The organism is Bacteroides xylanisolvens XB1A, from assembly GCF_000210075.1.
GTDB lineage: Bacteria > Bacteroidota > Bacteroidia > Bacteroidales > Bacteroidaceae > Bacteroides > Bacteroides xylanisolvens.
This window is the reverse complement of record NC_021017.1, coordinates 1,132,178-1,189,848: the sequence shown is the minus strand read 5'-3', so window position 1 is coordinate 1,189,848 and position 57,671 is coordinate 1,132,178. Positions and strand designations below refer to the sequence as shown.

48 protein-coding genes, 2 pseudogenes and 1 riboswitch are annotated in these 57,671 nt (G+C 41.7%); of the genes and pseudogenes, 27 read left to right on the top strand and 23 right to left on the bottom strand.

Features of this window, described 5'->3' with window-relative positions:
• Positions 1 to 29: 29 nt before the first annotated feature.
• Positions 30 to 176: pseudogene (locus BXY_RS04995) on the bottom strand (transposase); the annotation flags it as partial.
• Between the two features lie 499 nt (positions 177 to 675).
• Here BXY_RS04995 and BXY_RS04990 point away from each other — a divergent pair.
• Positions 676 to 1,545 carry an urea transporter gene (locus BXY_RS04990; RefSeq protein ID WP_015531340.1) on the top strand — a complete coding sequence of 290 codons (870 nt, stop codon included), beginning with the start codon at positions 676 to 678 and terminating at the stop codon, positions 1,543 to 1,545.
• A 455-nt stretch (positions 1,546 to 2,000) separates the two neighbouring features.
• Here the strand turns inward: BXY_RS04990 and BXY_RS04985 are convergent, their stop codons facing one another.
• Both BXY_RS04985 and BXY_RS04980 read right to left on the bottom strand, forming a co-directional pair.
• Positions 2,001 to 2,405: a helix-turn-helix domain-containing protein gene (locus BXY_RS04985; RefSeq protein ID WP_004299170.1), complete on the bottom strand. Its 405-nt coding sequence runs from the start codon at positions 2,403 to 2,405 to the stop codon at positions 2,001 to 2,003.
• A 15-nt stretch (positions 2,406 to 2,420) separates the two neighbouring features.
• The gene (locus BXY_RS04980) at positions 2,421 to 2,837 is read right to left on the bottom strand and encodes a helix-turn-helix domain-containing protein (RefSeq protein WP_015531339.1); all 417 of its coding nucleotides are present in this window, start codon (positions 2,835 to 2,837) and stop codon (positions 2,421 to 2,423) included.
• A 542-nt stretch (positions 2,838 to 3,379) separates the two neighbouring features.
• Between BXY_RS04980 and BXY_RS04975 the strand changes: the two genes are divergently transcribed.
• The 3 genes from BXY_RS04975 (at position 3,380) to BXY_RS04965 (ending at position 9,050) form a co-directional block, all read left to right on the top strand.
• A complete protein-coding gene (locus BXY_RS04975; RefSeq protein ID WP_208946768.1) occupies positions 3,380 to 6,466 on the top strand; it encodes a SusC/RagA family TonB-linked outer membrane protein in 3,087 nt (1,028 codons plus the stop codon).
• A gap of 15 nt (positions 6,467 to 6,481) precedes the next feature.
• Positions 6,482 to 8,320, top strand: a complete 1,839-nt coding sequence (locus BXY_RS04970) for a RagB/SusD family nutrient uptake outer membrane protein (RefSeq protein WP_015531338.1) — start codon at positions 6,482 to 6,484, stop codon at positions 8,318 to 8,320.
• 244 nt (positions 8,321 to 8,564) lie between these two features.
• Positions 8,565 to 9,050 carry a flavodoxin domain-containing protein gene (locus BXY_RS04965; protein ID WP_004306452.1) on the top strand — a complete coding sequence of 162 codons (486 nt, stop codon included), beginning with the start codon at positions 8,565 to 8,567 and terminating at the stop codon, positions 9,048 to 9,050.
• 90 nt (positions 9,051 to 9,140) lie between these two features.
• Here BXY_RS04965 and BXY_RS04960 read toward each other — a convergent pair whose 3' ends face one another.
• Complete coding sequence (locus tag BXY_RS04960) at positions 9,141 to 9,653, bottom strand: GNAT family N-acetyltransferase (RefSeq protein ID WP_004309086.1); 513 nt, start codon at positions 9,651 to 9,653, stop codon at positions 9,141 to 9,143.
• A 334-nt stretch (positions 9,654 to 9,987) separates the two neighbouring features.
• On the opposite strand from BXY_RS04960, the gene BXY_RS04955 reads away from it, so the two are divergent.
• Positions 9,988 to 10,353, top strand: coding sequence for a DUF6463 family protein (locus BXY_RS04955; RefSeq protein ID WP_004309084.1), 366 nt, complete (start codon positions 9,988 to 9,990; stop codon positions 10,351 to 10,353).
• Positions 10,354 to 10,407: 54 nt separating this feature from the next.
• Here the strand turns inward: BXY_RS04955 and BXY_RS04950 are convergent, their stop codons facing one another.
• The 4 genes from BXY_RS04950 to BXY_RS04935 form a co-directional block, all read right to left on the bottom strand.
• Positions 10,408 to 10,986, bottom strand: coding sequence for a DJ-1/PfpI family protein (locus BXY_RS04950; RefSeq protein ID WP_008777386.1), 579 nt, complete (start codon positions 10,984 to 10,986; stop codon positions 10,408 to 10,410).
• Between the two features lie 82 nt (positions 10,987 to 11,068).
• Complete coding sequence (locus BXY_RS04945; protein WP_004306442.1) at positions 11,069 to 11,923, bottom strand: bifunctional helix-turn-helix domain-containing protein/methylated-DNA--[protein]-cysteine S-methyltransferase; 855 nt, start codon at positions 11,921 to 11,923, stop codon at positions 11,069 to 11,071.
• Positions 11,920 to 12,450 (bottom strand): methylated-DNA--[protein]-cysteine S-methyltransferase, encoded by a 531-nt coding sequence (locus BXY_RS04940; RefSeq protein WP_015531337.1) that lies wholly within the window; start codon positions 12,448 to 12,450, stop codon positions 11,920 to 11,922. Before BXY_RS04940 ends, BXY_RS04945 begins: the two co-directional genes overlap by 4 nt.
• Positions 12,451 to 12,947: 497 nt before the next feature.
• Positions 12,948 to 15,041, bottom strand: a complete 2,094-nt coding sequence (locus BXY_RS04935) for a BT4734/BF3469 family protein (protein WP_015531336.1) — start codon at positions 15,039 to 15,041, stop codon at positions 12,948 to 12,950.
• A gap of 347 nt (positions 15,042 to 15,388) precedes the next feature.
• Here BXY_RS04935 and BXY_RS04930 point away from each other — a divergent pair, with 347 nt between their 5' ends.
• Positions 15,389 to 16,039 carry an HU family DNA-binding protein gene (locus BXY_RS04930; protein ID WP_015531335.1) on the top strand — a complete coding sequence of 217 codons (651 nt, stop codon included), beginning with the start codon at positions 15,389 to 15,391 and terminating at the stop codon, positions 16,037 to 16,039.
• A gap of 213 nt (positions 16,040 to 16,252) precedes the next feature.
• Here BXY_RS04930 and BXY_RS04925 read toward each other — a convergent pair whose 3' ends face one another.
• The 3 genes and pseudogenes from BXY_RS04925 to BXY_RS04910 all read right to left on the bottom strand — a co-directional run bounded on the left by BXY_RS04925 (position 16,253) and on the right by BXY_RS04910 (position 19,833).
• A complete protein-coding gene (locus tag BXY_RS04925; RefSeq protein WP_004299162.1) occupies positions 16,253 to 17,332 on the bottom strand; it encodes a linear amide C-N hydrolase in 1,080 nt (359 codons plus the stop codon).
• A 168-nt stretch (positions 17,333 to 17,500) separates the two neighbouring features.
• Positions 17,501 to 19,213 (bottom strand): annotated as a pseudogene (locus tag BXY_RS04920) (ATP-binding protein).
• 299 nt (positions 19,214 to 19,512) lie between these two features.
• Complete coding sequence (locus BXY_RS04910) at positions 19,513 to 19,833, bottom strand: DMT family transporter (RefSeq protein WP_004306435.1); 321 nt, start codon at positions 19,831 to 19,833, stop codon at positions 19,513 to 19,515.
• Positions 19,834 to 19,985: 152 nt separating this feature from the next.
• Between BXY_RS04910 and BXY_RS04905 the strand changes: the two genes are divergently transcribed.
• The 5 genes from BXY_RS04905 (at position 19,986) to BXY_RS04885 (ending at position 24,870) form a co-directional block, all read left to right on the top strand.
• Positions 19,986 to 20,558 (top strand): Crp/Fnr family transcriptional regulator, encoded by a 573-nt coding sequence (locus tag BXY_RS04905; RefSeq protein WP_004306434.1) that lies wholly within the window; start codon positions 19,986 to 19,988, stop codon positions 20,556 to 20,558.
• Positions 20,559 to 20,632: 74 nt separating this feature from the next.
• On the top strand, positions 20,633 to 20,998 hold the full coding sequence (locus BXY_RS04900) for an MmcQ/YjbR family DNA-binding protein (protein WP_004306433.1): 366 nt from the start codon (positions 20,633 to 20,635) through the stop codon (positions 20,996 to 20,998).
• A 259-nt stretch (positions 20,999 to 21,257) separates the two neighbouring features.
• Positions 21,258 to 23,390, top strand: a complete 2,133-nt coding sequence (locus tag BXY_RS04895; protein ID WP_015531334.1) for a cation:proton antiporter — start codon at positions 21,258 to 21,260, stop codon at positions 23,388 to 23,390.
• A 103-nt stretch (positions 23,391 to 23,493) separates the two neighbouring features.
• Complete coding sequence (locus tag BXY_RS04890; RefSeq protein WP_008640754.1) at positions 23,494 to 23,970, top strand: DinB family protein; 477 nt, start codon at positions 23,494 to 23,496, stop codon at positions 23,968 to 23,970.
• Between the two features lie 54 nt (positions 23,971 to 24,024).
• Entirely contained in the window at positions 24,025 to 24,870 is an 846-nt protein-coding gene (locus BXY_RS04885) for a 23S rRNA (adenine(2030)-N(6))-methyltransferase RlmJ (protein ID WP_015531333.1), read from the top strand.
• A 73-nt stretch (positions 24,871 to 24,943) separates the two neighbouring features.
• Here BXY_RS04885 and BXY_RS04880 read toward each other — a convergent pair whose 3' ends face one another.
• Entirely contained in the window at positions 24,944 to 25,564 is a 621-nt protein-coding gene (locus BXY_RS04880; protein WP_004306429.1) for a hypothetical protein, read from the bottom strand.
• A gap of 198 nt (positions 25,565 to 25,762) precedes the next feature.
• On the opposite strand from BXY_RS04880, the gene BXY_RS04875 reads away from it, so the two are divergent.
• From BXY_RS04875 to BXY_RS04860, 4 genes are all read left to right on the top strand, one after another.
• Positions 25,763 to 26,179, top strand: coding sequence for a DUF3788 domain-containing protein (locus BXY_RS04875; RefSeq protein ID WP_004306427.1), 417 nt, complete (start codon positions 25,763 to 25,765; stop codon positions 26,177 to 26,179).
• Positions 26,176 to 27,306 (top strand): GyrI-like domain-containing protein, encoded by a 1,131-nt coding sequence (locus BXY_RS04870; RefSeq protein WP_004306425.1) that lies wholly within the window; start codon positions 26,176 to 26,178, stop codon positions 27,304 to 27,306. The genes BXY_RS04875 and BXY_RS04870 overlap by 4 nt, the downstream gene beginning before the upstream one ends.
• A 31-nt stretch (positions 27,307 to 27,337) precedes the next feature.
• The gene (locus BXY_RS04865) at positions 27,338 to 27,808 is read left to right on the top strand and encodes a GyrI-like domain-containing protein (RefSeq protein ID WP_004306423.1); all 471 of its coding nucleotides are present in this window, start codon (positions 27,338 to 27,340) and stop codon (positions 27,806 to 27,808) included.
• Between the two features lie 598 nt (positions 27,809 to 28,406).
• The gene (locus BXY_RS04860; protein WP_008770674.1) at positions 28,407 to 29,819 is read left to right on the top strand and encodes an aminotransferase-like domain-containing protein; all 1,413 of its coding nucleotides are present in this window, start codon (positions 28,407 to 28,409) and stop codon (positions 29,817 to 29,819) included.
• Here BXY_RS04860 and BXY_RS04855 read toward each other — a convergent pair.
• Positions 29,811 to 31,007, bottom strand: coding sequence for an aminotransferase-like domain-containing protein (locus BXY_RS04855; RefSeq protein ID WP_004306421.1), 1,197 nt, complete (start codon positions 31,005 to 31,007; stop codon positions 29,811 to 29,813). The genes BXY_RS04860 and BXY_RS04855 overlap by 9 nt on opposite strands.
• Positions 31,008 to 31,256: 249 nt before the next feature.
• Here BXY_RS04855 and BXY_RS04850 point away from each other — a divergent pair, with 249 nt between their 5' ends.
• Positions 31,257 to 31,475: a hypothetical protein gene (locus tag BXY_RS04850; protein ID WP_004299141.1), complete on the top strand. Its 219-nt coding sequence runs from the start codon at positions 31,257 to 31,259 to the stop codon at positions 31,473 to 31,475.
• Positions 31,476 to 31,522: 47 nt separating this feature from the next.
• On the opposite strand, the gene BXY_RS04845 is transcribed toward BXY_RS04850, so the two are convergent.
• The 6 genes from BXY_RS04845 to BXY_RS04820 form a co-directional block, all read right to left on the bottom strand.
• Positions 31,523 to 32,479, bottom strand: a complete 957-nt coding sequence (locus BXY_RS04845; protein WP_004299140.1) for a bifunctional helix-turn-helix transcriptional regulator/GNAT family N-acetyltransferase — start codon at positions 32,477 to 32,479, stop codon at positions 31,523 to 31,525.
• Between the two features lie 138 nt (positions 32,480 to 32,617).
• Positions 32,618 to 33,991: an MATE family efflux transporter gene (locus BXY_RS04840; RefSeq protein WP_004299139.1), complete on the bottom strand. Its 1,374-nt coding sequence runs from the start codon at positions 33,989 to 33,991 to the stop codon at positions 32,618 to 32,620.
• Positions 33,992 to 34,084: 93 nt separating this feature from the next.
• Positions 34,085 to 34,819, bottom strand: coding sequence for an alpha/beta hydrolase (locus BXY_RS04835; protein WP_015531329.1), 735 nt, complete (start codon positions 34,817 to 34,819; stop codon positions 34,085 to 34,087).
• An 80-nt stretch (positions 34,820 to 34,899) separates the two neighbouring features.
• A complete protein-coding gene (locus BXY_RS04830; RefSeq protein ID WP_004306419.1) occupies positions 34,900 to 35,430 on the bottom strand; it encodes a GNAT family N-acetyltransferase in 531 nt (176 codons plus the stop codon).
• 13 nt (positions 35,431 to 35,443) lie between these two features.
• On the bottom strand, positions 35,444 to 36,070 hold the full coding sequence (locus BXY_RS04825) for a CatB-related O-acetyltransferase (RefSeq protein ID WP_004306418.1): 627 nt from the start codon (positions 36,068 to 36,070) through the stop codon (positions 35,444 to 35,446).
• Positions 36,071 to 36,141: 71 nt separating this feature from the next.
• Positions 36,142 to 36,612: an Lrp/AsnC family transcriptional regulator gene (locus tag BXY_RS04820; protein ID WP_004299136.1), complete on the bottom strand. Its 471-nt coding sequence runs from the start codon at positions 36,610 to 36,612 to the stop codon at positions 36,142 to 36,144.
• A 178-nt stretch (positions 36,613 to 36,790) separates the two neighbouring features.
• Between BXY_RS04820 and BXY_RS04815 the strand changes: the two genes are divergently transcribed.
• Together BXY_RS04815 and BXY_RS04810 are read left to right on the top strand one after the other, a co-directional pair.
• A complete protein-coding gene (locus BXY_RS04815) occupies positions 36,791 to 38,077 on the top strand; it encodes an O-acetylhomoserine aminocarboxypropyltransferase/cysteine synthase family protein (protein ID WP_004299135.1) in 1,287 nt (428 codons plus the stop codon).
• Between the two features lie 68 nt (positions 38,078 to 38,145).
• The gene (locus tag BXY_RS04810) at positions 38,146 to 38,385 is read left to right on the top strand and encodes a hypothetical protein (RefSeq protein ID WP_004306417.1); all 240 of its coding nucleotides are present in this window, start codon (positions 38,146 to 38,148) and stop codon (positions 38,383 to 38,385) included.
• 102 nt (positions 38,386 to 38,487) lie between these two features.
• On the opposite strand, the gene BXY_RS04805 is transcribed toward BXY_RS04810, so the two are convergent.
• On the bottom strand, positions 38,488 to 39,396 hold the full coding sequence (locus tag BXY_RS04805; RefSeq protein ID WP_004299133.1) for a mechanosensitive ion channel family protein: 909 nt from the start codon (positions 39,394 to 39,396) through the stop codon (positions 38,488 to 38,490).
• Positions 39,397 to 39,523: 127 nt separating this feature from the next.
• A riboswitch (TPP riboswitch) is annotated at positions 39,524 to 39,620 on the top strand.
• 1 nt (position 39,621) lies between these two features.
• On the opposite strand from BXY_RS04805, the gene BXY_RS04800 reads away from it, so the two are divergent.
• From BXY_RS04800 to BXY_RS04790, 3 genes are read left to right on the top strand one after another with little or no spacing between them, the layout of a single operon-like run.
• Positions 39,622 to 41,871, top strand: coding sequence for a TonB-dependent receptor (locus BXY_RS04800; RefSeq protein ID WP_134993192.1), 2,250 nt, complete (start codon positions 39,622 to 39,624; stop codon positions 41,869 to 41,871).
• A gap of 12 nt (positions 41,872 to 41,883) precedes the next feature.
• A complete protein-coding gene (gene pnuC / locus BXY_RS04795) occupies positions 41,884 to 42,492 on the top strand; it encodes a nicotinamide riboside transporter PnuC (protein ID WP_004315259.1) in 609 nt (202 codons plus the stop codon).
• The gene (locus BXY_RS04790; protein ID WP_004315260.1) at positions 42,489 to 43,115 is read left to right on the top strand and encodes a thiamine diphosphokinase; all 627 of its coding nucleotides are present in this window, start codon (positions 42,489 to 42,491) and stop codon (positions 43,113 to 43,115) included. The genes pnuC and BXY_RS04790 overlap by 4 nt, the downstream gene beginning before the upstream one ends.
• A gap of 172 nt (positions 43,116 to 43,287) precedes the next feature.
• Here the strand turns inward: BXY_RS04790 and thrC are convergent, their stop codons facing one another.
• The 3 genes from thrC to thrA form a co-directional block, all read right to left on the bottom strand.
• Positions 43,288 to 44,589, bottom strand: a complete 1,302-nt coding sequence (gene thrC / locus BXY_RS04785; RefSeq protein WP_015531327.1) for a threonine synthase — start codon at positions 44,587 to 44,589, stop codon at positions 43,288 to 43,290.
• Between the two features lie 127 nt (positions 44,590 to 44,716).
• A complete protein-coding gene (locus tag BXY_RS04780; RefSeq protein WP_015531326.1) occupies positions 44,717 to 45,925 on the bottom strand; it encodes a cofactor-independent phosphoglycerate mutase in 1,209 nt (402 codons plus the stop codon).
• A gap of 101 nt (positions 45,926 to 46,026) precedes the next feature.
• The gene (gene thrA / locus BXY_RS04775; protein WP_004315263.1) at positions 46,027 to 48,462 is read right to left on the bottom strand and encodes a bifunctional aspartate kinase/homoserine dehydrogenase I; all 2,436 of its coding nucleotides are present in this window, start codon (positions 48,460 to 48,462) and stop codon (positions 46,027 to 46,029) included.
• Between the two features lie 401 nt (positions 48,463 to 48,863).
• Between thrA and BXY_RS04770 the strand changes: the two genes are divergently transcribed.
• The 6 genes from BXY_RS04770 (at position 48,864) to BXY_RS04745 (ending at position 57,650) form a co-directional block, all read left to right on the top strand.
• On the top strand, positions 48,864 to 49,901 hold the full coding sequence (locus BXY_RS04770) for an asparaginase (protein ID WP_208946767.1): 1,038 nt from the start codon (positions 48,864 to 48,866) through the stop codon (positions 49,899 to 49,901).
• A 104-nt stretch (positions 49,902 to 50,005) separates the two neighbouring features.
• A complete protein-coding gene (locus BXY_RS04765) occupies positions 50,006 to 51,205 on the top strand; it encodes an ATP-binding protein (RefSeq protein WP_134993191.1) in 1,200 nt (399 codons plus the stop codon).
• 11 nt (positions 51,206 to 51,216) lie between these two features.
• Complete coding sequence (radA, locus tag BXY_RS04760; RefSeq protein WP_015531323.1) at positions 51,217 to 52,584, top strand: DNA repair protein RadA; 1,368 nt, start codon at positions 51,217 to 51,219, stop codon at positions 52,582 to 52,584.
• Positions 52,585 to 52,650: 66 nt separating this feature from the next.
• Positions 52,651 to 54,300 carry an NAD(P)/FAD-dependent oxidoreductase gene (locus BXY_RS04755; protein ID WP_015531322.1) on the top strand — a complete coding sequence of 550 codons (1,650 nt, stop codon included), beginning with the start codon at positions 52,651 to 52,653 and terminating at the stop codon, positions 54,298 to 54,300.
• 16 nt (positions 54,301 to 54,316) lie between these two features.
• Positions 54,317 to 54,919: a response regulator transcription factor gene (locus tag BXY_RS04750; RefSeq protein ID WP_087319009.1), complete on the top strand. Its 603-nt coding sequence runs from the start codon at positions 54,317 to 54,319 to the stop codon at positions 54,917 to 54,919.
• A gap of 265 nt (positions 54,920 to 55,184) precedes the next feature.
• On the top strand, positions 55,185 to 57,650 hold the full coding sequence (locus BXY_RS04745) for a TonB-dependent receptor (protein ID WP_015531320.1): 2,466 nt from the start codon (positions 55,185 to 55,187) through the stop codon (positions 57,648 to 57,650).
• Positions 57,651 to 57,671: the final 21 nt, after the last annotated feature.

The following is a 57,671-nucleotide window of genomic DNA, read 5'->3' as shown; positions in this document are numbered from 1 at the left end:
CTTGGGGGATTAAGTTTTGTCAATTCCCTTCATGCATATACTTTTGCTAGCCTAAAAAGGAAGAAGCTCATATCCACTACTCCTCTAAATGATGCCCTAAATGCTTTGATTTTAGCATTAAATGCTTCTGCTGCTGCATTTGTACTCCTGTTCACAAAGAAGTTCAAAATTGGCTCAGTCTGAAAATTTGGGGGATTTAATTCAGGGCAATCACATCCTTAAAAATAGATTCATTCCGCACAGTTTTGAATAAATATTAGATGCATCGGAATTTTATTTACTCTAGTAACAAAGAAAAAACGCTTAGTAATAGAGTTCTATCTGACACCCGGGTCTCAATGGTACTAACACCCGGGTGTTGGCATACTTGAGACCCGGGTGTCATAGATGCTGAGACCCGGGTCTCAGATAGATTGTTTATACAGTAGAGAAAAATCTAAACTATATTATTTAATTTCTTTCCGTACGGATCAGTTCATTTCCGTACCGGAATGAATCTTTTTTTTAAGGATATGGCTGTGTCCTGAACCAAATCCCCCAAGAATTACAACTGAGCCCAAAATTTTACTAGTACCATATAAGTTCACAATCTTTTATTACACATCTCTTGATCTTGCTATTTTCAATAGAAGATTGTACTTTTGTCATCATTTTATCAGTCAATATTTTACACAAATGATCTTTATACACAATTTATTGCTCATTCTGGGACGTGGAATAGGACAAGTGATGTTTCAGAATAATGCGCTATCCGGATTATTAATGCTAATTGGAATATTTCTAAACTCATGGCAAATGGGAATACTAGCAGTCTGTGGTAATATAATAAGTACACTGACAGCCTATTTTTCGGGATATAAGCATAATGATATTAAAAATGGATTATACGGATTTAATGGAACTTTAGTAGGTATAGCAGTTGGCGTATTTCTGCAATTATCGGTAGGAAGTTTAATCATGTTGATTATCGCTTCGGCCCTTTCCACATGGATTGCCTATTTTTTCAGTCAGCAACGTTTGCTCCCTGGCTTTACTGCTCCTTTCATTCTTGCTGTATGGGGAATGTTGGGAGTTTGTAGCTGGCTTATACCAGATCTACTACCAGTTTCTGATACGGTTATTGATACCACACAGAATATTAATTATTTCCAAGCCTTCTGCTTAGGTATAGGGCAAGTCATGTTTCAGGGAAATACAGTTCTATCCGGATTATTTTTCCTTATAGGCATTTTGATTAATTCTCGGAAGACAAGTCTCTATACCATCTTAGGAGCACTTCTTCCTATTCCCCTAGCCATTTTACTTGAAGTGGATACTACAAACTTAAATGCCGGTCTAATGGGATATAATGGCGTATTATGTGCCATAGCTTTAGGAGGAACGAGCTGGAAAAATGGCGTATGGGCAGGATGCTCTGTCTTACTGTCCACCGTATTACAGATTCTAGGAATGAGTTTGGGTATCACTACCTTAACCGCTCCCTTTGTTATATCTGTATGGATCATACTAATGATACAAAAAGTAATAAGGACACAGAATAACTAAATTAGCCTTCAAATAAAATTTTGTGATATTTTTTTCAAAGAAAAAGATATTATCTTGTCACCCGAAATAATTGCCTTTGTGTTATGAACACTACACCATAATGCAGTAAACTTAAAAATAGTATCCAAACTCCTTGAATTAAAAAGAGTTTGGATACCTCAACATTTACAGTAAAAATATTATTTATAAAGTTTCAATCAGATCTTAGTTATGCTTACAACATAAAGGTGATAACTACCTATATAAACAACAGACAGAAGTGTATCACATAATTATGATAACATCATCTCATATCTTTTCACCCACAATCAGCAGCAATTTTTCATTTTCCCCTCTTAAAAACTTAATTTCTTCTTTCAACCAATCTATTTCCTTATTTTTTGAAGAAATCAATTCAGCTATCATTGCATCAGGAGTATAATTACGACTGATAAAATTCAATATCTTGGAGATATTTATTTCTTCTCTTTTTTTAAAGTTTCAAATTGCTCCTTTTGTTTATCCAACAGCTTTTCGAAAATCTCAATTACCTGTTCAACAGGAAAACTATTAAAGGTCTGATTATTACCTGTATTACTGACAGCACTTTTAACACCGCAATTCTCGTAGAAGTTATTCGTATTATACAAGATTGTCTCTTCATTAAAATTCTTCAGGCCATCTACAGTAACGCCTAATGCTGAAGCAATCTCGCCTAATCGTTCATCGTCAAACTTCTCTGTTTGTTCTATTTTTGAAACAGCCTGTTTCGTTATACCTAACAGATCACCGAGTTCCGCTTGAGTCATTCCCCGAAGCCGACGCACCCGTTCAATTTTTCTTCCCAGATGAATAGTATTTGTGTACTTTTCCGTTTCCATATTCCAGTCTGTTGATTATTTGCCCTGCTTTATGCACTCTCTTAGAATCTCTATTTTCTCCTGTTCACTTTTCAACAAGCGTTCATACAGTTCAACCACCTTTTCAAGAGGATTAATCTGTTGGTTATGAGCATAAACAGTAGCAATTGCTCCCGGAGAAATGGTAGCATCTTTATAATTATTAATATTACAAATGGCTTTTTCAACATCAAAATCCTTGATGACATCAGTAGATATTCCCAAGACTTCAGCTATTTTGGTTAACAATCCATCCTCTATTTCATCTTGTTTCTCTATTTTCGAGATCTCCTGTTGACTAACACCCAGATCAGAAGCCAACGCTTCCTGTTTCATACCTAGATATACACGGATTCTTTGCAGATTGCGACCGACATGCCTTTGATTCACCTTGTCTTTTACTTTAATATCCATATCATTGTTGCTTTAGTAAATACATTGAGACAAAGATAATGAAAATAAAATTCGCAACTACATATCGCCCTTTGAAAAAGACAGCTTTCTATCTGTTTCTCTTTTGAATATAACCTAATTAGATCTATTTTATCCCAGTCTTTATCATTCTTATCTACTTCTAAAACTTTACTACTGTAAAGTTTACGACGGGTAAAGGTTTAATCAACAACAATATTACCTTATAAAATCAAATATACAACAGGTAGTAAGAAACAACTCTGTCCTGATAAAAGTCAACTTTATTTTTTTCAATCCCCAGTTCTATATGCATAATTTTGCCCTGTCAGTTTTTTTACTGACATGAATCGTGGCGCCACATTCAAAACAGTAACAGAATAATGTTCAATTGGCATTGACATTCTGAACAATCATCATTTAACCAATAAAATCTAATAGCCTATGGGGTAAGTAAAATCATTACAATCGAAACATAGCTTTAAATCATCCTGAAATTTAGCTATCCAAAAACAAATTAGTAAACATACAATTAAACAAAAAGCATGAAATCATTTTCTGATAAAACAAACATAGGGGAGAATAATCCCCTAAAGACTGTTTATAGAATGAATTTTTACCTATTATTCCTATTAATAGGTTCATTATCGATACTTGGATCAACACGGGCTTATTGCCAACAGAGCAGAACGATCTCGGGTATAGTGAAAAACTCTCAAGGAGAGACAATTATCGGAGCAAATATCGTTGAAAAAGGTACCAGCAACGGGACGATTACGAATGTAGACGGACTGTTCACACTGCGCGTATCGCCCAATGCAGTATTAAAGGTATCTTATATGGGATACACGGAGCAGGAAGTCAATACACGCAACAAGAACAAGCTGGAAATCATACTGACGGAAGATGCCAGACTGATTGATGAAGTAGTGGTGGTAGGATACGGATCGGTCAAAAAACGGGATTTGACGGGGGCGGTAACCTCCGTCAAAAGTGCAGAAGTACTGGCCGCTCCTACCAATAATGTGATGGAAGCCCTTCAAGGCAAGATACCCGGAATGGATATCACCAAGACTTCGGGACAGGTAGGAGGTGATGTCACTATCCTGTTACGTGGTTCACGATCTATTTATGGCAGCAACGAACCGTTGTTTATTATCGATGGAATCCCCGGCAGTTATAGCCAGGTCAGCCCGTCGGACATCGAGAGTGTAGATGTGTTGAAAGATGCTTCTTCCACCGCCATTTATGGTTCCGCAGGAGCAAACGGCGTTGTAATCATCACCACCAAAAGAGGAAAAGAGGGAAAAGCGACCGTAAACTTCGATGCTTATTACGGATTCAGCGGTTCACCCAACTACAGACATGGGATGACGCGGGATGAATGGGTCACCTACCAGCAAGAAGCCTATAAATATAAAAACGGTGACTATCCTACCGATATGTCCGCCCTACTGGGGAAACAGGATTTTATAGATGCATACAACGACGGCAAATGGATAGACTGGATAGATGAAGTGTCGGGCAACACGGCTACCACACAGAAATACAGTCTTTCGGTCAACAGTGGCACTGAAAAGACAAAATTATTTGCTTCGACTTCCTACAACCGGGAGGAAGGTTTACTTAATAACGAAAATCTGAACAGATATTCGTTACGCCTCAATCTGGATCAGCAGATATTTTCATGGGCAAAGGTGGGCTTTACCTCCAATTTAGTCTACCGGGACTTGAACTCCGGCGTAAAAAACACATTCACCAAATCTCTCTCCGCCATCCCGTTGGGTGATGCTTATACCGAAAAAGGGGAGATCAATCACGAATACATCACAGGACAATATTCCCCGATGAGTGATTTTATAGAGAACCAGTATGTAGACAACACACGTTCTACCTACCTGAATATGAGCGGCTATGTCGAACTAACTCCCGTCAAAGACCTGACTTTTACCAGTCGTGTCAATGGTACGTTGAATCACTCACGCCGCGGGCAATACTGGGGAGAGAAGTGCAATGCCAACCGTCCGTCTTATGCAGGTTCACCGCATGCTTCCATCACCAACAACAATGCCTGGAATTACACTTGGGAGAATATTCTCGCTTACAACACAACCATCGCCAAAGACCATAATCTGGGAGGTTCACTGATTACTTCCTGGAATAAGAACCAGTCGGAAAGTAGCATGGCTGCCGCCAGCGGTCAGATGGTAGATCAATGGTCTTTCTGGCGACTGACATCGGGTACTTCCCAACATGTGGAATCCGACTTCGCACAGACACAGAAAATGTCTTTTGCCTTCCGTCTGAACTATTCGTACAAGGGCAAATACCTGTTTAATTTCTCTACCCGTTGGGACGGTGTTTCACAATTTTCTACCGGACATAAATGGGATGCCTTCCCCGCAGGCGCACTGGCGTGGAGAATATCAGACGAGGCATTTATGGAAAAGACACGTAGTTGGCTGGACAACCTGAAGTTGAGAGTGAGCTACGGCATCATGGGTAACTCGGGAGGAACCACCGCATACAGCACCACAACACAAGCCTATGTATATACAGCTTCGGGAATTTCCATTAACGGGAAGATCGTTCCTTTCACGCAATACGCTGATAGTTATGGTAGTTCCGATCTCGGATGGGAAAAATCATACAACTGGAATATAGGGTTGGATTTCGGTATCCTGAACGGTCGCATCGACGGCTCGGTAGAATGGTTCAAAACGACAACCAAAGGATTATTATTCAAACGTACATTACCCATCACCAGCGGTCTGACCGGATGGGGATCGCCTTTGGCCATCTGGCAGAACATCGCCCAGACCAGTAATCAAGGTGTGGAAGCAACGATCACTTCGCACAACATACGGCACAAAGATTTCACCTGGAACACGACCTTATCCGTCACTTGGAACAAGGAACAAATAGACGACCTGCCTGACGGTGACCTGATTGCTGAAAACCTGTTTGTCGGTGAACCGATTAAAGCTATTTACGGATATAAATATGCCGGAATCTGGGGAACCGATACCCCACAGGAGACATTAGATGCCTACGGTGTAAAACCCGGATTCATCAAGATAGAAACCTTAGACCAGAAAGGCGATGGAGGTGTGCATAAATACAGTACGGAAGACCGGCAAATTCTAGGACATTCCAATCCGGACTGGATCATCGGATTCAGCAATTCCTTCACCTACAAGAATTTTGATTTATCCGTCTTTGCCATGGCACGTTACGGACAGACAATCAACAGTGACCTGCTCGGTTATTATACCGCTGAACAGAGCGTAACCAAGAATCAACTGGCAGGCGTAGACTACTGGACAGAGGATAATCAAGGAGCCTATTTCCCCCGTCCCGGAACGGGAGACGAACAAAAAACCGTATATCCTTCATTAAGAGTGCGCGACGGCTCCTTCATTAAGATTAAGAATATCACGCTGGGATATACACTACCCGTCAATATTTCCCGCAAAGTTTTAATGGAGAAATGCCGTATTTATGCCACAGCCTACAATCCGTTCATCTTTGTAAAAGATAAGCAGTTGAAAGATACTGATCCCGAAACCAACGGTTCGGATGCATTTCCTACCTACCGGCAATTTGTTTTTGGCGTTAATTTGACATTCTAACAAAAGATTATAATCATGAAAAGGATATATATAAAATTCATATTTTGCAGTGTGCTGTTCTCGGCCTTATCTCTACATTCCTGCACCTTGGAGGAATACAACCCGGGCGCATTTACCAAAGAGGCTTTGGCTACTTCCATCGATGGATATGAAACCCTGATTAACCAGTGTTATTTTGCTATGGAAAGGTTTTACTACGGTTCTGCGGACTGGATGTCACTGACTGAAGGCGACACCGATCTTTGGACGTATAAAGCCAACGAATCAACAAGTTACACACAGTGGTTCTGGTTTTTCGCAGGAACATCACCCAATACGACTTACACCAATAATTGGTGGAACGGGACATACGACGGTGTGGGAGCCTGTAACGAAGCTATCGCATTAGGAGACAAACCTCCCTACACCACGGAAGAGGAGCGGAATGCCAAGATTGCGGAAGCCCGTTTTCTTAGAGCTGTCTATTATTTCAATGCAGTGGAACAATTCGGAGCAGTGACGATGCTCACAGAACCGATAACAGCGGAAACACTGACTTACTCCCCCACCCGCACCGATCCGATGACCATCTACCAGGAAGTAATCCTGCCCGATTTAAGATTCGCATCCGAATGGTTGCCAACAGGTACGCATGCAACTACTACCACCCCGACGAAGAAAGCCGCTCTCGGTTTTCTGGCTAAAGCCTGCTTGCAGACGTACGAATATGGAAGCACCGAATATTTGCAGGAAGCTCTGGATGCAGCCAAAAAATTGATTACCGATTGCGAAACTGGCGGTGGGAAATACAATACGTATATGTACCCATCTTATAGCGAAGTATTCAAAGAGAGCAATAACTGGGAAAACAAAGAAGCTCTCTGGAAACATCGCTGGTATGCAGGAGCAGACGGTCACGGATCAAGCAACGGAAATTACAAGCTAAATCGCAACGATGAGTATTTCTTATGCAATATCAATAAGTTCGGTGCTCGTGAAGATAATCAGGAAACACGCCTTACTTGGGAAGGCTCAATTACCGGTATCTTTATGCCCACTCAGCATTTGTTGAGTTTGTATGTACAGAAAGACGGAACATTGGACCCCAGATTTCATGAATCGTTCACTACTGAATGGAACGCGAACAAGAATTACACGTGGGATGAGAGTGCCGTACATATGTATGACAAAGAAGAAACCGTCATTGGCAAAGCTCTGAATAAAGGTGACTTAGCCATTAAGTTTATCATGCCACAAGACATTGATTATGCTACAGAAAAGCAAAAAGAACATATTTCTGATTACTTACTGATTGATTATCACCATGTATATAGTAATGACAATAATAACGTGAACATGAATTATGCTTATACAAACGTCACAGGCAATTACAAGGATGACGGCACAAACGAGAACCAGTTCCGCTACTATTATCCGTCACTGAATAAGCATAACAGCAGTAATTATTATGTAGCCAATGCTTCCAAACAGAGAAATGGTAATCTGAATGCGACATTTATCATGCGTATGGCAGAAGTTTATTTGATTGCGGCAGAAGCTGATATTTACCTGAATGGTGGTGCAAATGCAGCCGGTTATATCAACAAGGTTCGTGAACGTGCCGGAGCAAATCGGCTTACAGGAAGTATTACGGTGCGTGATATCTTAGACGAAAGAGGCCGTGAACTTTGCGGAGAATATTGCCGCTTCTACGACTTGAAACGGACAGGAATGTTTAAGAACTCGGAGTATCTGGAGAATACTCATCCGGACTTAGCACAATTCTTTCACCCGAATTATGCATTACGTCCCATTTCAACTACATTTACTGCAACAATCACCAATGGCAGCGAGTATCAAAATCCGGGATATTAAATAGGAATTTCAATATGTACAGGTATTATGGAATCAATCTTGGCACCTGTACATTAATTATATATTAAGAAATGCTCCCTATCTCGTTTTGAGATGGGGAACATACTTTTCAAATATGAGAAAAACAAGATATAGATTAATTATATCGAAAACTGTTTGCTAGTCAGAATAAAGTCTCTACCTTTACAAAGGATAACCATGTCACTTATTAGTGGCTATTTAAAACCGCTTATGCCTGTTGAAAATGAAAACAGCTATCATATATTATTCAAAACATGGAACTACCGAGCGAGTAACACACCTTATCGGAGAAAAGTTGACTAATAAAGTTGACTACATCTCATTAAAAGAGTGTCCGAGACCTGATATTCGAACTTACGATCGAATAATTCTCGGAACAGCCATTTATGCGGGCTCTCCAAACCGAAAAATTACTCAATTCTGTCACAATAATCAACTGTTATTAGAGCAAAAAGTAATAGGGTTATTCATCTGTTGTATGAACGAAGAGCAAGAAGCGGAAGAAATGAATAAGGCTTTCCCGGAGTTCTTGCAGAGATTATCGATTCCCAAAGCCATTTTAGGTGGCGAGTTTCAGTTTGACAAAATGAATTTCATCGAAAGATTTTTGACGAAGAAAATAGCGAAAGTAAATTCTTCCGTTTCGAAGCTGAGATATGATGCTATAAATGAGTTTACAAGTCAGATAAAAGATAATCATTTATGGTAACTTCTTGAGTTATCTATTGAGCAACTTTGTATTCAAATAATAAATAGAATGGCCGTATAAGAAAACTTCTTTCAAAAGAAGTTTTCTTATCTATTTAAGACAATACCTATAATCGCAATCTTTTACTTTTACGAATCCATTACTTAACAATGTTCTTATGGATAAAACATTAGCCTCATCAGGGTCAGCCAATATCTCTTTCCCTCCTATTTCGGCAATTTCCCCGATCAGCTTCTTTACAATAATCTTCCCGATGCCCTTACCCAAATATTCCTCTTCGCCTATGAGATAACCTATTTCAAAGACTGTCTCTTTCTCATCGACAGTTTTTCCGTAATGTTCCGGTATATATTCTTTTTCAAAATAACAATCCAAGTATAAACAAAAGCCAATGGCTTTATCATTATAATAAACAATGAAATGTTTCATATAATGATATTGGGTATTTCTATTATTTACCTCATCCAACCAAGCCATTTTATGTTCTTCTCCGTCAGGGCAGAACCATTTATAAATATATTCTTTAGCCAACCATTTACTGAAAATGTCTACATCCTTATCACGCAAAGGCTTTATTGTGATCTTATCATTCTTAATATCCATACTTTTTTGTGGTGAGACGCCAGCCTCTTTTATAAACTCCATAAATCCAACTATCTGAAATACAAAGATATAATTTTCAATACAATAAAGAAGAACTAAAGGATATTTATAAAGCAACTCATGTCCACAGATATCACAACAAGAAAACGAATGACCAAGTATAAAGAATCTAAAACAAACACAAATGTCGAAATCATACGTTGGGAATCGTACATGATTACTTATATTTGCGTTATCGAGCAACTTATTAAGAACCGGATGATATGTTAAAACGGATTAAATTTCAAATTCTGTAGAAGTGTACATCCCAATAAAATACTAAAAAGGCAAGAACATGAAACTTTGGAAATATAGTGGAACACTTTTAACAGCAACAGGAGTCATTCATACCATTTATGCGTTATTTCTTGGAAAAGAAGCTTTTACGGAAATGCTTAACAATGGATTAATAGACTCTATTGGAGAAAATCATAACCTGGGCTTTGCTTTCTGGTTCCTAATCTGCGGAATAATACTTATTCTTTGGGGAGAGACACTTCAATACTATATCAGAAAAGAACAAAAACCGGCACCTTTATTTTTAGGTTACTTCATTCTACTGTTCACCATAATCGGTTGCATAGTCGAACCAATATCCGGTTTCTGGCTTTTCTTACCGCAAGCACTTATTATTATTTATTCAAACATGAAAAAGCAGTGAGAAGCATCATCCATAGCGAACTCAAAACCGAGTGCAGTGCTTAAATGCAACTTATTAAAATCCCATAGCATCTTTCACTAAAACCATTTCTTTATGAGAGGTCAACTTCTCTAATAAAAGCAATGCAACCCCGTATGATGTTTGAGGACAATAAGAAGTTATGATATTATCATCCACCACGATGGGAGAATTTACGATAGTTGCTCCAAATCCCTGAAGCACTTTCTGTTTATGAGCACCTCTAAGATGATAAGTTGTTGCTTTCCGACCGTTCAACACTCCACTTTTCCCAACAGGCAAAGCTCCCACGCAGACTGTTGCGATCCATTTCTTTTGTGAGTCAAACAGTCGTATCAATTCCAGAAGTTGTTCATTATATGCCTCCTCATAGAATCCGAATTCTTCAAATCCGCCGGGTATCGCAAGCGCGTCATATCCATCTGCAGACACTTCATCCATGACTTTATCCACCAAAACAGGAACATTGAAAGAACTAATCACTTTTTGATTCAAACCACAGGTCACAACATCTATTTTACAATCAAAATCCGTCTTTGCCCATCCCATAACATCTATAAAAGCACTAAACTCAATCGTTTCAAACCCTTTAGCAAGGAATACCAATAATTTCATAATCAAATTAGTTATATATTAATAATATAAGAAACAGCATTGCCCTAAAAAAAACATGAGCTAAAATCACCTTCATTCTTCCCTATAATCCCCTCTTTACCTCACCTTTTGCAGCCTCCCAACCAATCATTGCAGTCTTGCGAATCTCTCCCCAATGGTAATTTCCCAACTCACCGGAAGCACGAATGACCCGATGACACGGAATAAGGAAAGCTACGGGATTCTCACCGACAGCCGTTCCAACAGCCCGGCAAGCTCTCGGATTATTGATTCCTACGGCTATATCTCCGTAAGTAGTCAAGCCACCGACAGGAATTTTCAGTAAGGTTTCCCATACCTTTAGTTGAAAGTCAGTACCTTTCAGATGCAATTTTATTTCTTTGAGTTTACTCCAGTCCTGCGTGAAGATAAATAAAGCATTTTGCTGCACTTCATCCACAATCGAGGTAAACTTTGCATTAGGAAACTTCTTCCGTAAAGAGTTAAAAGCCGCGTCATGTTCGTCTGCAAACTCCATACAACAAATACCTTTATCGGTAGACGCAATGAAGATTTCACCGAAAGGACTTTTGGCAAAACTGTAATTGATAGAAAGACTTTCACCTCCGTTTTTATATTCGCCCGGCGTCATCCCTTCTATATTTACAAACAAGTCATACAATCTGCCCGTACCGGAAAGCCCTGTTTCCTGTGCCGCATCGAATAAAGACGCATGAGTTTCATTCAAGATTCTCTTGGCATATTCAATACTAGTATATTGCAAGAACTTCTTAGGGCTAATTCCCGCCCACTCCGTAAACATACGTTGGAAATGCGCTGTACTCAACGCCACCTCCCCGGCAATCTCATCCAATCCCGGTTGCCTTTTAAAATTCTCCCTTATATACCCGATTGCCTGCGCAATACGTGCATAGTCAAGCGTTTTTTGCTCATTCATAACAGAGGTTTGCCATTTAATTCCAAATCCAGCAACCGCTTTTTAGCAGGCAATCCGCCTCCATACCCAACAAGCGTGCGGTTACTACCGATGACACGATGGCACGGAGCAAAAATAGAAATAGCGTTCGCCCCATTAGCGGCAGCAACAGCACGGACAGCTTTCGGCAAATCGAGTTGTTTTGCCAGCTCACCGTATGACACAGTCGAACCGTATGGAATCTCCAACAACTTATACCATACACTCTTCTGAAACTCCGTACCAACAAAAAGCAAAGGCACCTCAAACACAGTCCGCTCGCCATTGAAATATTCATCTAACTGGCTCATCGCCTCCTGTATCACATCTGACGTACTTTCCTCATAACCAGCTTTCAGCACTTTCCGCAATCTCCTGTCTACGATATCCCTATGACTTTCAGCCGCCCAGTCACAAAGACAAAGCTTATCCTCCAGCGAGCCAAGCATCAAATCACCACAAGGAGAATGATAACGCTGTATCTTAATCACATTCGTTTTATCTTCCATACTTCCAAAGATACGTTTATTATATTTACAGTTGAAATAACAGCTAATAATATTTTCGTTTTTATACTCGCACTCTTATTTCCAATGCCGCAAAATTACTACACGCATCACTGATAAACGACCCGAAATTTGCTATTCTTACATAGAAAAGACAATCTCCCCTCCCACTCCTCCATACAATCAATCGTTCTCAATATACTTTATTACCCGGCAAGGACTGCCGATCGCCACACAATTCTTAGGAACAGCATTGGCCTTCATACTCGTACAAAGTGATATAAAGCAGAAAGTGGGAAAACCTATCCCTCAATTCAATCTCCAATTATTTTTTATACATGATTTACTCTCACACCCTCACACTTTCCCTGCATTCCCCTATTCATCGTCCTTTCAGTAATGAGGGTAAGAGTGAGGGTAGGTGAGGGTAAAAAGTTACCCTCACCCTGTCTCGTCCTGATTTTGGTTGACAAAGCCCCCTTTCACACCACCTTTATCAATTACTCTACTTTCATCAAATGATAAAGCGTCCCTTTACGAGACTTACGGCAAGGAATATTCAGTTTTTGAAGTGCACGCCCAAACTGTCCTACCTTATTAATAGCCAGTTTATCCCGTGTTTTCGTCTGTAAATAATTCAAAATCTGCATGGCAGTCAGCCATTCGCCTTCCATTTCCTCTTCTACGGGATTAAGATAGCAGTGGAACAGCTGTTCCAGCGGACTCACCTGTTCAAACTCACGGTTAGTCTGTTTTAATATGTTTTCATCCTCATCATTCAACCAATAACGTTCCCCTTTATAAATCGCCTCCATTGCTTGAGCATACAGCTGTTTGTAATTGATGGTAACGTTCGTTTGAATAGGAGCCGTCACCTCGATGCAAATAAAACGGCGGCTACCGCTAGGATCGGTAAGCAAATCTTTCTGATTGCTGGTACCGATAAAAGAAGCATAACGCCTCATTTCCCGAATCGTATTACCGTATGGTTTGCGCAGATTCGCCACAGGCTTCTGCAACAAATGCTTCAAGAACCCCTGCTGACTGACATTAATCTGATCGAACTCATCAATATTGATCAGAAAAAAACGTCCCAAATAGCGTTCCGCCTCCTGTTTACTTTTAAAATCAATACTGTCCGTATAGCCGAAACGCAACTCCGGCGGCAGAATAATACGACAGAATGTTGACTTGCGATACCCCTGCGAACCGACCAATAAAGGCGAAGTATTATTACCATGTTGCCGATCAACTCCCCTCCAATGCGCCACCATACTAAGAAACCAGCGGTAAAATAATTCCTGCCAATGCGGATTATCACAAGGCACCAGACCAGCCAATGCACGGATACGATCCTTCCCGTCCCAGCGACCTGTCTCATAAAGATATTCCTCCACAGGATTATACAAAGGAACACATTCCGAATTCAGAAAACGATCCACATCACGGTCCCACGCACTGATGCCTTCCTTCAAAGCATTGATCGCAATACTGTTGCGCACCCGTTTATCCACCGGCTTAAAGCAAAAGTGAACAGAATCGCGCTGCCGATATTCCAAATCGTCCTGCACCGTATTGTAACGGAATTCATACCGACGTTTCATAAACTCTTCCAACAGAAAAGCCGTCTCCTGCTCTTTATTGATACTGCTTTTCTTGCCGAATCCCTTACACTCCTGATAAAGATTATGCAGTATCGAACGGATCACCTGCTCTTCTTCCTCGCGATAATAATGAATCATCGTCTGTCGTATCGCTTCCTCTTCGGGAAGCCCCGCTTTGAAACAATGCTCGGCAAGGCGAACCAATAAAGGCTGCAAGTCGTCCCCACGTTTCCAATCCTCCATTTCCTGAAGTGCCCTGTTCAAGGCCGCTTCATAAATCTTCGTGAATGTTTGCGCCGACTCATATCCCGGCTGCAACCGTAATAACGGATTTTTCTCTCCCTGTTTCCGCTGGCGGAAAGTCTCTTCTCCCAGCATCGTAAGCGGTTGTTCCAGGCAGAACGGCACCGCATCCGGATTATAATAAGGAGATTCGTCCAGCGTCATACGGCATCTCTGTGCCAAAACAGGTTCTTTCAAATCAATATCGAAAGGCAACATCGGCTGATAACATTTCACAGCCAGCCAATAAGCATGAACATGAAATAATTCCGCCTCCGCTTCCTTGACCGGCAACCCTCCGTCATCCGGCAAAGCGAAACGCACCCATATTTTCACGCTACGCCCGCTGGAGCCACAAAAAGCGGCAAAAGTCTGTGGCAGAAGTGCCGCTTGCCGTTTCACAAACTCCGCTTCCGAGCCACCGGCCAACCGGCTCACTTCCAACTGTACCAAACCGTTGTACTGCTTCATTTTCCGTTCGCCCTCTTTGGTACGGGTATATTCCACAGCAGAATAAATGTATGGCAATTTATCAATATGTTCGTATCGGGCATACGTACCTTCCAGCAACGGTATAATCTCCCGCAAAGCCGTGATATGTCCCGCTTTAGTTTCCGTCTTCATTTTGTCGAATAGTGTGCCTGTCTCACAAATGCTAAGAGTTTCTTTTCCGCTCCCGTTGTCTTGTCTGATTAAAGTAACTTTCATCCTATTTTTGTCTATTTTTTCTACAATCACATCTACATATTTAATTCCTGTAAAGATACGCTTTTATCCTCCGGTAAACAAGCATTTTATCCGATAAATACCTGCATATTATTTGCATTTGCCTTATTATTTATGTATCTTTGCTTAGTAGTTGTCAAGGGCTCACCCGTGTGAACAAACAGGCTATCAATTGTAAATAAAAACGTCTACAGACGTAAACAGCCTTGTTCACATGGGTGAGCCCTTGCAAATCATTAGAGTTTAACAAAAGAAACATTAAGCATTAATGTATTACTATCTAAGAGAATACATAACAAGAAGAGTTCATTTAAAACAAATATAGAGCTATGGCAATATTATTCGATTGGTATGAAGACCCGAAGCCTTCAAACAAACAGCAGGGAGAAAACGGAAACACCCTGCATCCGCGCATCAAATACAACGGTTCCACAGGGACCGACGTACTGCGCCGACGTATTCAAGAACGTTGTTCACTGACAGAAACAGACGTCACAGCCGTACTTGATGCGCTTTCACACATCATGGGACAGGAATTGGCGGAAGGACGCCAAGTTCATCTGGACGGCATCGGTTATTTCCATCCCTGCCTGACGACCACGGAACCTGTAACGGTAGACACAAAACGGAAAGTGACCAAAGTGAAGCTAAAGGCCATTCAGTTTCGTGCCGACCAGACATTGAAAAACGAATTCGGCGTTCTTAAAGTGAAAAACCTCAAAGGTGGACTGGATTTCACCCAACTGACGAACGAGGAAATTGACCTGCAACTGACTAAGTACTTCCGTACTCATCCATTTATGCGGAGACACGACTTCCAATATCTTTGCGGAATGACAAGAAGTACAGCCATGCGACATATCCGACGTCTGCGCGACGAGGGTAAATTGAAAAATATGGGTGGAGCCATGCAGCCGATTTATGTGCCGGGAAGTGGATATTATGGTAATAATAAAGAAGTTAGTGTAAAAACGGAATAAGATTGGTCAACTCAAATCAGGACGAGACAGAGTGAGAGTAAAAAGTTACCCTCACCTACTCTCACCTTTACCCTCACGCCTGTAACCCCGATGAATAAATGGATTGAGCACAAAGGGTGAGGGTGTGAGGGTAAAACGTCACCAACATTTATTTGAGAGCATTCTTAATGCGAGCAACTATTATACAAGAGCACCTCCATACCGTTCCATATTTTACCGGGGAATCTTAACCATTTCAACCGGCTGCTCCTGTATCTTATCCAACGGTTGTGATTGATATTTTACCTTTGAGAAATCAATAGCTTTTAAGTCAATGCAACGTATCGAATTGTTATAAGCTGTTTTATAATAAACCTTCCGGTTCGTGAGGTCGATAGCTGAGGTCCATTGCGTAGCACTGGGAATATCCGGAATATCACCCTGTGAATGTTCTATACCAATAGGAATATCAAAATTATTAAGCAAGTGGAAACATTGCTGCACGGTATCAAAGCCTGTGGCACGTTGCGGAGCTGTCCCCCGGTAAAAGGCCGCACGCACAAACCGCGAAGGAGGCGTGGCATCACCCGGAATGCCGAGAAAACCGGAGTTGCCACCAGTAGGTTGCAACGTAATACCGCTCAATTTTTGCACGGAAGCGTCACCCGGATGAAGATTGACGTAATTGTTCAAATTTGTAAGTTGCCATTCAAAACCGGGGGCATTCGTCAATACTCCTACTTCATTCTCATAAAAATGCGGCACACCACCTACAATTTCCAACACAACCTGACGCCCCGACGGTTCACCGATACGCCAATGTACTACCGCTGTCTTTTCCAATCCTACAACACGTACAGAAGAAAGGGCTGCCTTCACCTCGTCGATAGTGGAAAACTGCGACAACAGCCACTCCGTCACTTGAAGGTCTGCCAGTGTCCGCTGGTTCTGTGCAGCATCATACGTTTTATATCCCCCATAATGAGGAAAGAAAAATAGTCCGGCCGAAAGTCCGGCCTCATTGATTCCTTCGGCAATAAATTCTTTTTGTACAACAGCCAGACCAACCACTCCATATTTTGCCGTAAACGTTAGTCCATTGACACCTGTAGGAGTGAATGACGTGAGCTGTTGGCCACGTGGAATAATCACATACTCGCTTTGCAACACACCGCGCGCCCATTCAATCGTACGGGCCTGCACATAACTGCCGTCACGGGATGTCAGCGAGATTCCCGTACAAGCTACAGCCTGAAAAGTGCTGCCACATACGGCAGCAATCCCTAGCAATAAGTTCTTTGTCATCTTCATCATTATTTATATATTTATTTGCTAAAAACTCAATACTGTATAAAGACAACAAAATATGGGTTATTTTAGTTTGCAGACACCTCTCTCAAGAAAACTATTGTTTTTTGTTCGTCCCGTACTTTGCGGAACAATATACGTAGTTTGCTTCAATATGCAATCTCTTTTTTTTGGTTAAGCACCGGGAACATACGGATGAGTGAACCAGAAGCACGACCCTTCCCCCTCACGGGATTCGACTCCAATCTTTCCGCCCATCCTATTGACCAGGCTTTGACAGATGGATAATCCCAATCCGGCACCTTATACAAATGAGTCTAATTTTACAAAACGATTAAATATTTCATGTTTTTGTTCATCGGGAATCCCTTTGCCCGTATCCGTTACACAAAAACGCACCTGACTCTCATCTTCCAATGAATAGGAAAGTGTGATTGAGCCTTTAGTCGTAAACTTCAAGGCATTAGTCAGAAAATTAGAGAGTACTTGCATGATTCGGTTTTTATCAGCATCAATCACAATCTGCGGTGAATTTTCATCAAACCGCAGTTCGACCGCAGTGTCACGTTTTTTGTGTGAGAAGGTAGCAATCACTTCCCGGCAAAGTTGTGGTACATCCACCCGTCCCATAACAAGATCTATCATACCGGCTTCGATTTTGGAGATGTCCAGAATGTCGGAAATAAGGTTGAGCAACAGCTCATTGTTCTCCTGCACTAAAGACATATATACATGACGCAGCTCCGCCTCATCGGTTTCGGCAAGCAGACTGGAAAAACCGACGATGGCATTCAAAGGAGTACGTATTTCATGGCTCATATTGGCAAGGAATGCTGATTTGAGCCTGTCCGATTCTTCCGCTTTTTCTTTAGCTTGAATCAGCTCCAGTTCCACCTGTTTGCGGGTGGTGATATCGGTAGCCAGTTCCATGATTGCCCAACGTCCGTCGAGCCATTTTATTGCCATGCTCTGGATGGTATACCAACGTTTGGTGACCGGATTGTAGTCTTCCCAAAAATGAACGCCTGTAAACTTACGGTTGGCATCGAGCAACTTCGGCTTCGGGCAGTGTTTACACCCATTTTCCAGACCTGCATTCAACATTCTCCAACATTCCGCATTTTCCGGAACTTCTCCTGCTTCTTCCCTGAAAGGCTTATTGGCAAAAATCACTTTCAACGTATCGTAATCACTCACAAAAATATTGGCATTGATATTGTCCAATACCTTTTGCATGGTTCGCTGCGACTGTTGCAGCGATGTTTCAACTTGCCAGCGTTTAGTAGCAGTAGATACAATTTGCGATATCTGGCTCATCAGTTCCACATCTTTTTCATCCCATTGTTTGTTCCAGCAAAAGTTGAACGAAAGAAAGCCGAAATGTACTCCCAATTGTGACAGGGGAAAAACAGCAATGGCTTTTACGCCTTGCACTTCGAGCATTTGAGTAATAAAGGGATCAAGCGAATAAATATCGGACGTACAAATGATATGGTTTTCTTCCAGCATGTCGAACCAGGGTTTTCCCGCTTCAATGGTCATACTCCGCAAGTAATCGATAGCGGGTTCTATACCGTCGTTGCACCATTCGTTGGTGCAGCCATACGTAACTCCGTCGAGGTGGTTTTCCCATGTCGCCAAACGGTCGACACCAGTATAACGGCCAATTTCGGCCAGTGCCATATTCATAGCAGTAGGTATATCCGGTTCCAATTACAAAATTTGCAGTACCTTGATAAATAATGCCTGCCGTCGGTTGGTTGCTTCGAGATTCTCCTGAATAGCGATCAAGTCTTTAGATTTCTCTTCAACCATCTGTTCGAGGCTGGTACGGTACTGTTCCAGTTCCATACCGCCCCCTTGAGGTTCAGAATCAGTGGATTTCATGTTTAATAGATAACAGTAAATAGAATTTTAGTTTAGTTTCGAATCCGGACGAGATGCGTCCCACATTCTGCAAATATATACATTTATTTTAGAAACCAAACTTTTTCCCATCAAAACGACTTCTTATAAATGCCTAATAATCGCAGAATTACGAAAGCATATATTACATAATCGACCTCGTCAATTCCAAACTTCCTCAATATTATACCGGATGGAATCTTTTCAACAATATATGACTTACACTGAAAAAGTCCTTATCACACTTTTCTATCTATTAAAACTAAATCCTATTCGTCTGGTTATATCAGTTTCAACCCTACGATTGAAATAATCAGAGTCGTCATAAAAAACAAACGACCCAAAGTTGCCGGTTCATGAAAGAACAGGATACCGATCAATACAGTCCCCACCGCTCCTATCCCCGTCCAAACAGGATATGCAGTGCCGATAGGCAATGTTTGCGCAGCCTTTGCCAGTAGGAACATGCTTAAGGTTACAGAGATTACAAATCCCGCTCCCCACAAATAAAAATCGGTGCCTGTCGCTCCTTTAATCTTGCCTAGACAAAAGGTAAAACCAACCTCAAACAGTCCGGCAATAATCAATATAATCCAATTCATATCATTCTATTTTAATATTAGACTGCAAAATTAACAAGATGCCCGGAGCTTTCACTTTACATTTGATAAGAAACGACGGTGTAAGAGTATCATCAAATCTCTTTTCCTAATATAACTTTTTGTATTTTTGCAGAATAATGATTCAATGCGATATGGATATACACGAGATTATAAACAGGATATATCGGATGCCGGAGGCTTCAGCGGATAAGGTGGTCAAACATCTGTCAAAAATCACATATCCCAAAGGTTATCATATATTGGAGGCTGGCAAGACTGAAACGAATATCTTTTTCATCGAGAAAGGGATTGCTAGAGCTTACATTCCCGTAGACGGAAAAGAGGTAACGTTCTGGATTGGGAAAGAAGGGTCAACCATTGTCTCATTGAAAAGCTATGTAAATAATCAACAGGGGTATGAGTCAATGGAACTGATGGAAAACTCGGTGTTGTATCTATTAAAGCGCAAAGACTTACACGAATTATTCAAGGAAGATATCCATATTGCCAACTGGGGGCGCAAGTTTGCCGAATCAGAGTTCCTGCAAACAGAGGAAAGACTTATTTCTCTCTTATTCACCACCGCGTCCGAACGGTATATGAAACTGATACAAAATAATCCGGAGCTATTACAGAGAATACCATTGGAGTGTCTTGCTTCTTATCTGGGAATAACTCCGGTAAGTTTAAGCCGGATAAGGGCGAAATTGAAACGGGTACTTTGAGATAGAAACATGTTTTTCAAAAGCAAACAGAAAGTGATATATTTGTACAACGAATGAATCAAAAAAGAGAAGTCATGAATATCGAAGATTATAGAGAATATTGCCTGTCAGTCAAAGGAGCAACAGAATGTATGCCGTTTGATGAACATACTTTGGTTTTCAAGGTTATGGATAAAATGTTCACTTTTGCTACATTACGTCCTAAAAACGGAAGATTCTGGGCGGATATGAAATGTAATCCTGATAAATCAGAAGAGCTCATAGAACAATACGAAGACATTTTTTGGGGACCTTTTTCGGATAAGAAACATTGGATAACCGTTTACTTGGAAGGAGATGTTCCCGATAAACTCATAAAGGAGTTGATTAGCCACTCGGTAGAAGAAGTTATAAAGAAGTTACCCAAGAAAAAACAAGAGGAATACAAGAACATGATTTAGGATTCGAAAAATAGACATATCCGGCACTACTATTATTGCTAAAAGTAGAGCCGGATAAAATCACTATACACCCCAAAACGCACACACGGATAAAATCATCGTATATTTAAAAACGTATGTCCCAGGAACACTTGCATTCTTCATTCCGGCAATCATGAATCTGGAGAAAAAATAAATGACTAATTTTATTAACTAATGCTTTTTTAGAAGCATTTTTTTAGGTTATTTTGCGGAACAAATATCACGAACTCGTCAAATTATGGATTGGATTGGCCTTGATTTAACATTCCCTATCACCGACCCTACATGGATATTTCTCCTTGTACTCCTAATTATATTGTTTGCTCCGATATTATTGAATAAACTGCGCATCCCTCATATTATCGGTATGATCCTGGCAGGACTGGCTATTGGCGAACATGGATTTAATATCCTGGCACGAGACAGCAGCTTTCAGTTATTCGGGAAAGTCGGACTCTATTACATCATGTTCCTGGCTGGTCTGGAAATGAATATGGGAGATTTCAAAGAGACGCGAAACAAAGCATTAGTGCTCGGTTTACTGGCTTTTATCGTTCCCATCGGGATTGGATTCGTGGCCAATGTATCTTATCTGAAATATGGTGTAATCACCTCTATATTATTAGCCAGCATGTATGCCTCCCATACGCTCGTGGCCTACCCTATCGTCACCCGCTTCGGCATATCACGCCATCGTAGCGTAAGTATTGCCGTAGGAGGAACGGCCGTAACGGATACACTCACGCTGCTGGTACTGGCTGTTATAGGCGGATTGTTCAAAGGAGAAACCGGAGGATTGTTTTGGATTTGGCTGGTGGTAAAAGTAATCTTTCTAGGGGCACTGATCATTTATTTCTTTCCGCGCATCGGTCGTTGGTTCTTTCACCGGTACAATGACAACGTGATGCAATTTATTTTCGTGCTTGCGATGGTCTTTCTAGGAGCAGGGTTGATGGAGCTTGTTGGTATGGAAGGTATCTTGGGAGCTTTCCTCGCAGGATTGGTACTTAACCGGCTCATCCCCCACGTCTCTCCATTGATGGATCATTTAGAGTTCGTTGGTAATGCACTTTTTATTCCTTATTTCCTTATCGGAGTGGGAATGTTAATCAACTTACGTGTTCTTTTCGGAGAGGGGGATGCCTTAAAAGTTGCCGCCGTGATGATAACCATGGCGCTGACAGGCAAATGGATTGCTTGCTGGCTCACTCAAAAGATATATAAGATGTCTGTTCTTGAACGAAATCTGATGTATGGTTTGAGTAATGCACAGGCGGCAGCCACATTGGCGGCTGTGTTAGTTGGATACAACATTATTCTGCCCACCGGCGAACGGTTATTGAATGATGATGTACTAAACGGAACAGTCTTGCTTATCCTGGTTACTTGCGTAGTGAGTTCACTGATTACCGAACGGGCAGCCAGAAAAATGGCAATGGATGATTCACAACCTGAAAATGAATCGTCGAAAGAAACAGAGAAGATTTTAATATCCATAGCCAACCCGGACACTATCGAGGACATGGTGAATCTTTCTCTAGTCATACGTGACCCCAAATTGAAAGATAATCTCCTGGCATTAAATGTCATCAACGACGATAATAACTCTGATAATCTACGAATTCGAAGCAAACATTATCTGGAAAAAGCCGAAATGATAGCAACGGAAGCAAATGTACCACTCAAAAAGGTCACCCGGTATGATTTGAATATAGCTTCCGGTATTATCCATTCAGTCAAGGAGAATGAGATTACGAGTATTATCACCGGCCTGCACCGCAAGAAAAACATCACAGATTCATACTTTGGAATACTTGCCGAACACTTATTGAACGGATTAAACTGTGAAATAATTATCTCTAAATTTCTGATACCGGTCCATACAATCAAACGGATTGTCGTTGCCGTCCCTCCTAAAGCCGAATATGAATCCGGCTTTCCGCATTGGATGGAACACTTTTGTCGCATGGGGAGCACTCTTGGATGCCGCGTACACTTCTTTGCCAATGAAAAGACTACCATCCGCCTACAAGCGTGGATAAAGAAAAGGCATAAACAGACGCTTACCGATTTCTCTCTCTTAGAGGACTGGAATGACCTGCTGGTATTGACAGGACAGGTAAGTTACGATCATTTATTGGTTATTATCAGTGCACGACCAGGAACTCTTTCGTATGACAGTTCTTTTGAGAAGTTACCGAGACAGCTTGGGAAATATTTCTCCAACAATAGCTTCATCGTGCTGTATCCTAACCAGTCGGGAGAGCCGTTGGACACGTCTTTCTTCTCCAAGCTATATACTGATACCGAAACCCGACATTACGAGAAAGTCGGTAAATGGTTTTACAGGTGGTTTAAGAAAGAGGGATAAAATTAGAATTGAAAAGTTCCGTTTAATTTATAAATATCGATACATTTATCTATATTTGTACTATTAGCAATTTTGCTATAAACACCTAAAGGAAAAGAATGGTATGTCAAACGTTGATTTTTCCAAAATAACAGAAGGAATCTATCATGTGATAGAAACTGAAGAGAAAATACTAACCGGGCTACAAAATGATACGATCACGTTGAAACGTAATAAACAAAATCGTACTATCAAACAGATTCTCGGACATTTGATTGATTCGGCATCAAACAATCACCAACGCATGGTCAGATTGCAATACAGTAAAGATTTGCTTTTCTTTCCCGATTACCGTCAGGATAATGATCTGTGGATAGCATTACAAGATTACCAAAATGAAGATTGGAATAACCTGATTCAACTATGGAAGTTTTTTAACCTGCATATCATTCAGGTTATAAAATCTGTAGATCAGACAAAACTGGATAGCTACTGGTGTGACTTTGAAGGAACAAGGGTTACGCTACAAGACATGATAGAAGGTTATCTAAGTCATTTGCACCTGCATATTCATGAAATCCATGAATTAATGAATGCCTAAAAAGGATAGCGGTTGCAGTTCTTTTATGTTCTATAAATATTAAGATGTATCCACATGGCAACTTACACTCATTTCGCAAAACAACCCGATGTACTGAAACATCTGATACTCTGTGAAGTTCTTAGAAATGAAGCCCCACAAGTATATGTAGAAACCAATTCCGCATGTGCCATCTACTCCATGACGCAAACTCCGGAGCAGCAATATGGTATCTATCATTTCCTGGAGAAAGCAGATGATGACAAATCTCTAAAAGATTCCATTTATTACCAACTGGAAAGTACAGAAATGGCAAAAGGAAATTATCTGGGTTCTCCTGCCCTGGCAATGAATGTATTAGAGAAGCAAGCAAAAAGGTTTGTATTCTTTGATTTAGAAAAGAGTGCGTTGGAAAATGTGGGTACCTATGCCAAACAAGTCGGATTAAGTGCATCTGTAGAGATGCATCATGCCGACTCTTCGAGAGGTACCATAGAGCTATTGCCTTCACTTCCTTCATCCTCTTTCATTCATATCGATCCTTACGAAATAGACAAGAAAGGAGATTCAGGAGTAACCTATCTCGATATCCTGATACAGGCTACTCAATTAGGAATGAAGTGTTTATTATGGTATGGATTCATGACCGAAGATGATAAAGAATCTTTGGACAACTATATTGTATCCAGTCTGGAAAAGGCAGGTATCAAGGATTACATAGGTGTAGAGCTTACTATGAATTCAATAAGAAAAGACAGTATATTATGTAATCCGGGCATTTTGGGAAGTGGTATTTTGGCTACAAATTTATCACAAATCTCCAAAGATACCATTCTTGATTACAGTAACAAACCGGTTGATATATACAAAGATGCTAAATACAAAGATTATGATGGAAGTTTATATATTCAGCATCTTTGATATCCACTTATTAATTTAATTACCTAGAACATTACTCTACAAACAGAGCGTCAGAAAGCCGGAGCTTTTAAAATCAGTTTCCGGCCTTTTGGCTATAAATTAACTTATTTCTTTGGCTGATTGTCCACAAACCATCTATTAGCCGTACATTTTTCGTATCGTCATCTTCCACGTTCCATGCATAACCTCCTGAAGGCAGGCCACGTCTCTCCAATATTTCATTGGGCTGATTATTGGAAAAGAAAAGTTCCAGTTGCGTAGAGTCAGGACTAAACACAATAAAGGCAGAAGCATTGCTATCGTCCACCGATTCCGTGCGGATTCCTTTCTCAAACAAGCGGATACAGTCTTTTTGCACTTCACACCATACATATCCGGCAGAACCGATACAGCCATGTTCATCCCGATCACCTCCCACAATCGGAGATTGCGGATACTGAACTAATTTAGAAGCCGGCATTCCCGGTGTATATTTTCCGGTATAGAACACTTCCAGCGTATCATTCAGAAGCAAACCGTTGACTTCATCTTTATTTGCATCTATCGTACTGAACGAAAGGGTATCATTCTTATCAGTAACAATCGTTACCGTATTCATGGTTGCATCACTAACGATTCCTTTTGAGCTTGCCACTTTTGACGAGCAACCTGCCATGAGGCAGAGCGTACCTACTGCTAATAATATTGTTTTCATTTTCTTTAATTGGGGCTTTGTTTTTAAATTAATGCAAAGATAAAGGTTATACTGCCAATATTTCGCTTTTACAAAATAAATTAATTTCCGGGCAGATTGTTCACCAGCTACACACAAAATGCCTATATTGGACAACGATCTATTAGAAAATCAGCCTACCTTTGTGATATGGATAATCAAAAGTAAATACAGAATACCATGAAAGAAACTTTGCAGATTCCCACTCCCGAAACACTGGAAGCCTTGATAGGTAAGGAACTTTATGATATATGGACTTCACTTTGCCAGCTTATCGAGCAAAAGTACAATATGGAACAACTATGGAACCATGGAGGGAAAAAATGGATATACGAATATAAATATCGCAAAGGCGGAAAAACGCTGTGTGCCCTATACGCCAAAGAACAAACGATTGGCTTCATGGTCATTTTAGGTAAAGATGAGCGTGCCAAATTTGAATCTCTGCGAGAAGTATTCTCCAATGAGACTCAAAAGATATACGATGAGACGACGACTTTCCACGATGGGAAGTGGCTTATGTTCGAATTGAAAGACACTTATTTATTTAATGATATGGAGCGACTGCTATCCATCAAACGAAAACCCAACCGATGATTGAATCAGATATAAATAAAAGGTATTGTCAAAGTTGCGGGATGCCTCTCCGCTTTGATATAGAGAAATATCTGGGTACTAACTCCGACGGTTCCCGAAGTGATGAATATTGCTACTACTGCCTGAAAGATGGAAAATATATCGTCGACATTCCGATGTCGGAAATGATTAATATCTGGATAAAATACACCGATAAGTACAATGAATATGCAGATACCGCTTATTCGCCGAAGGAACTTAGACGAATACTCAACGAACGGCTCCCCAAACTGAACCGATGGAAACAGAAGTTGGAAACCAGTAATATCCATCACCAAAAGATTCAGGATATAGTCGTTTACATCAACAATCATTTATTCGATAGTTTAGATGCAGATATACTTAGTACGATAAGCGGACTTTCCAAATATCACTTCAGAAGAGTGTTTCAAACCGTTGCCGGAGAAAATATTGGAAGCTACATACAACGTTTGCGCCTCGAACATATAGCACATCTGTTAGTATCCACCGACTTTACATTAAATCAGATTTCGGAGCAAACAAACTATCAGACTAAATTCAGTCTGGCAAAAGCCTTCAAAAAACATTTTGGAGTGTCAACCTCTCAATATAGGGAGAAGTATAAGCCGATGTATGACGAACAGCATGCGGTTATCACTCCTGAAATCCGGTCGATTCTGCCGATGAAAGTATTTTGTATCGAGGTGGGTGAAAAGTATAAGGATGAACTCCGATACAAATTAATATGGGACAGGCTCACCAACTATGCTAGACAGCGCAATGAAGAAAAGTCGAATGATAAGTTTGTCAGCCTTAGTATGGACGACCCGGCCATCACCCCAATAGATAAATGTCGCTTCTATCTCGGGGTCATAATCGATAACAAAGAAAATGATTTCCAGCCGGGAGTGATAGAAGTTCCCGGTGGTCGTTATGCTATATTCAGGCATATCGGTGACTACTCTTTATTGCATAAATTCTACCGGACTATTTATGAAGAGTGGTTCCCGGAAAGTAAATATCGTCCTCAAAGCACCTTTAGCTTTGAAATGTATATGAACCGCCCTGCCTCCACCCTTAGAACAGAACTAATTACCGACATCTATATTCCGGTCATCAAGAAATAATTAATTATCAACCCTCTAAAAACAATGTATTATGGGAAAAATTTCAGAAATCATGCTATTGAAGCAACCGAAACAGCCCGCTTTGGCTGTTGAAGTACAAACAGATATGAACGGAATGTCGGAAGCTATCGGAAAGAACTTTGTAAAAATAGACTCTTTATTTAAGGAACAGGGTGAAGTCACTACCGACATCCCCTACGTTGAATATCCCAACTTTGAAAGTCTGACGGAACACAATATCAAAATGATTATTGGTCTAAAGTCATCCAAAGAATTACAGGGTGAAGGGGATATACGCTCCATAACGATACCGGAAAGAAAAATAGTTTCCTGTCTACATAGAGGAACTTACAGTGAATTGGCTGTCCTGTACAACGAAATGATGGAATGGATAAAAACCAACGGTTACAAACTTTCGGGAACATCCATTGAATATTATTACAGCAATCCCAATGTACCCGAAGAAGAACAGGTGACGAGAATAGAAATGCCACTATTATAAATGTTGATTTCATCTACTTCATCATGTAGATTCTTCCCAAGCTCCAATTATTGTTATTTGATTCAAAACGGTACGGAAAGGAATGAAACAGATTCTTTTATAAATGCCATATTTTAGTTCTAATGTAAATATTATTACAGTAATAGATGCAATAGAAATAAACGGTATTGCAAAAAAAATGTCAATAAAACTCCTATGTATTTCTGATAGATAACGTTATTTTGTAAAACACTGTTATCCAGGCGGTTACTATTCGGGCTTTTCCTTTAAAACCAATAACCCGTTTCTCACCGAGAAACAACCTTTTCGACACCGAGAAACGAAGTGTTTCTCACCGAGAAACGAATCGACTGTTGAAGTCCTAAACTTAAATTAAGAAAATTGTTCGTCTCTTTTATTTTTGACGCTTCTATCGTAGGAATGTATATGTTGAAATATATTTCAATGATAATCTTGTCATGTCTAAAATATAATGATATGGAATAAATTTATAACTGAATAGCAAGCAATTATAAAAAATGACTGAATGAATTATTTGCAATCAAACAACAACAGATACAGACATCATTTTTGTATCTTTGCCAAGTACAGAATAAACATGAAAAGAGAAATCCTATATCAAAAGATAGCCGGCACTATCGCCTGGCAAATAAAAACAGGTATATGGAAAGCAGGCGAGAAATTACCTTCTTTACGTACTATCAGCAATGAATATGGCGTAAGTTTAAATACAGCCATTCAGGTATATTATGAACTGGAAAAGGAAGGATTCATCATTTCCCGCCCCAAATCAGGGTACATTGTCAATTATAAGCCACTAAATTTGTCTGCGCCGGCAACAACGCAGCCTTCCGCTCAATCTCCGGGAAAGGAAGAAGCAGACTTAATCATGGAAGTATATCATTCCATCGAAGATTCGTCTATCACCCGTTTTTCGCTGGGAATACCGGAAGATGTTTTATTGCCTATTGCCAAACTCAATAAAGAACTGACCAAGGCCATGTATTCACTTCCGGGGAACGGCACTAGGTATGAAGACCCTCAAGGAAACATTCGTTTGAGAAACTATATTGCCCGTTTTGCGTATAGCTGGAATGGAAATCTGACCGAAGATGATATTGTTACTACCACAGGAGTAACCAATTCCATCTCTTTAGCATTATCTGTTATTGCTCAAAGAGGAGACACGATAGCTGTTGAAAGTCCTGTTTATTTCGGGATATTACAGTTGGCCAACAGTATGGAGCTTCATGTGCTGGAACTGCCGACCAATCCTGTAACAGGCATCGAACCCGATGCTTTAAGAAAAGTATTGCCGCAGATCAATCTATGCCTGCTTATCAGTAATTTCAGTAATCCGCTTGGGAGTTGCATGCCCGATGAACATAAGAAAGAGATAGTACAGATGTTGGCGGAACACAATATTCCTCTGATTGAAGATGATTTATACGGCGATGTATTCTTCGGACATTCACGCCCTAAGCCATGCAAAGCTTTCGATGAAAAGGGACTTGTGTTATGGTGTGGTTCTGTATCAAAGACGTTAGCTCCCGGTTATCGGGTAGGCTGGATTGCCCCCGGTAAGTTTAAGGATGCTATTATTCGTCAGAAACATATTCATTTAATATCCACTCCTACCCTCAACCAAGAAGCCATTGCCAACTTCATGGAGAACGGCAGGTATGAGAATCATTTACGCAAGTTGCGCCATGAGCTACATTCCAATAGTCTTCATTTGGCACAAGCTATTACCGACTATTTTCCCGAAGACACTAAAATCATCACTCCACAAGGAGGTTTTATGCTTTGGGTGGAACTGAATAAAAAGATTGATACCACGGAGCTATATTACAAAGCGATGCAACATAAGATCAGCATTGCTCCCGGACGCATGTTTACTCTGCACGACCAGTACAGAAACTGTATGCGCTTGAGTTTCGGTCAGCAATGGAGTGCTTTCATTGAAGAACGCTTGCAGGTTTTGGGAAACATTATCAAAGAATCATTTTGATTGACTGATATACTCCTTTACCACTTCGCCGAGGGTTTTAAGTCCTTTCTCTATTTTGTCTTCGGGCATATTAGAGTAGTTGATCCGAAGCGTATTTTCCTTGTTTCCGTTCGGATAAAAGGAGCCTCCCGGAACAAAAGCAATCTTTTTCTCCAGGCTTCTGACTAAAACATCACGTGCCGAAATCCCTTCGGGAAGTTCTATCCATGTAAATAATCCGCCTTCGGGACGAGTAAACTTTATAGTATCAGGAAAATAACGTTCTATACTTTCAATCGCCACATTTCTGCGTTTTCTGTATACTTCTACTATTTTGGCAATATGTTTATCAATATCATAGCGCTTCAGGTATTCGGCGATGGTCATTTGGGCAATAGTGTTGCATTGTAAATCCGTACCTTGCTTGACCAATACGTATTTGCGGATAATCTCTTTATCCCCCGCAATCCAGCCAATCCGGAAACCGGGACAGAATATTTTCGAGAAACTACCTGTACACAGGATATTTCCAGCCTCATCAAAAGACTTTATAGATGGCAAAGACTCTCCTTCAAACCTTAACTCGCCGTACGGATTGTCTTCAATAACCGCAACACCATACTTTGCGGATAATTCAGCCAGCTTCCTGCGTCTTTCCAAACTCCACGTTTTTCCTGTAGGATTTTGAAAAGTAGGTATTGCATATATCAGCTTTATATGAGGAGTATTGCTCAAAACATCTTCCAAAACATCCATCATCATACCGTCCCCATCCGTAGGAAGTTCAATAAAGCTACATCCATACGCTTTGAATGCACTGATTGCAGCCAAATACGTAGGGCTTTCGCAAAGTACGATGTCTCCCTCGTCCAGGAAAACTTTTCCGGATAAGTCCAATCCTTGTTGCGAGCCATGGGTAATCAGAATATTATCTTTATCGAAAGTCGTGCCCAAACGTTCGTTCATCCGGTTGGCAATCCATTCGCGCAAAGGGACATAACCTTCTGTTGTGGTATATTGGAGCGCTTTCGTACCTGCCTCTTTCAATACGATCTGATTGATCTCATTGATTTCATCTATCGGAAAAAGTTCCGGAGCAGGCAGACCACCTGCAAACGAAATCACATCTTCCTGTTCGGTAACTTTTAATATTTCTCTTATTTCCGAAGCCTTTATATAAGACATTCTTTTAGCAAAATTCAACTTCATAACCTTTAAGTATATTAGGAGATTAAAACAACACTGCAAAGTAAATCAAAAAAGAAAGACGAGAACAGATACACTTTTTTATATATTGACAGGTACAGATGACTGACTTTTCAAAGGATAAGTATATGAAGTTAATCTCCCCGATTACTTATTTCGTCATGAGTAATCAGGGCATTCGTCGAATAATCCTATACAGAACCTTGTTTAAACCTACCTTTGCACTGAAAACAAAAGTAATTGATAGTAACTATGGAAGAGCAAATACTCATTTTTCGAACCTCGGTTAGAAATGCACGGGATATAAAACATATCGCAGCGCTGTTCACCCTATGTCCCCAAATCTACAAATGGAATGTAGATATGGAGGACTGGGAAAAAGTGTTGAGAATAGAATGTCAGGGAATCACCCCGACTGAAATATCAAAGGCATTACGCGCTATCAACATTTATGCGCAGGAACTGGAATGAAGGGGCAATGCGCCCCTTAATAAATTCACCATCCACCTTTTTCATTTTCACTCTTCAATCATTAATTCCATCTGTATGTCTCCTCTTTCATAAGTCGTGTGATATTCGGGAAGTTCCTTGAAGCCCAACTTATGATAAATATGGATAGCCGGTTTCAGACGCGTATTGCTCTCTATAAAGATTCTTTTACCACCAAGCTCCTTCGCTTTATTTACAACTGCTTCGCAAAGCAGTACTCCAATACCTTTGCCCTGAACCTTAGGGCTGACAGCCAGTTTGGCCAACTCATAATCATAAAGCGGATGATCCATCTTACACAAAGCACATACACCGACCGGCTCATCTTTATAAAGAGCCACCAAAATAGCTCCTCCCTTATCCAGAATATATTCCTTTGGATGATCCAAAGCCTTGTAATCGGCCTCTTCCATCCGAAAATAAGCAGTTATCCACTCTTCGTTAAGGGTCCGGAAGGCAGATTGATAGCAAGGTTCATAAGGAACTATTTTGATGTCCTTACTCTCTCGTTCCTTTTTCGCTTCCTTCACCCGCTCCAACAGGGATTTATCCAACAAAAGATTCTCCCATTCTTCGATAGCCTCCCAAAGGTCATTCCGGGTTTGCTGCGTGATTTGCTCAATAGCTGCCGTAACATCTATACACTGTTCCGAAAAAGAGTCGGACATTCTTTTTCCTTTGGCAGATAACATGACCATGTTTCTTCTCCCGTCGGATTTGTCCTTTGTCTCCTTCACTAATCCTTTAGCTACCATTTCTTTAATAATATTACTCACGGAAGGATGAGAATGACCAATCTCTTTGGCTATGGACGTAATGGTTTTTGCCTCCCCACGTGATAATACAAAAAATACAGGAAACCATTTCGGTTTGAGGTCTACTCCAAACATTTTATAGATGGCGGCTGCATCTACTGTTATTTTATCGGTCAACATGCGTAATCTGCTACCGATGGCTAATTTGCCTGTCTGATTAAAAAAGTCCATGTTTTTATTAGTTGCGTCACTAAATACGTAATTGATTACGCAAATATATTAGCTTTTTATAATATGAACAAACATTTTTCGCAAAAATACGTAAGCCGTTACATAATTAGTTCTATTTATGGATAAACATCAGGAAATTTAGCTTATGTGCAAAGTGCTCCTTTGGATTTTTCCCAATATTTTGGGGAACTGCCAGAAGAACAACAAAGTACAACAAATTGCCGCTGTCGCATCGGATATTGCTTCAGCCGCATATACACCGGCTACTCCCATAAAATGTGGCAATATTAATGCCAATGGGATCAATAGGATTGCTTTGCGCAACAAGGCTATGAAAATAGAAATTTTTGCTTGTCCCAAGGCTACAAACATATTTTGGCAGGCTCGTTGCAATCCGAAAATAGTCATACCACCCAAGAAAACAGGCATTGCCCAGCGGACTGTTTCTATCAATCTTTCATCACTCGTAAAGGCGGAAGCTACTGTTGAGGGGAAAAGAATCATAAACAACATCAGCAGTAAGTTGAATGAGAACATGGTTATCAATGCGACACGGAAACAGTCTTTGACACGTTGTTTATCGCCGTGCCCATAATTATAACTCACAATAGGAACGAACCCTTGCGCAAATCCTGTTAATGGGACACTTGCAAATTGCATCGCACTTTGCAAGATGGTCAATGCGCTGACATAAATATCTCCAAAATCTTTCAGGCTGCTGTTCAGAACAAAGCCGACCAGGCTTTCGGTACTTGCCATAATAAACGGTGATACGCCCAAAGCAAATATAGAAAGTATTATTTCCCGGTTCAACGCCATATAACGTTTTTCTAAAGGGAGAGAGGCGTGCCGGGAGAAAAGGAAAGTTAAAACCCACACTGCACTACATGCCTGTGAAAGCACTGTAGCCAGAGCTGCACCTTTTACTCCCATATCGAGCCAAAAAATGAAAATCGGGTCGAGGACGATATTCAACAGTGCTCCTATTAATACCGAGTACATGGCGATAGCAGGACGCCCTTGTGCATTGATAAAAGAATTTAATCCTGTGGATATTTCTACGAAGATAGTTCCTAATAAATAGATAGAAAGATAGTTGACTGCATACTCCAATGTATTTTCTGAAGCTCCTGTAAAGAGTAGAATCGGCTCCATAAAGGTATATGCGATGAGAGAAGTAAACAAGGTGAATAGTATCAGCAGGATAAAACCATTACCCAGAATTTTTCCGGCACGTGAACGATCCCCCTGTCCGAGTGCGATAGCCGCTAACGGCGCACCGCCACCTCCTACTATCGCTGAAAAAGAAGAAATCAGTATAACAAGAGAAGTCGTTACTCCTACACCCGCCAATGCATCCGTACCAATCCCAGGGATATGACCAATATAAATACGGTCGACCATGCTATAAAGCAAATTAACAAATTGCGCTGCCACAGCCGGAAGTGCCATCTTAAAAACAAGCGGTAACATGCGCTCTGTCCCCAGTCGTTCTTCATATTTATTTATCATCCCAAACTTCTTTTTCTAAAATCAGTTGCAAAGTTATAAGAAAAACAGGCTTCCGATTTAAAACCATTGGATAAAATAAATATAATACATCAGTTATCTCCGTGTAAGAAATCCATAGATATACTGATTGATAAGGTTGTGTTGTTCTTCCGTTCCATTCTCCCCCATATTACTATGCGTTATTCCGTCCAATTTCACAACCTTCATCCGGAATTGTTCCTGCTCCTTTTCAGTGGGTAATACTCCTGAATCCGCATCATAATCGCATCCTCTTAACGTATAAAGTCGAGGATTCCGTGTTCTAGGCATTATCATTCTGCGATGATCCATAGATATGGCTTTATTTATCAACTGCGGATATCGGGTAGCAAATAACATGGTCATATCTCCGCCATTGGAATGTCCTATCAATATAAAGTCATTCCAATTTAATTGTGGCTTCAATTTCTTAAATTCCTGAATAGTAAAAAGAATATTTGCCACTCCCCTTTCCCAATTTGACATGCGTGTTTCCATGAAATTACCTTCCATGGCCAAAAGAGGATCATCTGCCAATTCATGTTGTATGCTTATTACGTAAAAGCCTTTCTGGGAAAGGAATCGTGTTAGATAGGCATAAGTCTGATTGGACTTATTATTTTTATTTCCATCGTAGCCGTGGCTAAATATAATGACTTTTGTTTTCGAATTCACTTTGTGCGGCTGATAGACGGCTAGCGGTATCACTCTGTTTCTTGAAGCATCAAAAAGGCAAGTCGAAAACTCTATTTGTGAGAAACAAGAGAGTGCTGATAATAAAAGAACAAATACAATAATTAGTTTCTTCATGTCTATGATGTGATATTTATTATTCTATAAATCTAAGAGCAACTGAATTATAACAATGAATGCATAATGTAAGGAAGGGATTATAAAATGATTTTCTCATAAAGTTTGAACCACTCTAAACCGTAATGACCCAATCCTAAATCTACGGTATCAATGTATTCGAACCCACACTTTTCGTACAATGAAATAGCCGGAAGATTTTTCTCGTAAACATCTAACCGCACAGACTTTATCCCCGAACTTTGAGCCAATTCCAATGAATAATCCATTAATGCATGCCCTACTCCTATTTTCAAAAAAGAAGGATGTACAACAAAAGTATGTATCACAAAGATATGACTATAGTCCAGTTCTATTTTCCATTTGACATTCTCATAAGCCTTTTCCGGTTGATGATTTAAAATGACTGAACCGACAATTCTTCCATCATATCTTGCTACGTAAAGCGTTTCATCATTTACACCGGCAACCGCATCTTCCCGAACAGGATAAACACCTTTTATCCACCCGGGATAATTAGTCGTAGCAGCCAGATAATCATTCAGTTCATCATACAGCTTTTCCAGTTCATCTATATCAGCAGAAGTTCCGGGCTCTATTGTAAATTTCATATATACACACTGTTTATCTTTTTATCAGTTCTTCAATCTTTCCACCTGTAATATAAGGTATACATTCGGATATCTTCTCAATACTCCAATCCCACCATTGCAATTTCTGCAATTGGACAATCGTATTCTCATCAAAACGCTTCCGGATTTCTTTGGCTGGTGTCCCACCTACTATCGTATAAGGAGGAACATCTTTAGTAACCACTGCCCGCGACGCAATAACCGCTCCATCTCCGATATGAACTCCTGCCATGATAACAGCTTCATATCCAATCCAGACATCATTACCTATTACTATATCCCCTTTATTATCCCAAGCAGAAGTTACATCTCCTTTATCTAAATTCCATTCCTCAAAAAAGATAGGAAACGTATAATTGGATAAAGAACCCAATGTGTGGTTTGCGCTGTTAAAAAGAAATTTGGCTCCACAAGCAATGGAACAGAATTTGCCAATTATCAATCGGTCTTTATTAATCGGATAATGATATAATACATTGTTCTTCTCAAAAAGAACAGGATCATTTACAAAGTCATTGTATATTGTATAATCACCTACCATAATGGCAGGATTCTTAATCACTGTATTCAGATAAACAGTCTGGAAATCATTGGTGCGAGGATATGTTTTTGAATTCATTGTGTCAGCAGAAGAGGATTTATATTACATAGCAAATATACAAGATAAATTTCAGACTATCACACAACGAACTAAATATGTATCCCATATTGATGCTTCACTTCAGCCATTACAAACGTGCTTTCCAGTGATCCTAAGCTATCAATCGTCCCCAACACATTCAGAATAAACTCCTGATAGTATTTCATATTGGGAGCATGAATCTTCAACAGGTAATCATAACTTCCTGATATGTTATAACATTCGGTTACTTCAGGAATATCCTGTATAATCCGTGTAAACTCGGCTGCTATATCCCTGTTCAGACGTCTAAGCTTCACACTGCAGAATACGACAAATCCCTGATTCAGCTTTTCCGCATCCAATACGGCAATATACTTCTTTATATATCCTCCACTCTCCAACCGTTTAAGACGTTCAAAAACAGGAGTTGAAGAAAGGCTCACCCGTGCAGCCAACTCTTTTGTCGTCAATCGGGCGTTTTCTTGCAAAGTACGGAGTATTTGCAAATCGACTCTATCCAGTTTATCAAAAGTATCCATAAGAAAAATATTCTTCTAAAAGGTGATTTCTAGGAATAGCACAGTTATATTATTCCATATAATGGCACAAAAATAGCATTATTTTCTATATTTTAGATATATATTGTTCGATATATCTTCATCCAATAACTTTGCAAGAAAATAAAGAAAGAATATTAAACTTAAAAAATATACGATTATGGCAACAAAGAATTTACATTTCGAGACTTTACAAGTTCATGTAGGACAAGAACAAGCAGATCCGGCAACAGATGCCCGTGCAGTACCTATTTATCAGACTACTTCTTATGTATTTCACAACTCCGCTCACGCAGCCGCACGTTTCGGCCTGCAGGACCCGGGAAACATCTACGGTCGTCTGACCAACTCCACTCAAGGAGTTTTTGAACAACGCGTAGCCGCTCTTGAAGGAGGAGTAGCAGGGCTGGCAGTTGCTTCGGGTGCCGCTGCTATCACTTATGCTTTCGAGAACATCACTCGTGCAGGCGACCATATTGTGGCAGCCAAAACTATTTATGGAGGAAGCTATAACTTACTGGCTCATACCTTACCCAGTTATGGCATCACAACAACATTCGTTGATCCAAGTGATTTATCGAACTTTGAAAAAGCCATTCAGGAAAATACGAAAGCCGTATTTATCGAGACATTGGGAAATCCGAACTCAAATATCATTGATATAGAGGCAGTAGCTGAAATAGCCCACCGCCACAAAATACCTTTGATTATTGACAACACATTTGGTACCCCGTATTTAATCCGCCCTATCGAACACGGAGCAGATATCGTAGTACATTCCGCAACAAAATTCATTGGCGGACACGGTTCGTCATTAGGAGGAGTCATTGTAGATTCGGGCAAATTCGACTGGGTAGCTTCCGGCAAATTTCCACAACTAACCGAACCTGATCCATGCTATCATGGCGTACGCTTCGTTGATGCAGCCGGTCCGGCTGCCTATGCCATCCGTATCCGGGCTATTCTGCTGCGCGACACAGGTGCCACCATCAGTCCATTCAACGCTTTTATCCTGTTGCAAGGCTTGGAAACTCTTTCCTTGCGCGTAGAACGCCATGTAGAAAATGCATTGAAGGTAGTGAATTTCTTAAACAATCATCCGAAAGTGAAGAAAGTGAACCATCCGTCATTATCCAATCATCCTGACCATGCACTGTATCAACGTTACTTCCCGAATGGTGCCGGTTCCATTTTTACTTTCGAGGTAAAAGGCGGACAAGAGGAAGCACACCGCTTCATCGACAGCCTGGAGATTTTCTCCCTGCTTGCCAATGTTGCCGATGTGAAATCATTGGTGATCCACCCGGCAAGCACTACCCATTCACAGCTCAATGCACAGGAACTCGCCGAACAGGAGATTTATCCGGGCACCGTACGTTTATCAATTGGAACGGAACATATTGATGACCTGATTGCGGATTTGGATCAGGCGCTTGCCAAAATCTAACATTCAATCATTGAACTTTCCATGACTGCAAGATGTTATACCTATATAACATTAAAAACATTGCAGTCATGGAAAAATATTTAATACACAGCAACGAACTGCATCTGATAGACGCAGAGAAAATCCATCAAGCCGTAGAAAAGATGGTGGAATCACTCGATTTAGCCGCAGGATCAACCACTAACTTCGATCTCTATCAGGTTGTGGAAAACTACTTTAAAGATCTCGAGAAAAGGAGAAAAATTAATCATGTACTGGGAATCAAAGAAGATAGATATGAACTAGCCGAAGATTTCGGTATAAAATAAAAAAGAGATTTATTCAATCACACCAGACAAGTTTTCCAAAAAATAAGGGAGTTGCACGTTAAGTACAACTCCCTTATTTTTTGAATTATCAGAGTATAACAATCAATTTCCCTGATGCACAGTAAGCTGTGGGAAAGGGAAGTTGATACCTTTTTCATTGAAGGTTTCGTAAATAGCTTTATTGGTATCGAAATAAACACCCCAATAATCTCCGCTATTTACCCATACACGTACCACCACATTCACACTGCTGGCATCTAGCGCATGAAGAGCTATAAACGGAGCAGGTTCATTCAAGATACGTTTATCTTCAGCCAGAATATCACGAACTATCTGCTGAACCTTATTGTAATCTTCCCCATAATCTATACCAATAATCCATTCTACACGGCGGGTTTCCTGGTGACTGTAATTAATCACTACTCCACTACTTAATGAACCATTCGGTATATAAATCAGTTTATTATCCCCAGTAGTAAGGATGGTATGGAATATCTGAATTTCTTTTACTGTACCGGCTGATCCCTGCTGTGTTTCTATCCAATCGCCAACTTTATAAGGTTTGAACAAAAGAATAACCAGTCCACCGGCAAAGTTTTGCAGATTACCGGATAAAGCCATACCGACAGCGACACCGGCGGAAGCCAATAAAGCCGCAAATGAAGTTGTCTCAACTCCCAAGGCACCGACAACAGAAATGATTAACAGGATTGTCAACAGAATATTGACCAGACTTCTAACGAAAGTTTTGATACTTACATCTACTTTTCGTTTATCCATCAGACGCCTGATGAATTTGTTGAGCAGCGAGATGAGGAAACGTCCGACGACAAAGACAAGGACCGCAATCAATATACGTTCTCCGGCACGAATACCGAAGTCTATCAATTGTTGAGTAATCAGCGAAAGCTTATCCAATCCGTCAGCATTGGCAATCGCCTCTTTCATTAATTCGTCTGCAGCCACTTGCACAGAGTCCGCAGCTTGTGTTGCTTGCAATAATAGTAGCATAATTAAATATATATTAAGTGAATAAATGCAGTTTTGTTATTTCAACAATTTACAAAGTTATATTGTTTTTAGTGAATCTAAAAGTTTTTTTTGCTTTCCTCCTGCAAAAGCAGTATTTTTGTCACCGATTCACTGGTAGGGGTGCCTTAACATGACGGGCTGAGAACATACCCATAGAATCTGATCCGGGTAATGCCGGCGTAGAGAACTAATTAGTAAGCAAAAATGAAAAGAATTGTATGGATGGCCGTCGCCTTATTGGGCGCAGGTATCACTGTTCATGCACAGACGAGTGCAAAGGATAGTATGAGAGTAGTAAACCTGCAAGAGGTGCAGGTAGTGTCCACACGTGCCACAGCCAAAACTCCCGTGGCATTCACCAATATAGGCAAAGCAGAACTCAAAAAGGTAAACTTCGGACAGGATATCCCCTATCTGCTAAGTATGACTCCTTCCACACTGACCACATCGGATGCAGGAGCTGGTATCGGCTATACGACACTTCGCGTACGTGGAACCGATGGCACACGAATCAACATCACGGTAAACGGCATACCGATGAACGATGCCGAAAGCCATAACCTGTTCTGGGTGAATATGCCCGACTTTTCTTCTTCCGTAAAAGATATGCAGGTGCAGCGCGGAGCAGGTACATCGACGAACGGAGCAGGTGCTTTCGGAGCCAGTGTCAATATGCAAACCGAAGGTGCATCTATGAAACCATACGCCGAATTCAATGGTTCATACGGTTCGTTCAACACGCACAAGGAAACAGTGAAAGTGGGAACCGGCCTACTCAATAACCACTGGACGTTTGACGCCCGCCTTTCCAATATCGGTACGGACGGATACATAGACCGTGCTTCGGTGGACTTGAACTCTTACTACCTGCAAGGAGGTTATTTTGCAGAAAACACATCTGTGAAGCTCATTGCATTTGCCGGAAAAGAAAAAACATATCATGCTTGGGGATACGCAACAAAAGAGCAAATGGAAAAATTCGGCAGACGCTACAATCCTTGCGGGGAAATGTACACTGATGCCAACGGCAAAAAATATTATTACGACGACCAAACAGATAATTATCTGCAAAAGAATTATCAGCTTCTCTTCAATCATACTTTCTCGACAGCCTGGAATCTGAACGTTGCCTTACATTATACCAAAGGTGACGGTTATTACGAAGAGTACAAAGACGGCAGATACCTCATAGAATATGGTTTAAAATCATTTACAATAGATGGAACCGAAGTATCTAAAAGCGATTTAGTCCGTCAAAAGAAGATGGACAACAAATTCGGCGGCGGCGTTTTTTCTCTCAATTACACAGCCAACAGGCTAAGTGCATCCCTGGGCGGCGGATTAAATCAATACCGGGGCAATAACTTCGGAAGAGTTCCCTGGGTGAAAAACTACGTAGGTTCTCTATCTCCCGACCATGAATATTACCGCAACAAATCCAAGAAGACCGATGGAAATATTTATCTGAAAGCGAACTACGATCTTACTAGAGGACTAAGTGCTTATGCCGATCTCCAGTATCGCCACATCAACTATACCATCGACGGAAACAATGATAAATATGACTGGAGTAAGAATGCGCTGCGTCCACTGGCAGTAGATAAAAAGTTCGATTTCTTTAATCCGAAAGTAGGATTAAACTGGAACATCACTTCCAACCATCGTGTCTATTCCTCTTTCTCGGTTGCTCAAAAAGAGCCAACAAGAAACAATTATACGGATGGTGATCCGGACTCGTACCCCAAAGCAGAAAAGCTGCTCGACTATGAAGCAGGATATACCTTCGCCAACCAATGGCTGACAGCAGGTGCAAACTTCTACTACATGGACTATACCGACCAACTGGTTCTGACCGGAGCCTTAAACGATATAGGTGAAGCACTGACCGAAAACGTGCCGGACAGTTATCGCATGGGAATCGAAATCATGCTGGGAATCAAACCGTGCAAATGGTTTCAATGGGATATCAACGCTACATGGAGCAAAAACCGTATTCAGGATTTCGTAGAGAGCCTGCCGGGCTACCACTATAATGACGACGGTAGCTCTACTTCTCTCCCGACTATTCAGATAAAGCATAAAGACACTCACATTGCTTTCTCACCGGACTTCCTACTCAACAATCGTTTCTCATTCAATTATAAGGGATTCGAAGCTGCCCTGCAATCACAGTTCGTGAGCAAACAGTATATGACAAACGCAGAAGTTGAAGAACTGGCTCTTGATAAGTATTTTGTCAGCAACCTCAATCTTGCGTACAGCTTCCGTCCCAAGAAGGTGTTGAAAGAAGTCACGGTAGGGTTCACTGTGTACAATCTGTTTAATGAAAAATATGAAAACAACGGTTGGGCCTCGAGCGACTACACCGATACGGTGGAGAATCGGGGAAACTATGCCGGATATGCAGCGCAGGCAGGAACAAACGTTATGGGACATGTTTCTTTCCGCTTTTAATACCACAGGGCTATGGAATTGAATTTTCTGGAAATATTCGGTACGATTGTCGGGCTAGTCTACCTTTGGTTGGAGTACCGGGCAAGTATCTACCTTTGGATAGCAGGTATCGTGATGCCTGCCATCTATATCTTCGTATATTACAAAGCAGGACTGTATGCCGATTTCGGTATCAATATCTACTATCTGATAGCTGCCATCTATGGTTGGTTCTTCTGGATGTGGGGACACAGAAAGAAAAAAAGTCAGCAGTCAGCAGATGCTTCAATCGGTGACAAACCCAAAGACCTTCCTATCGTGCATACTCCATGGAAATGTTACTTACCTCTTTTTCTGGTATTTATTGTTGCATTTATCGGCATTGCGTGGATACTGATCGAATATACGGACAGCAACGTGCCCTGGCTGGATAGTTTTACTACGGCATTGAGCATTGTCGGCATGTGGATGCTGGCGCGTAAATACGTCGAGCAATGGTTTGCCTGGATTCTTGTGGATATTGTCTGCTGCGGACTTTATATCTATAAAGACCTTTATTTTACTTCTGCTTTATACGGACTTTACTCCATTATAGCTATCTTTGGCTACTTTAAATGGAAAAAATTAATGAGCGTACAATGATAAGTGAACACTATACTCCCGAAGCCGTCATACTTGCCAACGGCGAATATCCTACGCATGTGCTTCCCCTGAAAATACTGGAAGAGGCTAAATTCGTGGTTTGTTGCGATGGAGCAGCCAACGAATATATCTTACGTGGACATACTCCCGATATTATTATTGGCGACGGAGACTCTCTTTCGCCGGAAAACAAAACACGCTTTTCGGACATTATTCACCATATTGCCGATCAGGAAACAAACGACCAAACCAAGGCTGTCCACTTCCTGCAAGAAAAAGGCTACCAGAGAATAGCCATCGTCGGTGCTACCGGAAAACGGGAAGACCACACATTAGGAAATATCAGTTTGCTGCTGGATTATATGAAAAGCGGTATGGAAGTACGAACCGTTACGGATTACGGAGTATTTATTCCGGCAAGCGGCACGCAGACTTTCGTTTCTCACACAGGCCAGCAAATTTCCATTATCAATTTCGGAGCGAAAGGATTGAAAGGGGAAGGATTGGTTTATCCGCTTAGCGACTTTACGAATTGGTGGCAAGGAACTCTTAATGAAGCTACAAGCAATCGTTTTACCATTCAATGCACGGGAGAGTATTTAGTGTTTCTAGCTTCTATGTAAACCGATATTAATTCTCAAACATTCTCATCACTATGAGAAAAAATTCTCACTGCGACGAGAAAAAATACTCATAGTAATGAGAACTTTTTCTCATTGCGGTGAGAATCTTTCTTTCATTTCAATAGACTGTCAACGCCTCATAGATCACTGTATAACAACCTATTAAGACCGACTACAATGAAAGTAAATAGCTCTTGAAATCTGCAAATTCTTTCGTCATTTGCAAACTCTTCTTCTCGCCTTTCATAAATTCCTGCAACTTGGCAGGTATCTCTACTGATTCACCGATAATGCTTTCCACTGTTTCAAGGAACTTGGCCGGATGAGCCGTTTCAAGGAATACACCCGTTTCGCCTTCTTGCAAGCCTTCTACCAATGCACGATATCCGCAAGCTCCGTGAGGATCGAGGAGATAATGATGTTCTTTCCAAGTTTCTTTCACCGTTTCACGGATCTGTTCGTCGGTATAAGTTGTTCCTGAAATTTCGGCAGAGATAGCAGCGTGCGAACCATTATACAAATCAAGTACACGGGCAAAGTTGCTAGGATCTCCCACGTCCATAGCGTTAGCGATTGTTGCAATAGACGGACGGGGATTGTATTTGCCAGTTTGCAGATATTGATAGAAAATATCGTTGCGGTTGTTGGCAGCAATAAAACGCTTCACAGGCAATCCCATTTTCTTTCCGAACAATCCTGCGGTGATATTTCCGAAGTTTCCGCTAGGTACGCAGATGACGGCGTTATCCGCTTTTCCGGCACGCTTCAGTTGAGCGTATGCATAGAAATAATAAAATGCTTGTGGCAGGAAACGGGCTACATTGATGGAATTGGCAGAAGTCAATGACAGATGTTCATTCAGCTCCTTATCCATAAAAGCAGCTTTTACCAATGCCTGGCAGTCATCAAACGTTCCATCCACTTCGAGCGCAGTGATGTTCTGTCCCAGTGTAGTGAATTGCTTTTCCTGTATTTCGCTGACTTTTCCTTTCGGATAGAGCACATATACATGAATACCGTCCACACCCAGAAAACCGTTAGCCACAGCACTTCCCGTATCACCGGAAGTGGCTACCAGTACATTTACATTCTTTTGTCCTTCCTTCTTAATGAAGTATCCCAGCAGACGCGCCATGAAACGACCGCCTACATCTTTGAAGGCTAGTGTCGGTCCGTGGAAAAGTTCGAGCGAGTAGATGTTATCCGCTACTTTCACCAAAGGTACATCAAAACTTAAGGTATCATATACAATCTGTTTCAGGGTGTCGGCAGGAATATCCTCACCGAAGAAAGCATCGGCTACACGATAAGCTATTTCCTGAAAAGACAACGTATCAATTGTATCGTAAAACTCTTGTGGAAGAGGCTTGATAGACATAGGCATAAACAACCCTTTATCGGCTGCAAGACCTTTTACAACTGCTTCCTGTAAAGAAGCCACCGGCGCTTGTTTATTCGTACTATAATATTTCATGGAATGATATTTTTAGTGCTCACCACAGATTACACAGATTTACACAGATATTTTCTCTATTATTACATAATACAAAAGTCTCTTATCACTTTAAATCTGTGCGAATCTGTGTAATCTGTGGTGAACATTATTTCATAAATTCTTTAATAAACTCGTCTTCTTTCAACACACCGTAACTACCGTTGCAGGCAGATATTTCGTCATAAGTTTGCACCTCGTCCGGCTCAATTCCCGGATACCAGATAAGGAACGGGATAGGATCGGAAGTGTGCGTACGAAGTTCGCAGGGAGTAGGATGGTCAGGCAATACGGCTATTGCTACCGGTTCATCCCAATCTTTCACTGCTTCGTAGATAGGTCCTACGGCACGTTTATCCAGATTCTCGATAGTGAGAAGTTTCAAGTCGATGTCTCCTTCGTGTCCGGCCTCATCGCTGGCTTCGATATGAAGATAGACAAAGTCATCGGTTTTCAAGGCTTCCAATGCAGCAGCCACTTTATTTTCATAATTCGTATTATACAGACCGGTTGCCCCTTCTACCGCAATACGACGTAATCTGGCATAATAACCGATTCCGTTTATCAGATCGACTGCCGAAATCACCGCACCTTTTTTCACTTGCGGGAAAGTTTCGGAGAAAGTAGTCATTTGCGGACGATAACCGGGGCTCCAGGGCCAAATACTATTGGCGGGGTCTTTACCTTCAGCTATGCGTTTCAGGTTCAACGGATGATTCTTCAACAGTTCCTGTGATTTTAGAATCAGGTCGTTAATCAGGTCTGCCGTTTCTTGTGCTTCCGGGGCCAATGGTTTCACCATCAATGGGCGGAAAGGTTTCAAAGGAACATCGTGCGGAGGAGTACAGTCCAATTCTTTATTTCCTCCCTTGATAACCAATAGATGACGGTACTGGACTCCTGTGTGGAACCGTACGCGGTCATTGCCTAGTTTCTCTTGCAGGTATTGAATCAATACGTCCGCTTCTTCTGTAGATATGTGTCCGGAGGAGTGATTCTTCAGAATTTCTCCTTCCACACAAATCAGGTTACAACGCATTGCCATCTCGCCCGGTTTCAAATCCACACCGATACTGGCAGCTTCCAGCGGTCCACGACCTTCGTACACTTTCGGAAGATTATATCCCAACACTGACATGTTGGCTACTTCACTACCCGGATGGAAACCTTCCGCCACGGTAATCAGGCGGCCGTTACGCCCCATTCGGGCTAACTGATCCATATATGGCGTCTTCGCATATTGCAGGAGCGTCTTGTCCCCTAATGACTTCACTGGCCAGTCGGCCATTCCGTCTCCCAATATAATGATATGCTTCATTTCTTTTGAAAATTAAGAATGAAGAATGATGAATGAAGAATTGGCTGCACCATTACGCTGCATAGTAATTCTTCATTCTTCATTTTTAGTTCTTCATTTAATTAAACGTTTGCGATGCTCATGATGTCGGCAAATACTCCGGCAGCCGTTACTCCGGCGCCGGCACCGTATCCTTGAATCATCATCGGATATTCTTTATAGCGTTCTGTAGTAAGCAGGATAATGTTGTTGCTGCCTTCCAAGCCGTAAAACGGGTGGTTGGCGCCTACTTCCTGTAAGCCGACAGAGGCTTTTCCGTTCTCCAGTTTGGCAACGAAACGCCAGTGTTTATTTTCTTTCTCCAACACCTGGCGGCGAGCTTCAAAGTCTGCGTCGAGACTTGGAACACGTTTCCAGAAATCTTCCAGAGAACCTTCAAAGAAGTCATTCGGGACAAAGAGGTTCTTTTCAACATCTTCCTGTTCCAGACGGTATCCGGCTTCACGTGCCAGAATCACCAGTTTACGGATGACGTCTTTTCCACTCAAGTCGATACGCGGGTCCGGTTCGGAATAGCGTTCTTCCTGTGCCATTTTGATGGTACGGCTGAAAGGAATATCGGCGCTGATCTTATTAAAGATGTAGTTCAGTGTGCCTGAAAGCACTGCTTCAATCTTCAGAATCTTGTCGCCGCTATGAATCAGGTCGTTGATCGTGTTAATAATCGGAAGACCTGCACCTACGTTTGTTTCGAACAGATATTTCACACCACGTTGGCGGGCAATTGTTTTCAGTTCGCGATAGTTTTCGTAAGCGGAAGAAGCGGCAATCTTGTTGGCTGCTACCACAGAGATATTGTGTTGCAGGAAATCTTTGTAAAGCGATGCGATATCGGCGCTCGCCGTACAGTCTACAAAGACGGAGTTAAAGATGTTCATTCCGATAATCTCGTCGCGGATGGTTTGCAGACTACTGTCTTTACCCTTTTCCAACAGTTCCTGACGGAAATTAGAAAGGTCGAAACCTTCACGGCTGAACATTGCTTTAGCAGCATCAATGATACCTACCACATGGAGTTTCAATCCGTTTTCCATCATGAGTTTCTGCTGTTGGCAACGAATCTGTTCTACGAGACTGCCACCTACCGTACCGACACCGCAGATAAAGAGATTCAGTACCTGATATTCGGAGAGGAAGAAAGAGTCGTGAATAACGTTCAGGGATTTACGCAGAGATTTGGAATCGACCACAAAAGAGATATTTGTTTCTGAAGCTCCCTGCGCACAGGCAATTACGTTGATACCGTTGCGTCCCAGCGTACCGAAAAGTTTACCGGCGATACCCGGGGTATGTTTCATATTCTCGCCTACGATAGCAACAGTAGCTAAATCTCTTTCCGCAAGAATCGGAGAAATCTCGCCCATCTCTATTTCTTTCGCAAATTCCTCGTTCAGCACTTCACAAGCCAGGTCGGCATCGGCATTACGCACACCGATAGAAGTACTGTTTTCCGATGAAGCCTGCGACACGAGGAATACGCTGATTCCGTTCTTAGCCAATGCTTTAAAGATGCGGTAGTTTACACCGATCACACCTACCATACCGAGTCCCTGAACAGTAATCAGGCTGGTGTCGTTGATGGAGGAAATACCTTTGATAGCCTTGCTCTGCGGGTTGGAAACTTCTTGTTTGATAACCGTTCCCACTCCGTCCGGATTGAAGGTATTCTTTATTATAATAGGAATATTCTTGTGACATACGGGATAGATAGTCGGCGGATAAACCACCTTTGCACCGAAGTTACAAAGTTCGGTCGCTTCTACATAACTCAATTCCGTAATGGTATAAGCAGTTGAAATGACACGCGGGTCAGCCGTCATAAATCCGTCTACATCCGTCCAGATTTCCAGACTTGCCGCATCCAGAGCCGCAGCAATAATGGCAGCCGTATAGTCCGATCCACCACGTCCGAGGTTCGTCACATCTCCTGTCGTTTTATCCGAAGAGATGAATCCCGGCACCAGTGACACTTTAGGGATAGACTGGAAAGCCTCTTTCACCAACTTATTAGTCAGGTCGGTATCCAGCGTATGTTTACTATGTTTTCTTTCGGTCTTGATAAAAGTGCGCGAATCGAACCATTTAGCTCCGTCAATCAGTTCGGTAACGATGATGGATGAAAGGCGTTCACCATAGCTGACGATTGTATCCGAGGTCTTCGCGGAAAGGTCTCTAATCAGATAAATTCCCTGGAAGATGTCCTTCAACTCGTTCAGCAGTTCGCCAATCTGACGTTGCAACGACACTTGCTTTTCTCCGGCAGGAATCACCTCCTTAATCATCTCCACATGACGGTAAACGATTTCGCGGAACTCGCCCTCATAGGCTGAATCTCCTGCTGCCGCCATCTTTGATGTATTTATCAATTTGTCAGTGATGCCTCCCAATGCGGAAACAACTACAATTACCGGCTCACTTGCCGACTCTACAATTCTCTTTACGCTTAAAATGCTGTTCACGGAACCTACGGACGTCCCGCCGAATTTCATTACTTTCATGAAGATACTTATTTAAATGCAATGTCCTGCAGTTTACTTTTTACAGAACGATTGGTTGTTTACGAATAAAATTGAAATTGAATTTTGCCTGCTTATACAAGCGTGAATCACGTAGATACACAAAAACTATCCATTAACCCCTAAGGGTCATGGTACACATGGATGTGACTGTATGTGGATAGTACTTCATCATAGTCCTTGTTTCTACTCTTGTTTTTGATAAGTGTCGCAAAAGTAATAATAAAAACGTTCAATCTATCACTTTTTTCGGTTTTTTTCTGATAAAAAGAATCTTCCGTCTTCTATTCGTCCTGTCATCCGCCTTTACTTTTATGACATTTTGCTACTCATATATCAAATATATTATTATATTTGCGAAAACAATCGCACAAAATCAGCTTATGAATCCATTAAATACTTCCGTATTGCTAATATACACCGGTGGAACAATTGGCATGATCGAGAATGCCGCGACAGGTGCTCTGGAGAACTTTAACTTCGAGCAACTGCAAAAGTATATCCCCGAACTGCAAAAGTTCAACTTCCCGATTGACACCTATCAGTTTGATCCTCCAATGGATTCGTCGGACATGGAACCGGATATGTGGCGGAAGCTGGTACGCATCATTCATGAAAATTACGACCGCTACCACGGCTTCGTCATCCTGCACGGAACGGATACAATGGCTTACACTGCTTCCGCATTAAGTTTTATGCTCGAAGGGCTCGATAAACCTGTTATCCTCACAGGTTCACAACTTCCCATAGGTGTACTCCGCACGGACGGAAAGGAAAACCTGATGACCAGCATCGAGATTGCCGTTGCACAAAACAAGGAAGGGAGGGCGCTCGTACCGGAAGTGTGCATCTTCTTTGAAAATCATCTGATGCGGGGAAACCGCACGACCAAGATGAATGCGGAAAACTTCAACGCGTTCCGTTCTTTCAATTACCCGGTATTGGCGGAAGCCGGAATCCATATCAAATATAATAATGTGCAGATTCACGTAAATGGTGAAGAGCGGGAATTGAAGCCTCATTATCTGCTAGATACCAATGTTGTGGTACTGAAACTCTTCCCGGGCATCCAGGAAAATGTGATTGCCGCCATTCTGGGGATTGACGGATTGAAGGCTGTCGTGCTCGAAACATACGGTTCGGGAAATGCTCCCCGGAAGGAATGGTTTATACGCCGGCTATGCCAGGCCAGCGAACGTGGGATTGTAATTGTCAACGTGACGCAATGCAGCGCAGGAATGGTAGAGATGGAACGTTATGAAACGGGATACCAGTTGTTGCAGGCAGGTGTTGTCTCCGGATATGACAGTACGACGGAGTCTGCTGTGACTAAATTAATGTTCTTACTGGGACATGGATATACACCGGACGAGGTACGCGACCGGATGAACCGGTCGATGGCGGGAGAGATCACTCTGTAAATTCCTCTATTTGTTTTATACGATGAACAGATTTTATCTGAATTTGTTTTGCGCGTTGAACAAATTATGTCTATTTTTGTATTCCATAGAAAACAAATAAAGATATGGATACACTAATCAGAAGATACAAAAGGTTATTAACAGCTACTTCCACAACCTATATCAGAAGCCTGATGAATACAATCAATTGGGATAACCGTCTGATTGCTATCCGGGGAGCTCGCGGAGTTGGGAAAACAACTTTAATGCTTCAATACTTAAAACTTCATTATGCCAATGATAGCCAAAGTGCCTTATATACAAGTTTAGATAGTCTGTATTTCACACAGCATTCTCTTAGCGAACTCGCCGAACAGTTTTACCTGAAAGGAGGTAAATGCCTGTTCTTGGATGAAGTGCACAAATATCCGTCATGGAGCAAGGAAATTAAAAATATATATGATGAGTTTCCTGAACTGAAAATAGTATTCACCGGGTCATCCTTACTCCAACTGCTGAATGCAGAGGCCGACTTGTCTCGTCGATGCATATCATATAATATGCAAGGGCTATCCTACCGTGAATATCTGAATTTATACCATCAGATTGACATCCGCCCTTACACGCTGGAAGAGATATTGGACAATAGTGATGGAATTTGTAATGAAGTGAATTCCCAATGCCGTCCCCTCGCCTATTTTGAAGACTATTTGAAACATGGATACTATCCTTTTTATTTGGAAGGAAATGCGGAATACTACACACGTATCGAAAATATAGCCAACCTGATACTCGAAATCGAACTTCCCCAGCAATGCGGAGTGGACATCAGTAACGTGCGAAAACTAAAAAGTCTGCTGGGAATCCTCTCCTCCGAAGTGCCTTTTATGGTGGACATCACTAAACTCTCTGCTATGGCAGAACTTTCACGTACTACTATTTTGGCCTATTTACAGTATCTGGACAGAGCTAAATTAATCCACCTTCTTTATTCGGATAATGACTCTATCAAAAAGTTACAAAAACCGGATAAGATTTATATGGAAAATACCAACCTGCTTTATGCATTGACCTTTAAAGATGTAAACAAAGGAACATTGAGAGAGGTGTTCATGGTAAACCAACTCGCCTATCAACATCGTGTGGAATATTGCACACGTAACGCAGATTATACGATAGACAGTAAATATACGATAGAAGTTGGCGGAAAAAGCAAAGACGGAAAACAGATAGCTAACACTAAACAGGCATTTATTGCCGCAGATGATATTGAATATTCGACTGGGAACAAGATTCCACTCTGGACATTCGGGTTTTTATATTAAAGAAAGAGAATATGGCAAAAGAGAAAACCGTATATGTATGCAGTAATTGCGGACAGGATTCACCGAAATGGGTGGGTAAATGTCCGTCGTGTGGAGAATGGAATACGTATGTTGAGGAAATCGTACGGAAAGAACCTACCAACCGCCGTCCGGTGTCGGGCATTGAAACACAGAAACCCAAACCACTGGCACTTAGCGATATTGAAGCGGACGACGAGCCACGCATCAATATGCACGATGATGAATTGAATCGCGTATTGGGTGGCGGACTTGTGCCGGGTTCTCTTGTCCTGATAGGCGGTGAGCCGGGAATCGGTAAATCCACGCTCGTCATGCAGACCGTACTGCACATGCCGGAAAAGAAAATCCTTTATGTATCCGGTGAAGAAAGTGCACGACAGCTTAAACTCCGTGCCGACCGTCTCTCTGATACTTCCAGCGATTGCCTGATCGTTTGTGAAACTTCACTCGAACAAATTTATGTGCATATCAAGAATACGAATCCTGATTTAGTGATTATTGACTCTATACAGACTATTTCCACCGAGAGTATCGAATCATCTCCCGGAAGTATTGCGCAAGTCAGAGAGTGTTCGGCATCTATTCTTCGTTTCGCGAAAGAAACGCATACTCCTGTGTTGCTGATCGGTCATATCAATAAGGAAGGAAGTATTGCAGGACCTAAAGTGCTGGAACATATCGTAGATACCGTCCTTCAATTTGAAGGCGATCAGCATTATATGTATCGTATTCTGCGCAGCATCAAGAATCGTTTCGGCAGTACGGCAGAGTTAGGGATTTATGAAATGCGTCAGGATGGGTTGCGCCAGGTGAATAATCCTTCCGAGCTTTTGCTTAGTCAGGATCATGAGGGAATGAGTGGAGTGGCTATTGCTTCCGCTATCGAAGGAATCCGCCCGTTCTTGATCGAGACACAGGCTTTGGTCAGTTCTGCTGTTTATGGAAATCCTCAACGTTCGGCAACCGGTTTCGATTTAAGAAGAATGAATATGCTGCTGGCTGTTCTCGAAAAGCGTGTCGGATTTAAGCTGGCACAGAAAGATGTGTTCCTGAATATTGCCGGAGGACTGAAGGTGAATGACCCGGCTATCGACTTGCCGGTTATCAGTGCCATCCTTTCTTCCAATATGGACGCAGCCATTGAGCCGGAAGTTTGCATGGCGGGAGAAATCGGATTATCGGGAGAGATACGTCCTGTGAATCGAATTGAGCAACGTATCGGTGAAGCCGAAAAATTAGGTTTTAAACGGTTCTTGTTGCCAAAATACAATCTGCAAGGTATTGACACTACGAAACTGAAGATCGAATTAGTGCCGGTAAGAAAGGTGGAGGAAGCATTCAGGGCTCTATTCGGATAGGGCACTGATGCATACATTATCCGCTTTATCTATTTTATAATCGAAAACAATATCAATAATAACTAAATGACACAAGAATTCCAACTCCGCATACTTCCCGAAATCGCAGCAAACGAACAGAAGCTGAAAGAATATCTCTTCAAAGAAAAAGGCCTCAACCTGCGTGACATCACCGCTACCCGAATCTTGAAACGAAGCATCGATGCACGGCAGCGGACTATCTTCGTCAATCTGAAGGTACGAGCATATATCCGTGAGATGCCTAAAGATAATGAATACGAGCATACTATATATAATAAGGTAGAGGGAAAGCCGCAAGTGATTGTCGTGGGCGCAGGTCCCGGCGGACTATTTGCAGCCCTGCGTCTCATCGAACTGGGGTTACGTCCCGTTGTTATCGAACGCGGAAAAGATGTGCGCGAGCGAAAAAAAGATTTAGCACAAATCAGCAGGGAACACACGGTTGACCCGGAATCGAATTACAGTTTTGGCGAAGGGGGGGCAGGAGCTTATTCGGATGGAAAACTCTATACCCGAAGCAAGAAAAGAGGAAATATAGATAAGATATTGAATGTATTCTGCCAGCATGGGGCTTCTACAGCGATATTAGTAGACGCGCATCCGCATATCGGGACAGACAAGTTGCCACGTGTCATTGAAAATATGCGGAATACCATCATCGAGTGTGGCGGAGAAGTACATTTCCAGACACGAATGGAGGCACTGATTATCGAGAATGACGAAGTAAAAGGTATCGAAACAAATACAGGAAAGACTTTTCTCGGACCTGTGATACTGGCAACCGGACATTCGGCGAGAGATGTATATCGTTGGCTGGCTGCGAATCATGTGGCGATTGAAGCGAAAGGCATTGCAGTCGGTGTCCGTTTGGAGCATCCGGCAATGTTGATCGATCAGATACAATATCATAATAAGGAGGGACGAGGCAAGTATCTGCCTGCCGCAGAATATAGCTTCGTCACACAAGTTGAAGGCAGAGGAGTGTATAGCTTCTGTATGTGCCCCGGCGGTTTCATTGTTCCTGCTGCCAGCGGACCGGAGCAAGTGGTAGTGAACGGAATGTCTCCTTCTAATCGTGGCTCGCGATGGAGTAATTCGGGCATGGTAGTGGAAGTGCAACCGGAGGATTTAATAAGTGGAGAGTGGAGAGTGGAGAATGGAGAGTTAGCTGCGCAACGAAATGAACAGCTACTGGCTCTTAACCCATCTCTAAACAACTCTCAACTCTCAACTCTCAACTCTCAACTTCTTCCCCTTTACTTTCAGGAAGAACAGGAACGTCAATGCTGGTTGCAAGGAGGCAGAAGGCAGACAGCACCAGCACAGCGTATGCAGGACTTTACCCGCAAGAAGTTGAGTTACGACTTACCCGAATCTTCTTACAGCCCGGGATTGATTTCTTCTCCGCTTCATTTCTGGATGCCGGAGTTTATCAGCAAAAGATTATCTCTCGGTTTCCAGCAATTCGGACGTTACAGTCATGGCTTCCTCACTAATGAAGCGGTGATGATCGGTGTAGAGACACGTACTTCTTCGCCTGTCCGCATCGTACGCGATAAAGAGACATTGCAACATACAACCGTTCGCGGATTATTCCCTTGCGGAGAAGGTGCAGGCTATGCCGGAGGGATTGTTTCTGCCGGAGTGGATGGAGAACGGTGTGCGGAAGCCGTAGCCAATTATTTCAATCGTTAACTAAAACTACATGAAAATGAATCATCAACCCGAAATAGCTATCATTGAATCCAACACCCTTACTTGCCTTGGCCTGAAAGGAATCCTGGAGGAAATGATTCCTATGGCAACCATACGTACCTTCCATCAATTCAGTGAACTGATGGACGATACGCCGGATATGTATGCCCATTATTTCATTTCCGCACAGATTTATGTGGAACACAATGCTTTCTTTCTCCCCCGGAAACGAAAAACAATTGTATTGGCAAGCGACAGTCCGCAATTCCAACTGTCCGGCGTGCCTGTACTCAACATCCATGAATCCGAGGAAGAGTTGGTGAAAAACATATTGAAACTCCACCAACACGCCCACCACAACGGTTATCCGGTGAAAGACATGCCATCCATGCCTCCGGCGCAGCCTCATCAGGAGATTCTATCTTCCCGTGAAATAGAAGTGCTCGTACTGATAACCAAAGGATTAATCAACAAAGAGATAGCAGATAAACTGAATATCAGCCTGACCACCGTTATCACTCACCGGAAAAATATCACAGAGAAATTAGGCATCAAGTCCGTCTCCGGACTGACTATTTATGCGGTAATGAACGGGTATATAGAAGCGGACCGAATCTGATTCACCACAGAGGACGCAGAGGACACAGAGGATAAAAAGGATAAAGAAGGTAAAGAGAAAAACTTTCCACACTTTTTCCCAAAAACACTCAAACAGTCTGTATCAGAGAATGAGTGAAGATGTTACCTTCACTATACCCTCTGTGTCCTCTGCGTCCTCTGTGGTGAAAATTGTGGTGAAAACTGTGGTGAAATAAATCCTAATAAATGAGGATTGACCATTGTCTATATTTGCCGTTACTTTGCAGCAGACAAATTAACAGCAGATGAAGACAAAGAATATTATGATTGCCCTTATGCTCCTGACGACAGGGACAGCATGGGCGGAAGATTTCCCGAAAGACTCACTAAAAATAGTAGACATCGAAGAAGTGGTAGTGATTGCCACTCCGAAAGAGAATCGTAAGTTGCGTGAATTACCGGTGGCAGCCACTGTTTTATCGCAAGATAATATGCGTGCCAATCAGGTGAACTCTGTGAAAAACCTGACAGGCATCGTCCCTAATCTGTTTATCCCCGATTATGGTTCCAAACTGACCACTTCCATTTATATCCGCGGAATCGGCTCACGTATCAACACTCCGTCCGTAGGACTTTACGTAGACAACATCCCTTATATCGACAAATCCGCTTTCGACTTCAACTATGCTGATATCGAACGTATTGATATTCTCCGCGGACCACAAGGTACTCTCTACGGACGTAATACGATGGGAGGACTTATCAAAGTGCACACAAAATCGCCTTTCACTTATCAAGGTACTGATATCCGCATGGGAGCAGCAACTTACAATAATTATAATGTGTCACTCACCCACTATCATCGGACATCCGACCGCTTCGCTTTTTCTACCGGAGGTTTCTACGAACACACAGGTGGCTTCTTTGAAAATTCGGCAAGAAACAACGAAAAGGTAGACAAGAGCAATGCCGGTGGCGGACGTTTCCGTGGTATTTACCTGCCTACTTCGAACCTGAAAATAGACATGGCCCTTAGCTATGAATATAGCGATCAGGGCGGATATCCGTATTACTATACCGGGATTACCCCCAGTGCAATAGCTAAAGCGAAAGAAAATGGTAAAGAAATGACAGAAGACCGGGCAGATTATATCGATAAGATTTCATATAACGACCGCAGCAGTTACCGCCGTGGATTGCTCAACTCCGGTGTTAACATCGAATATCAAGCCAACAACTTTATATTAAGTGCCGTGACAGGTTATCAGAACCTGAACGACCGCATGTTTCTCGATCAGGATTTCACAGAAAGAGATATTTTCAATATTGAGCAAAAGCAACGTGCAAACACCATTTCCGAAGAGATTGTGTTGAAAGCCAAACCCGGAAAAAGATGGCAGTGGGCTACGGGAGCTTTCGGATTCTATCAATGGCTGCATACTACGGGACCTGTCTTGTTTAAAGAAGAAGGAGTGAAGTCGGTCATTGAAAACAACGCCAATGCAGCTTTTGAAGAAGTATCTGCCAAACCCGGAGCTCCCACCATGGGAATGACTGTGCACAACCCGTCATTAAGCGTAGGAGGAACTTTCGACACCCCGACTCTTAGCAGTGCACTTTATCATCAGTCTACTTTCAACAACTTGTTCATAGAAGGACTGTCCGTTACAGCCGGCCTCCGGCTCGATTACGAGAAAATCAGTATGAAGTATAATTCTCTTAGCACTCCTATCGACTTTGGTTTTGATTTTCACTTAGCTATGGGACCCAACCAAATAAACTTGTCTGATCAGAATATGAAAGCCCCTGCCTCTTTCGTTGGCAAGCTCTCTACTGATTATGTACAGCTCCTACCCAAATTTGCTATTCAATATGAATGGAAAAATCAAAATAATGTGTATGCCACCGTCACCCGGAGCTATCGTTCAGGAGGATATAACATCCAGATGTTCTCTGACTTATCACAAACAGAATTGAAAAATTCGATGATGAATGCCATCAAAGAAAGTCCGACAATAGGGCAAGATGCCACCTGGGGAAAAACCATCATTAATATGATGGACCAAATGGTGCCTACAAAAGAGATTGATGTAAAAGCATCCACTACTTACAAACCCGAATATTCGTGGAACTACGAAGCAGGTAGCCACCTTACTTTATGGGAAGGCAGACTTTGGGCTGACGTCGCAGCATTCTACATGGATACCCGCGACCAACAACTCTCCCAATTTGCAGAAAGTGGTCTGGGACGTATCACTATCAATGCAGGAAAAAGCCGTAGCTATGGTGCAGAAGCAGCCCTTCGTGCCAGTGTGACAAAAGAACTTAGCCTGAATGTCAGTTACGGATATACGTATGCCACCTTTACGGATTATGTAATCACCGAAGAGCAAAAAGACGGCACTTTTAAAGTAACTGCAGATTATAATGGCAAATATGTTCCCTTCGTCCCCAAACACACCTTAAATATCGGAGGAGAATACGCCATCACCTGCAGTCCGCGTTCTATCTTCGACCGGGTTGTATTCCAAGCTAATTATAACGCTGCCGGACGCATCTACTGGACTGAACAAAACGATGTCAGTCAATCTTTCTATGGCACACTCAACTGGAGAACGAATCTGGAAATCGGTGACGCAATGATTAGTTTCTGGGCGCGCAACTTCCTGAATAAAGAATATGCCGCCTTCTATTTCGAAACAATGAACAAAGGTTTTATGCAGAAAGGACGCCCAATGCAATTTGGAGTAGATCTCCGCTGCCGGTTCTAATCATTTTCACTCATAGATATA

What these genes read in the sequence shown, in the direction of transcription:
- BXY_RS04990 (WP_015531340.1), top strand. Translation starts at nt 676, where the DNA reads ATGATCTTTATACACAATTTATTGCTCATTCTGGGACGTGGAATAGGA.
- BXY_RS04985 (WP_004299170.1), bottom strand. Translation starts at nt 2,405, where the DNA reads ATGGAAACGGAAAAGTACACAAATACTATTCATCTGGGAAGAAAAATT.
- BXY_RS04980 (WP_015531339.1), bottom strand. Translation starts at nt 2,837, where the DNA reads ATGGATATTAAAGTAAAAGACAAGGTGAATCAAAGGCATGTCGGTCGC.
- BXY_RS04975 (WP_208946768.1), top strand. Translation starts at nt 3,380, where the DNA reads ATGAAATCATTTTCTGATAAAACAAACATAGGGGAGAATAATCCCCTA.
- BXY_RS04970 (WP_015531338.1), top strand. Translation starts at nt 6,482, where the DNA reads ATGAAAAGGATATATATAAAATTCATATTTTGCAGTGTGCTGTTCTCG.
- BXY_RS04965 (WP_004306452.1), top strand. Translation starts at nt 8,565, where the DNA reads ATGAAAACAGCTATCATATATTATTCAAAACATGGAACTACCGAGCGA.
- BXY_RS04960 (WP_004309086.1), bottom strand. Translation starts at nt 9,653, where the DNA reads ATGGATATTAAGAATGATAAGATCACAATAAAGCCTTTGCGTGATAAG.
- BXY_RS04955 (WP_004309084.1), top strand. Translation starts at nt 9,988, where the DNA reads ATGAAACTTTGGAAATATAGTGGAACACTTTTAACAGCAACAGGAGTC.
- BXY_RS04950 (WP_008777386.1), bottom strand. Translation starts at nt 10,986, where the DNA reads ATGAAATTATTGGTATTCCTTGCTAAAGGGTTTGAAACGATTGAGTTT.
- BXY_RS04945 (WP_004306442.1), bottom strand. Translation starts at nt 11,923, where the DNA reads ATGAATGAGCAAAAAACGCTTGACTATGCACGTATTGCGCAGGCAATC.
- BXY_RS04940 (WP_015531337.1), bottom strand. Translation starts at nt 12,450, where the DNA reads ATGGAAGATAAAACGAATGTGATTAAGATACAGCGTTATCATTCTCCT.
- BXY_RS04935 (WP_015531336.1), bottom strand. Translation starts at nt 15,041, where the DNA reads ATGAAAGTTACTTTAATCAGACAAGACAACGGGAGCGGAAAAGAAACT.
- BXY_RS04930 (WP_015531335.1), top strand. Translation starts at nt 15,389, where the DNA reads ATGGCAATATTATTCGATTGGTATGAAGACCCGAAGCCTTCAAACAAA.
- BXY_RS04925 (WP_004299162.1), bottom strand. Translation starts at nt 17,332, where the DNA reads ATGATGAAGATGACAAAGAACTTATTGCTAGGGATTGCTGCCGTATGT.
- BXY_RS04910 (WP_004306435.1), bottom strand. Translation starts at nt 19,833, where the DNA reads ATGAATTGGATTATATTGATTATTGCCGGACTGTTTGAGGTTGGTTTT.
- BXY_RS04905 (WP_004306434.1), top strand. Translation starts at nt 19,986, where the DNA reads ATGGATATACACGAGATTATAAACAGGATATATCGGATGCCGGAGGCT.
- BXY_RS04900 (WP_004306433.1), top strand. Translation starts at nt 20,633, where the DNA reads ATGAATATCGAAGATTATAGAGAATATTGCCTGTCAGTCAAAGGAGCA.
- BXY_RS04895 (WP_015531334.1), top strand. Translation starts at nt 21,258, where the DNA reads ATGGATTGGATTGGCCTTGATTTAACATTCCCTATCACCGACCCTACA.
- BXY_RS04890 (WP_008640754.1), top strand. Translation starts at nt 23,494, where the DNA reads ATGTCAAACGTTGATTTTTCCAAAATAACAGAAGGAATCTATCATGTG.
- BXY_RS04885 (WP_015531333.1), top strand. Translation starts at nt 24,025, where the DNA reads ATGGCAACTTACACTCATTTCGCAAAACAACCCGATGTACTGAAACAT.
- BXY_RS04880 (WP_004306429.1), bottom strand. Translation starts at nt 25,564, where the DNA reads ATGAAAACAATATTATTAGCAGTAGGTACGCTCTGCCTCATGGCAGGT.
- BXY_RS04875 (WP_004306427.1), top strand. Translation starts at nt 25,763, where the DNA reads ATGAAAGAAACTTTGCAGATTCCCACTCCCGAAACACTGGAAGCCTTG.
- BXY_RS04870 (WP_004306425.1), top strand. Translation starts at nt 26,176, where the DNA reads ATGATTGAATCAGATATAAATAAAAGGTATTGTCAAAGTTGCGGGATG.
- BXY_RS04865 (WP_004306423.1), top strand. Translation starts at nt 27,338, where the DNA reads ATGGGAAAAATTTCAGAAATCATGCTATTGAAGCAACCGAAACAGCCC.
- BXY_RS04860 (WP_008770674.1), top strand. Translation starts at nt 28,407, where the DNA reads ATGAAAAGAGAAATCCTATATCAAAAGATAGCCGGCACTATCGCCTGG.
- BXY_RS04855 (WP_004306421.1), bottom strand. Translation starts at nt 31,007, where the DNA reads ATGAAGTTGAATTTTGCTAAAAGAATGTCTTATATAAAGGCTTCGGAA.
- BXY_RS04850 (WP_004299141.1), top strand. Translation starts at nt 31,257, where the DNA reads ATGGAAGAGCAAATACTCATTTTTCGAACCTCGGTTAGAAATGCACGG.
- BXY_RS04845 (WP_004299140.1), bottom strand. Translation starts at nt 32,479, where the DNA reads ATGGACTTTTTTAATCAGACAGGCAAATTAGCCATCGGTAGCAGATTA.
- BXY_RS04840 (WP_004299139.1), bottom strand. Translation starts at nt 33,991, where the DNA reads ATGATAAATAAATATGAAGAACGACTGGGGACAGAGCGCATGTTACCG.
- BXY_RS04835 (WP_015531329.1), bottom strand. Translation starts at nt 34,819, where the DNA reads ATGAAGAAACTAATTATTGTATTTGTTCTTTTATTATCAGCACTCTCT.
- BXY_RS04830 (WP_004306419.1), bottom strand. Translation starts at nt 35,430, where the DNA reads ATGAAATTTACAATAGAGCCCGGAACTTCTGCTGATATAGATGAACTG.
- BXY_RS04825 (WP_004306418.1), bottom strand. Translation starts at nt 36,070, where the DNA reads ATGAATTCAAAAACATATCCTCGCACCAATGATTTCCAGACTGTTTAT.
- BXY_RS04820 (WP_004299136.1), bottom strand. Translation starts at nt 36,612, where the DNA reads ATGGATACTTTTGATAAACTGGATAGAGTCGATTTGCAAATACTCCGT.
- BXY_RS04815 (WP_004299135.1), top strand. Translation starts at nt 36,791, where the DNA reads ATGGCAACAAAGAATTTACATTTCGAGACTTTACAAGTTCATGTAGGA.
- BXY_RS04810 (WP_004306417.1), top strand. Translation starts at nt 38,146, where the DNA reads ATGGAAAAATATTTAATACACAGCAACGAACTGCATCTGATAGACGCA.
- BXY_RS04805 (WP_004299133.1), bottom strand. Translation starts at nt 39,396, where the DNA reads ATGCTACTATTATTGCAAGCAACACAAGCTGCGGACTCTGTGCAAGTG.
- BXY_RS04800 (WP_134993192.1), top strand. Translation starts at nt 39,622, where the DNA reads ATGAAAAGAATTGTATGGATGGCCGTCGCCTTATTGGGCGCAGGTATC.
- pnuC (WP_004315259.1), top strand. Translation starts at nt 41,884, where the DNA reads ATGGAATTGAATTTTCTGGAAATATTCGGTACGATTGTCGGGCTAGTC.
- BXY_RS04790 (WP_004315260.1), top strand. Translation starts at nt 42,489, where the DNA reads ATGATAAGTGAACACTATACTCCCGAAGCCGTCATACTTGCCAACGGC.
- thrC (WP_015531327.1), bottom strand. Translation starts at nt 44,589, where the DNA reads ATGAAATATTATAGTACGAATAAACAAGCGCCGGTGGCTTCTTTACAG.
- BXY_RS04780 (WP_015531326.1), bottom strand. Translation starts at nt 45,925, where the DNA reads ATGAAGCATATCATTATATTGGGAGACGGAATGGCCGACTGGCCAGTG.
- thrA (WP_004315263.1), bottom strand. Translation starts at nt 48,462, where the DNA reads ATGAAAGTAATGAAATTCGGCGGGACGTCCGTAGGTTCCGTGAACAGC.
- BXY_RS04770 (WP_208946767.1), top strand. Translation starts at nt 48,864, where the DNA reads ATGAATCCATTAAATACTTCCGTATTGCTAATATACACCGGTGGAACA.
- BXY_RS04765 (WP_134993191.1), top strand. Translation starts at nt 50,006, where the DNA reads ATGGATACACTAATCAGAAGATACAAAAGGTTATTAACAGCTACTTCC.
- radA (WP_015531323.1), top strand. Translation starts at nt 51,217, where the DNA reads ATGGCAAAAGAGAAAACCGTATATGTATGCAGTAATTGCGGACAGGAT.
- BXY_RS04755 (WP_015531322.1), top strand. Translation starts at nt 52,651, where the DNA reads ATGACACAAGAATTCCAACTCCGCATACTTCCCGAAATCGCAGCAAAC.
- BXY_RS04750 (WP_087319009.1), top strand. Translation starts at nt 54,317, where the DNA reads ATGAATCATCAACCCGAAATAGCTATCATTGAATCCAACACCCTTACT.
- BXY_RS04745 (WP_015531320.1), top strand. Translation starts at nt 55,185, where the DNA reads ATGAAGACAAAGAATATTATGATTGCCCTTATGCTCCTGACGACAGGG.